We start from the raw sequence: 57,671 nt of genomic DNA, 5'->3' as shown, positions 1-57,671 counted from the left end.
CCATCTGGGTGCTCCCCACGGAAACAGTTCGAGACCTGCCGGGGCCTGATTAGGCTGTCCGCTATGCTGTCCAGGAAACAATAGACTATAAGCGATCCAGCCTGCCACAATCCCAAACAGGATCGCGTAGTTCCCCAGTTTCCCCCTACCTTTTAATTGAATCCATGCCACCAAAAACGCAATGACAACGGACAATGCGGCAACAGGCAGATCGAAACGACCAAACTCCGTATATCCAATCATACCTTTGAAAAAATTCATGGTTAATTGAATCGTCATTAGAAACAACATGGCACTCTTCACCATAGGTGTGAACAGCTTTTGCAGCACTTGCGCTGCTCCCAGCCAACCCAGAATCACCATCGTTAGTCCCGCTAACAGAAAACCTGCAGCCAGTCCACCGCCAATACGCTCCAGACTCATACCGGCCGATGAAGCAGATACCGTCAAACTTAGCGTCAATCCCCACCATAACCCTGACGGACCATCCATAATCGCATATCGATGACCAAATACGGCTTGAAGAATACACACTGCTCCGGTAAGGATAAATGCGTGCTGCATGGAGGCAGCGATGGCATCCGGAGACAGATGAAAATTATGTCCAATGGATAGCGGAACAACAACGGTATTGGTAAACAGGAAGAAAAACCACTGTATACCTGCCAAAATCAGTGAAGATACGTCCTTCATATTCTTTTGTAAAAAATGCTCTTGATGTCTGTTCATTCGTTCGGAATATCCTTTCACTGTTCTGTATTATAAATGTATAAGTCTCTTCAGACTTGGGTTAATAGTCGTTCCATCTCGGCATACCGATGCCGGCTCGCATGTGCAAGCGGTGTAATCCCGTCCCGATCCGCAATCTTTGGATCTGCACCATATTGCAAAAGCAAGGCAACAATCTGCTGGTGACGCGGCCCGCCATCTCCCAAAATGACCGCTTCCAGCAAGGCTGTCCACCCCAGGTTGTTGATATGGTTCACATCCACATCACTGCGTGTCAGCAGAAGCTCCACAATGTCCACATGGCCCCGATCTGCTGCTGGGATAAGGGCTGTGCCGCCAAAACGATTCGTTAACCTCATATCCGCACCAGCTGTAATCGCCAATTCGACCATGTCATACATACCCTCAGCACTCGCATATAACAGCAGGTTGTCCAATCGTGCATCCCGAAGATTAATGTCGGCTCCGGCATCCACTAACATCCTTGCCGTGTCTATCTTGTTACCGTGCACCGCAGCCAGCAGAGGTGTTCGCCCCAATGCATCCCGTTCATTCAACCGGCTTCCCTGTTGTGTGATAAATCGAATGACCTCATCGGTATGGCCCGCTTGCGCAGCATCATGTATTGTTCTAACCACGTTGTTTTATCCTCCAATTCAAGGTCTTTCTCATGCAATAATATTCATATAGAAACCAAACTCTGTTAGTCAGGTATGCAAATCTAATGTATGGTAACATAAGATCGTAGTATATTAAAAATACATGTTTTGTTTGCTTTCCATACGAATTACATATACATTGCAAGCGAAGGAGAACAACCACTTGGATATCAAACAATGTCGCTATTTCATTGCCATTGCTGAGGAGAAACAGATTACAGCAGCAGCTCGAAGACTTCACATGGCTCAGCCACCCTTGAGCCAGCAGCTTAAGTTAATGGAAGAAGAGCTTGGTGTGATTCTATTTGAACGCAAAGGACGCATGATGGAGCTAACGCAGGCGGGTCGCAGCTTCTATGATTATGCGGTTACCTTGACCAAATATATGGAGGAAGCTGTAATGGAGATGCAAAGTTTCCGTCACGGCATACGGGGCAAACTCGCCATCGGCATCAATACCATATCGGATCGCCTGATCCCGCAAGCACTGCAACAGTTTCGCACCACCCATCCACAGGTTACCTATAAAATTCAGCAAAATGAGTCTGCACAATTATGCCGCCTGCTGGAAGATGGCAAAGTTGAACTCGCCTGTGTACGCATGCCCGTCCAGACAGAACGCTATGAGGTGCTGCACCTGCCACAGGAGCGACTCTTCTATATTTCTTCAACACCGCTGGATAGTCCGACAGAGATGGGACCAGGAGCGGAGATGGGGACTTATTTTGAGCAGCTTACAGGTATCCCTCTACTGCTTCCAAGCACAGAAGGACTCGGTATGTTCGAGCTAATTTTGGACAAGTTCCGGGAGCATCAGGTTACCCCCTCCATCATGGGTGAGTGCTCAGACATTAATATGTTGCTGGAACTGGTCCGACTCGGCTTCGCCAGTTCCATCGTGCCTCACACGGTACTACAGCTATATCACGAGCACCCATTCCACGTATATCGCATCCGGGATCAGCATTCCACGGTTGGCTCGGCGCTGGTCTGGCTGCAGAACCGTTATCTGTCCAAGCCTGCACAACACTTTGTGCAACTGGTCCAGGGTATGCTTCCCGTGTAAAAGGCTATATGCAAAAAAAAACAGCAGCTTTACCGGATTACATTCCGGTAAAGCTGCTGTTTCATTTCTATGGTTAAGCTTTAGCTGTGAACAACAAGTCTTTTTCTTTGATCGTAGTGCGACCAGCAGACTCAATCGACTCATACTGGTGCATGTTTGTAATAATAACTGGTGTAATCGTTGTATAACCAGCTTTTTCGATCTGTTCCCGGTCGAACTCCATCAGTACATCACCTACGGCAACCTTCACACCTGCTTGAACTTTAGGCGAGAAGAATTGACCTTTCAACTTCACGGTATCAATCCCGATATGAATCAACATCTCTGCGCCTGTATCACTTACCAGACCAATGGCATGTCCGCTCTTCGATAACGAGAACACAGTACCGTTAATTGGAGAAACCACACGTCCTTCAGATGGTTGAATCGCAAATCCTTTACCCATAATCTCTTCAGAGAACGCAGGGTCTGGCACTTCGCTCAGCGGTTTAACTTCACCTGTGATTGGGCTGAAGATTTGCTCATCTTGTGCTTTTGCTTCTTCAGTTACAACAGCAGAAGTTGTTGCTGCTGGTGTTGCCGGCTCAGCTGCTGGTGCTGGCTCTGTTGCATTTTCTTCTTGGAATCCAAGAATGTACGTCAGTACTGCTGCAGCTACGATGGCAATCAAACCACCAGCCAGAGCATAGAGCAGTGTGCTAATTGCTGGACTGATAAATGCTGCCACACTCGGCAGACCTGCAAGTCCTGTAATAACGTACGATTTAACATTGAAGATACCCATGAATCCACCAGCAATCGCTCCCCCGATAAGGGCTGCAATAAACGGTTTTTTGAACTTCATGTTGATACCATACATCGCTGGTTCCGTAATCCCCATGATAGCCGTAAGACCTGTGGAATATGCAAGGGATTTGGTTTTGCCATTTCTCGATCTGAGACCTACACCAAATGCTGCACCACCTTGTGCCAAGTTAGCTGCAAACATCAGTGGAATAATAAAGTCGTAACCCAGTGTTGTCATCGAACCAACTACGATTGGCAGCAATGCATAGTGCATACCTGTAATGATTAGCAGTGACATCGTACCACCAATCAGAATACTTGCGAAGATAGACATGTTATCGAACAACCATGAAATACCACCGGACAAACCATTACCAAGAACCGTACCCAATGGACCTACTGTCATCAATGTCAGTGGAACCATAATCAACAAGGTAACCGTTGGAACAACCAAGAGTTTAAGTGAAGCATGTGTTACACGATCAACGGCTTTCTCTACATATGAAGCAATCCAAACTGCTAGAACAATCGGAATAACTGTAGAAGAATACGTTGCCGCTATGACTGTAATCCCCATAAATGATGAGTTGTGACCATCAGCCAGTAGTGCTGTAATGGTCGGATGCATAATCCCTGCTGCGAGCGCTGCGGCAATATACATATTGCTACCCAGTTTACGGGCAGCACTGATTGCCAGAATGATCGGCAGGAAGTAGAATGCACCGTCACCAATCGCCGACAAAATGATATAGGTTGAACTAGTGTCGGACAACCACCCAAGTGCGACAAAGATGGCCACGATACCTTTGATCATACCTGCACCCGTAATTGCAGGCAGAATTGGTGTAAACATACCTGAGATGAAGTCGAACAGCGCACTTATTGGATTTCTCTTTTTCTTTTCTCCAGTTGAAGCACTTGATGTTGCATTATCTGCGTTTGGAGATTTGGACATGTTGCCAACGAGTGCGTTATACACGATTGGTACATCGTTACCGATGATAACTTGAAACTGTCCACCGTTCTCCATAACGCCCATAACGCCTAGTGTATTTTTTTAGCGTCGCTTTGTCCGCTTTTTGGTTGTCATTCAGGTTAAATCTGAGTCTTGTCATACAGTGAGTGACTTGATCAATATTCTCTTCGCCACCAACAAGTTTCAAAATATCCTTGGACAATTGTTGTTTATCCATTGTGTTTTGCTCCTTTTATGTGTAATGAAGGTTAAAAAAAAACCTAAACACTGAATAATGACAAAGCAGAAAAGCTTATCATTATTCAACGTTTAGGTTTTGCCTTTTTAGCAGTAACAATCCCAATTTTATTCAATTGTTTGTTCATTTCTGACAACTCGTTCAATATGAATGGTTAGATACAGTATTTCTTCCTTGGACAACACCCGATTATAGATCTTACGCGTATAGTCACTGATCCTTACTGCACATGCATGTGCTTCCGGATACTGCTTGCTCACCAAGTCATGAAGCGGGTTATCTTCTTCTTTATCTTCAATCGCCGTTCCTTGCAACACACGTTGGGCAAAGAACTTCAGATGAGTTAAAAACCGATAATAACTCAATGAATCTTCATCAAGTTCAATCACAAAGCTACGTCTTACGATGTTAAGTATGTCCTTAACAATGTTCGTAATACTGATCGTTTCCCTCATCTCACCGTTCATCTGGGCATTAACCAGATGCATTGCAATGAATGCGCATTCGTCTTCGGGTAACAGGACACCTAACGTTTCCTCAATAATCTGTAGCGCCTTGAGTCCAATGGCATATTCCTTTCGGTACATGCGCTTGATCTCCCAGAACAATGCGTTACGGATCTGCAATCCTTGACGATGTCGATCAATGGCAAAATGAATATGATCCGTCAGTGAAATGTAGATGCTTTCATGCAGCTTCTCACCTAACACCGTCTCGGCATAACGGATAATCTCATCCGAGCACTCGACATATTCAACCGGGATATCAGACAGAAGTGTTTTAAGTTTCTGTGATACTTCCTTACTTTCAAGCGAGAATATTTTTTCGACGAGACTCTCGTCAATCGATTCACCAGTATGCTTTTTGAAGGCAATTCCACGTCCCATAACGACCAGTTCGTTTCCTCCCGGATCAATTACGGTAACTACGTTGTTGTTCAGCACCTTCTCAATTTTCATTTCTTCACATCACCTTGCACCGTCAAAGTAGTAAAAGGCAAAACCAAAGCAGGTCACGAAATATGCCCCGCTTCTGGTTTTGCCTGATTGAACAGTAACAATCCAGTATTCATTAGCCTTAGGCCCATCTTACCATATAATTATCCATATGACAATGTTTTTGTGAAAGCGGTTAATGTGCGTTAATGTGACATAAAAAGGTGCTAGTACAACTATGCTTATAGAACTAGCATTTACTCGTTACTGTTCTTAAGACTTGCGCCATTTGTACTAATAACTTCCTTGTACCAATGGAATGATTTTTTCTTGTAACGATCCAATGTTCCTGAACCATCATTGTTGCGGTCTACATAGATGAAACCATAACGTTTCTTCATCTCTGCTGTTGAAGCACTTACCAGGTCAATACAGCCCCATGACGTATAACCCATCACTTCTACGCCATCCTCAAGAGCTTCGCCCACCTGTACCAGATGGTCATTCAAGTATTGAATACGGTAATCATCGTTCACGGTTTTATTGCCATCTTCGTCCGTGATCAGCTCATCGACTGCACCCAGGCCATTTTCGACAATAAACAATGGTTTTTGATAACGGTCCCAGTATTTGTTCAAGGTTACGCGCAGTCCTTGCGGATCGATCTGCCAGCCCCACTCACTCGCTTTCAGATAAGGGTTTTGCACACCTGCGAACAGGTTTCCTTTTCCTTCGATACGTTTCTCGGGATCACCAGTCTCACAGATGCTTACATAATAACTGAATGAGATAAAGTCTACGGTATGCTTCAGAATTTCAGCATCGCCATCTTCAAACTTGATATTGATATTATTCGCTTTGAAATAACGATTAATGTATTTTGGATAATAACCACGTGCATGGATATCAGCAAAGATATCATTGCGCTGTTCCGCATGCATCGCTGCAACCACATCATCCGGGTTCGGAGTCAACGGATACGTAGGCATGCTCAGTACCATACAGCCGATTTTGGCTTCAGGCATAATTTCATGACCCAGTTTCACAGCTAGGGCACTAGCTACCAATTCATGATGGATCGCTTGGTACAGATCCTGTTTGGACAGTTCTGCTTTTGGCGTGTAGATTCCGCCGCTCATGAATGGCTCTTCCAGAATGGAGTTGATTTCGTTGAACGTCAGCCAGTATTTAACTTTGCCTTTGAAACGGTTGAAAAGAACTGTTACATAACGCTCGTAGAAATCGATCATTTTACGGTTAACCCAGCCATCATATGTTTTGGACAAATGCAGCGGTGTCTCATAGTGAGAGATCGTTACGAGTGGTTCAATCCCGTATTTGTGGCACTCATCGAACAGGTCATCATAGAATTGCAGACCTTTCTCGTTTGGCTCCAATTCATCACCTTTAGGGAAGATACGGGACCAAGCGATAGATGTACGGAACACTTTGAAGCCCATTTCAGCAAACAGTTTAACATCCTCTTTGTAACGGTTGTAGAAATCGATACCGATCAGTTTCAGGTTATCTTCTGTAGGTGCTTCCGTTCTAGGCGTTGTAATCCCGTGTGGCATTACATCTTGAACAGACAGACCTTTGCCATCTGTATTATAAGCTCCTTCAAGTTGGTTGGCTGCTACAGCACCGCCCCATAGGAAGTCTTTCGGAAATGGTGTAGTCATATCAATCATTCCTCTCATTATTTAGTCTTCTAAGTGTCGATTCGCCTTTGTCAGATACAAGCGGTCCATAATATCATGAAATTCTTCTCCATCAACCACATCATTAGGTGCAAAAAGTTGTGCCTCTTTGCCGCCCATAATATCGTATTGTGAGCTGTTTCGTATTGCTTCATATGCCCAATGAGTCGGAGGTACGTCATCAAACATAGCCGCCTCTGATTGATCAGGTTCTATACCCAAGTTTTTCTTCATTTTGTCCAAAATAACCGCTAATTGAGCTCGTGTTATATCACCTAAAGGGGAAAATTTATTATTCCCCGTTCCTTGCATTACACCTGCTTCTGTAACCTGCGAGATAGCCTTTTGAGACCATCGTTCAAACGTATCACTATAACTCTCTTCATATTGAGGATTTGGGAGTTTCAAAAAATCAGCAATCCATACGGCAAGCTGAGTCCGATCCACAATTTCATGCGCTTTAATTCTCCGGTCCATCCGGGTATATATATCGACATCAGATATTCCTTTGTCTTGATTAAACAAAAAGTCAGGTGTCTGATAACTTGCCAAAGCAGGAACCCATGACCAATGTTTCAATCCACCATAGAGATTATTTCCTTCCATGAAATCATCATCGTATACGAAAATGTCCGGATCACTCCCTAGTTCCAACAACGCTTCATACGCAAGTATACTCGTACGACTATCTGTTGTAGGATCACCCTTAGCATGGTGAAGCCAAATAGGAACATTCACAATATCTTTAAGTGCTTTAAATTCATCCACAGACCCCGTATAATCTGCAACTGTATCCTTGGCCGCAATGACAACAGCTCCTGCAAACAGATCCGGATATTGCATCATAAACCGAAGGGCTCCGCCACCCCCACTAGATACACCAGCCAGATAAATCCGATCCGGATCAACCTCCCCTTCAGCTACAAGCTTCTGGATCAGCTCATACTGTGCAACAAAATATGCTTGCATTTTAGCCAGTTGTTCAGGGTTATCGTAAATTTTGAAACTGTAATTCTCGGGATACTGTACAGCAAGCACGGAAGTATCATACCCCGATTCTGTCCAGACTACTGCTCCACGATTAGCCGTAAGATGACTTCTACCATCCGTACCTACTTCTCCCCCGCCATGAAGCCATACGACAAGCGGTTGTGCGTTGGTGGAAGGACTACGCTTCAGACGGTAAGACAACGCTTCACCGTTGCTGCCGGTGTACGTACCTTTTTCAAAATCATCGACGGTTCGGGTAACAACCTTATCCACATTGGTCTCATCAAAAGATAGCTCTGGATACGTTTTGTTCGTTACCTTAAATTTTGAAATCATACCTCCAGGATATTTAAACGGCTCGACCGCCATATGGATGGTATGATCCGTAATTGTCAATTTTATTCCGTCATCTTCATACTCATTTTGTATGATCTCTTCCGCTTCATTTAAGGGATAGCCATCATAATTGCCAGTAATTTCGAAGTCTGAAGCTTTCAGATTCTGATATTTCTCCGGATTCGCTACAGTAATGTCAAAGGACTCTACCATCTCTCCAGGATCACCAACATAGGTATTGGCCTGGATTCGAGTAACCTGGGTGCTTTCCGCACCAACGGTTGCTGGCCAGATCACACTCAGACTTAGTGTCAGGGCAAGCATCCATCCCATACTTTTTGTGTTCATACTCCATCTTTTCAAAAAGATATCCCTCCATATGTAATGTTTGCAGCACATAAAAAAGCGGACAAACGCTAATCAGCAGGCCCTCAGGAACATTAAATTCCATTAAACACTAACTGTTATATCAGGTTTGCCCGCTCAGAAAACGAGAGAACTACAGCTGCTCACCATTGCTGGAGATTACATTTTTGTACCAGTCGAATGAATCCTTTTTGGAACGTTTGAGAGTTCCGTTACCCTCGTCATCCAGATCCACGTAGATGAAACCATAACGTTTGGACATTTCGGAAGTGGACATGCTCACAAGGTCAATCGGGCCCCATGCTGTGAATCCAATCAGATCCACACCGTCTTTGATGGCTTCTTTCATTTGTTCGATGTGTTTTTTCAGGTAATCCACTCGATAGGAGTCATGGATCGAACCGTCTTCTTCAACACGGTCATATGCACCCAGACCATTTTCTACGATGAACAATGGTTTCTGATAACGATCCCAGAAGTTGTTCAGGGTTACGCGCAGACCGATCGGATCGATCTCCCAGCCCCAATCGGACGCTTCCAGATAAGGGTTTTTCACGCCGCCAGTCAGGTTACCCGATGTTTCTTCCTTGTCTGCGGATGCAGATTTGGTTACGGACATGTAGTAACTGAAGGAGATGAAATCAACAGTATTGCTCAGCAAGATCTCGTCATCGCCTGCTTCTTTTTGGATCACGATGTCGTTTTCCTCAAAATAACGAGCCATGTAGTTCGGGTACTTACCACGAGCATGCATGTCCGTGAAGAAGAGGTTGATCTGATTCTCGTGTTGAGCCAGACGAACATCTACCGGATTACATGTTGCTGCATAGGTTTCCATACGAGCAAGCATACAACCCACTTGGGAACCAGGGATAATTTCGTGAGCAAGCTTCGTAACCAATGCACTTGCTACAAATTGATGATGCAGCGCTTGATAAGTGGTTTGCAGCTTGTTGTCCACTTTATCGATCAGAATGCCGCCGCCAGTGTACGGGCTGAACAGCATAACGTTAATTTCATTAAACGTCAGCCAGTATTTCACTTTATTTTTATAACGGTTAAACACCGTTTCTGCGTAACGAACGTAGTGCTGGATTACTTCACGGCCAGCCCAGCCGTTATATTTTTGCGTCAAGCCAAGCGGTGTCTCATAGTGAGACAATGTAACGAGCGGCTCGATGCCATATTTCAACAATTCGTCAAATACTTCATCGTAGAATTTCAAGCCTGCTTCATTTGGCTCTTGATCATAACCGTTCGGGAAAATACGTGCCCAGTGAATGGACAAACGGAATACTTTGAAGCCCATTTCGGCAAACAATGCAATATCTTCTCTAAAGTGATGGTAGAAGTCGATACCGAAACGTTTCGGGAAACGTTCTTCAATTTTGCCGGAGAGGATCTCTTCAATTCGGGAAGAGGAAATTTCCATGGCATGTCCGCCTGTACGCTTCTCTTTGGGAACATGAGCGATCATGTCCGCTGTGGAGAGGCCTTTGCCGTCCTTATCGAATGCACCCTCCAATTGATTGGCAGCTGTAGCGCCGCCCCATAGGAAGTTTTCGGGGAATCCTTTTTTTGCCGTGGTCATGAATAACAACCTCTTTTCGAAATTTATTTTGGTTTTTCCAGGTAAAAAACTGTAATTTAGAGCAGAAAACAAGAAAAACCTAAACTCAAGGTAAAATAGCACCAAAAAAAGGAGCTTTCATTTCACCATCAGTTTAGGTTTTGCCTGTCTTCACAGTTACAATCCATCAAAAGATGTTATTGCATATTCTGTTGTGTTTGCTCTTGTAATGTAAGCGTAACATATCTATTTTGCAAAATCAACTTCACTGGATCATATGATCGTTCGCACACTCTCACCATCGAAAAAATTAACGCGGCATACGCATAATCGCTGCCCTTAATGCCTGCGCTCCTTCCTCCGTTTCCAGGTAAACAGCGGGACTTTGGTCCCCTAAAGCCGGGATATCTTTCGCCATCCATTCAAAAGCGTACTCCCCCATTTCACACAAAAGCACCCGACTTATATCTGCCGGAATCCCTTGTAATCGCGCACGTTCTACCCACGCGGGGTCCATCTTTTGTCCAAGTTCTTCAAACAGTTCGGAAAATGAGTCCCAGCTTGCTTGATTAAACTCCTTTAAATAGATACCTTTCATACTCATGTAATTTCACTCCCTGGATTGCAATTAATAACACCGAAGTCCTATCTGACACAATTCATCCTTAAGCCGCTTGAATCCGTTTCTGTAACAGGTAGACTTAATTTTAAATGTTTTTCGGGGGAAAGAACAGTCAAGGAGGATTCAATAATGACTCAGGAAGAAAACACATCCGGTTGGGATGCGATTGATCAATCCATGCGTGAATTGTATGGGGAACAAGAGCCAAAACACTACGGCACTGCCCTTCCGTATATGCTCGGAGGTCCCGATCCACTCGATGGCATTAGCGTTTATGAGGTGAACACACCTATGCCTCACTGGCATTTTGTCACCTACGGTTTCTCTGAATTATATGAAAAAGAGATGCAGGATGCATCCAAGAGCGGGTATGGATTCGAACTCACCTTTCGTCTTACACGCACTGAAGAAGTAACTGAACCGCCAGCCTGGGCGCTGAATCTGTTACAGAATGTAGGACGTTACGTGTTCAACAGCGGAAATATCTTTCAGCCAGGAGATTACATGGACGCCAACGGTCCGATCTGCCTAGAGTCGGATACACTGCTGACTGCTCTCTCGTTTATTGAAGACCCGGATCTACCCGCGATCTCTACGCCTAATGGTTCAGTGCAATTTATTCAGATGGTTGGCATTACAGGTCGGGAACTGGAAATGATTCAAAGCTGGAATGCTCGTGGCTTCCTGTCTGCCTCCTCCATGTTCATGCCCAAATATGTGACGGATCTGATGAGAAATTCGTACGCAGATATTCCTTCGGTTATACAAGCGGTTGAGGATGGAATGGAACAGGACGGGTCCAGCACAGCCTTTTTATTCATACAACAACTGGCCTGGGAGTCTCCTCGCAAAAAATTGCTGCAAAAATCGGTTCCGGCCAAACTCCAGCTTGGAGCCAAACAAGCCTTATTAATTGGCACCATCCTTCGTAGCAGAATTTCGAAAGGTGCCTCTCTATCCTTGATCGGACCTGATACTAATATTTTGTTCGAAGCAGGAGAACAACCAGCCGTATTGGAATCGGACAGACAAGTTACCCTGACGGTGAACAAACAAATTGTTGAGGAGCTGGCAGAGAACCTTCGCCCGGTTGAAGGAACATTCGAGATAACTTCATTGGATCATATTCTCGTTCAGATTGTTAGGACAGAGATTAAGGACCAGGAAGGACATGTCATTCAAACGATTGGGTGAGAACTGTGCAGCAAGGAGGAAACAACATGCCTGCCATTACATTTGCATCACGACACGAAGAGCCCCCGACTTGCTCGCATGCAGCAGGAACGGCTCCGTTCGACTATTTACCAAAATCCAGTCTGGATAGGCTTCGTAAAATAAATCATTTCCTGATTCATGCATTCCAGAACAGTATCTCGGTTATTAAAGAAAATTTAACGGGCACTTATCTTTTTCTACTCGCAGATACCAACGGTGTGCTCCTCTCCATGAATTACAGTTCAGATCTTAAAGCTGTAGTAGAACATTCCCCCATTCGTCCGGGCATGTTCTTCACTGCACAGAGCTGTGGAGTTAACGCCATATCAGAAACGATGGATAACAATAAGCCTGTACTGCTGCTGCCCGAGCAGCATGAAAGTCCTTATTTTCAAAGCTGGCATTGTTACGCCGCACCTCTGTTCATGGGATCGCAACATGTCGGTTATCTGGATGTGTCCACCATTAATGCAGATATGCAAGGTGAACTGATTGCCATTGCCAAGCTAATCCCAGCGTACATGCAGAACTGTTATCAGAGTCAAGAGACAGCTGAACTGTGCGACAAACCGGCGGTGGAGTTCACCGAGCGTCAGTTAACCATTCTGGCGATGATAGCCGGAGGCCTCACGGTAAAAGCCATTGCTTTGAAATTAAAGATCAAGGAATGCACCGTGAATCATCACAAAAAAGTGATTTTTAACAAATTAGGTGTGCAATCCAGCACAGAAGCTGTTTCAATTGCCAGCCGAATGTCTTATGTATAGAAGACCCCTATAGATTCCTATAGGTAGTATATGAGAACGTTTGTGCTACAATTTAGGAAGCAGGTAACATGTAGAGAGAGAGAGAAACAAACACACACACATTTCAGGAGGGTAATATGACAATTCCAAAAAAAGCTTCTTTATTCGCCATGCTCATTATGATTATGCTGGTTGCAGCCGCTTGCGGTGACAAGGCAGATAACACAGCCGCAACAAAAGAGCCTGCCGCGACAGAAACAACGACTGGCACTGATTCTGAGACAGCGAATACAGAAGAAACTGAGAACACTGAACCTGCAAGCGATGAGTCCAAGGAAACTGATAATTCCCAAGACGTTGAGCTGGGGACTACACAAAAAGGCTCATACACCAATGACTATTTCGGTGTATCTCTGAAATTCCCGGAAGCCTGGGAGTTCCAGGATGCTGCAGGTATGAATGAACTGACAAGCGCATCATCCGAAGCGATTGCTGGTGATGATGAAACGAAGAAAAAACAAATTGAACTGTCTCAGACCAAAACATTGAATCTGCTTATGGCTTCACAGTATCCATTGGACGGAGGTCAAGTTGGTCCTTCCGCCATGGCCATTGCTGAGAAAGTGAGCTTGTTGCAAGGCATCCGTACAGGTAAAGACTACCTGGAAGCAACCAAAAAATTCATGGTGGATAGCCAGTTCCCTTACGATTATAAGGAAATGACAACGGAAACCATCGGTGGTAAAGAGATGGATCTGATGCAAATCACGATGGATCCAGGTGACGGTTCAACCGTTACTCAAGATTACTATAGTACAATTATTGAAGGATATGCTTTCAACTTCATCTTCACTTACATGGATGATAAGACCAAAGCCGAGATTGATACCATCAAAAAATCGGTTCAATTCAAATAATCGCTTTTGATTACTGCCATTATACAAAGAACATATAACTCAACCCCGATAACGATCTGTGGAGATCATCATCGGGGTTCTTTTGTATTTGAAAAAGACTATATATTGCACTAACTAACTAGATACTGCGACCCAATGCCCATTCGTGACTTCTACCCACTTGGAATGTTCCAGATTATAACGGTCCTCTACTTCAACATTTTCTCTTGTTGTTTCTTTGAAAACATGTCTCTTTTTCTTCGCTTCTACCGCTGGGTCAGGCACAGGAATAGCGGACAGCAATGCCTTGGTATAGGCATGTTGCGGGTTGGAATAGAGTTCTTCACTCTCAGCCAGCTCCACAATTTTCCCGTTATACATGACAGCTACTCGGTCACTGATATGTTTAACCATGGACAAGTCATGCGCGATGAAGAGATACGTCAATCCGAGTCGCTGCTGTAACTCTTCAAGCAATTGTACGATCTGAGCCTGTATCGACACATCCAGTGCAGACAATGGTTCGTCACATACGATGAATTCCGGCTCCACAGCCAGAGCTCGAGCTATACCGATCCGCTGTCTCTGTCCACCTGAGAATTCATGTGGATAACGCTGCGCATGGGTAGGATCAAGACCCACCATCTCCAGTAGTTCCTCCACCCGCTTCTCCCGCTGAGATGCTGTACCTGCAAGTTGATGAATATCAAGGGCTTCTCCAATGATATCCATAATCCTCATTTTGGGATTCAGCGATGCATAAGGGTCCTGGAAAATAATCTGCATATGTCTGCGCATCGTTTTCATCTCCGAAGCTGACAAGCGATTGAGCGGGACTCCTTTAAACAGTACATCTCCACCCGTTGGCTCATGTAATCGCAGAATGGCACGCCCCGTGGTTGATTTACCACTGCCAGATTCCCCTACAACGCCGAGTGTCTCTCCTTGACGAATATGGAAGCTAATATCATTCACGGCCTTTAAGGTATTGCCTTTCCCCAGATTAAAATGTTGTCTGAGTGATTTCACCTCAAGTAACGGCTGATCATCCTCCAGATCTCTCGGGACCAATGATACCGGTTTGGGCTTTTTCTTCTGATCCAGACGTGGTAATGCATTCAGAAGTCTGATCGTATAAGGGTGTTTGGGATTAGCAAAAATCTCTGTTGTAGTCCCGGTTTCCACAATCTGTCCTTCTTTCATAACAACAACCCGATCACACATGCCTGCCACTACGCCCAGATCATGCGTGATCAGGATAATCGATGTACCCAGTTGGTCCTGCATGTCTTTCATCAAATTCAGAATCTGAGCTTGAATTGTAACGTCCAGTGCGGTTGTCGGCTCATCGGCAATGAGCAATTCAGGACGACAAGCAAGTGCAATACCGATCATGACCCGCTGGCGCATGCCTCCGGAGAATTCGTGCGGATACTGGTTGTAGCGTATTTCACTGCGAGTTATCCCCACCCGCTCCATCATCGCGATCGCCTGCTTCTTGGCTTCCCTTTTGGACACCTTCTGGTGTTTGATCAGACTCTCGGAGATCTGTTTCCCTACTTTAATGGTCGGATTAAGGGAACTCATCGGGTCCTGAAAGATCATACCAATATCACGCCCACGAATGCTTTCCATCTCTTTCTGCGTTTTATTGGCCAGGTCGACCCCTTTAAACAGAATCTCTCCATTTTTCATCTGTGAAGGCGGCGATGCAAGCAGCCTCATAATGGAACGTGCGGTTACACTTTTTCCGCTGCCCGATTCTCCTACAATGCCCAGCGTCTCGCCTTTGCGTACTTCAAAACTCACTTCTCGCACTGCCTGAAACTCACTCTCTCCTGAGTGAAAAGAGACCGATAGATCATTAACTTTCAGTAAAGGTTCCATGTCATCACCAGCTCTCATCCGTTTTTTCACATTCACTCATCTCATATGTATACCATTTAATTCCTTGACAATTGTTTAGACCCTAAATAATATATACTATATCAATCGGAATAATGCAATTTAAACCTGAATGAAAGGAGGCACGCTTGGTTTGAATCTTGCAGAAAGCAGCAGACTCTCGCGGTTGGTGCACAATTTAAGTTTTATTTATGGCAAAATGCTGCTTCATCCTTCCTACCGATATGTTCTGTTCATTCTTGGATTACCGATCAATCTGGTCGTGTTTCTAATATGGCGTTCGAATCGAAAAAATGACGGCTGGGTAGCTGCCAGGCAGGCGGCTGAGCAAGAACTGCTCACTTCTTCCTACCGGAACCAGCTGAAGTTGGAAGTCGAAGAACAGCTGCGTCGCAAACATCGTTTTTTCCAGCAGCAGGTCAGTGAGGGAGAATTCACACGTCAGACCGAGGAATGGTTGGAAGAAAGTGCTCAGAAAGAGTTGAAGGAGCGGACTTCCCGCATACTTCAGGAACAGGGAAGTCACCGTCTTACGATGGCTGATATATTCCACTCACTGATAGACAAACCGTGGTTTTTCGCGATATCCATTATTCCCGGCTGTCTGATGTATGGCATCCTCTTTTTGTATGGAAATCCTTATCTAAAGTACATATTTGAAAGAATACTGATGACGGTATTTGTCATTCTGGGCGTAGCAACACTCGTATTTACGATTTTGTATCTGTCTCCGTTCAACCCGGCAGCTAACATTCTCGGAGAGACAGCAACGCAGGAACAGATTGCAGCATTCAATCAGGTGTATGGCTTGGATCAGCCTTATCTTACACAGCTCTGGAACAATATTAAGGGAGTTGCTCTCTTCGATCTTGGCAAGTCTTTTGCAGGAAATGAAGACGTAACAGCAACGATTGCAAGAAAGTTTCCGATTACATTGACTCTCGCGGTCATCTCCCTGCTGTTAGCACTTGTCATTGCATTACCCATCGGTATTATCTCAGCGATTAAGCCTAATTCATGGTTCGATTATACGTTTATGTTTATCGCTCTGATTGGATTATCGATCCCGAATTTCTGGCAAGGACTTATTTTCATTCTGAACTTTTCCATCAAATTGCAGTGGCTTCCCGCTACCTTCAACCCGCAAAATTGGCTTTCGATCATTATGCCAACCATTGTGCTGGGCACGGGACTTACGGCTGCGGTGGCACGGATGACTCGATCTTCCACACTGGAAGTCATTCATGAGGATTATGTGATGACTGCCCGCGCCAAGGGGTTAAGCGAACGTCAGGTCATGCTGAAACACGCTGTACGTAATGCATTGATTCCAATTGTAACGGTGGTTGGACTCCAATTCGGAGCCATGCTGGGCGGGGCAGCGGTAACAGAGAAAGTGTTTAATATCAGCGGTCTCGGCAGTTATATTGTGGATAAGCAATTTATCCCTGATATTCCGAGTATCATGGGCGGAGTAATCTACACAGCAATTACGATCTCCATTATCAATGTAGCGGTTGATCTGCTGTACGCTTTTATTGATCCAAGAGTGCGCTCCAAGATGAAACAATATTAAAGTGTGTTGAACTACCTCTTAAAGCAGGTGTATTATGACAAACTCGTCCTTAACACAAGAAATGCGTTTCCGGCTTAAGTCTTCTCGAGAATACAGTCAGGCCAGCTTCGCCTGGATCACATCCCTTCTCTTGACTGCCTTGTTGCTGTTCAACAGTTATGACTGGAGCGAGCAGGCGTTCAAACCATTTCTGCTAACGATACTTGGGATCTATGTATTCTTCACACTGGTCCAAAGTGTCATCACCTTTCGGATTCGAAAAGACCTGATCCGTACGGGTACGATCTCTATTTTGACTCGCAGGATCGCCTGGGTTCAGCTACTTGCTATCATTTCTGGCAATATATTTATCGTAACGGCAACCTTTCATCTGATTCGAAAAGCGAGGAATGTGGAGTATACCTTTGCGGTGTATATGCTGTTAACCCAGCTGTTCGTCATCGGTGTATCCGCATTAAATGTTTTCAAACCCTATGTGGCTGATAACTTTCTGCCGGCCATGGCGGTGCTCATATTTATTCTCGTCATTGACCTGGTCGTACTGATTATCGTATCGCGATATAACGCGACCTCTAACCTCCCTCGCTGGATGATCGGTGTCAGTGTAGTGCTGATTCTGACCTCAATCACAGGGAATGTATTTGCACTATTGCTCGGGATTTCCATCATTGGACGCATTCGCAGACAGGGGAAACAAAAATCAAACTTCTGGAATGATCTGTGGGAGCGACTTGCTCCAAATATGACTGCCATGTCCGGTTTGTTTTTTATCATTTTTCTGTTCTCGATATCGATCTGCAGCTTTTTTACCTTTGACTACAGCATGGCTGTGGAAAATAACTACTCGGCGCTGCTTCAACCCCCTTCCCTGGCGTATCCGTTGGGAACGGACGACTTCGGACGATGTTTATTTTCCCGGATTGTATTTGGTGCCCGAATCTCCTTAATCGTAGGTTGCATGTCGACCATCATTCCTGTGTTAATTGGTGGAGTCCTCGGAGCATTCTCCGGCTTCTACGGAAGGCATACGGATAACATCATCATGCGGCTGCTCGATATTCTCTATGCCATTCCGGGAATTCTGCTCGCCATTGCGATTATTGCGGCGTTTGGAGCCAATACGGTCAATCTCATTCTGGCGCTGAGTCTGGGTTCGATTCCAACTTACGCCCGTACCATGAGAGCCAGTGTGCTCTATGTTTCTACTTTTGAATTTGTGGAAGCTGCACGTGCACTGGGGTACAACAATCGTACGATTATTTTCAAACACATTATTCCCAACTCCCTTGCGCCCATGATTATCAAATCCACACTCACGATTGGTGGAGCCGTTATTGCTACCAGCAGTTTGAGTTATCTGGGACTCGGCGTGGAGCCGCATATTCCGGAATGGGGTAACATTCTGAAGCTCGGCAGTACATACCTGGAAACCCACTCTTATCTGGCGATTTATCCAGGCTTGGCTATTATTCTGCTGGTTCTTTCGTTTAACTTTCTCGGTGACGGTCTGCGTGATGCGCTTGATCCCAAGCTGGAGAAGGCCTAAATGATTCGTTGAAATGAATGATATAGAAAAAAGAAATCACACATCACACATTCAAGATATGGAGGGTAATCCCATGAAAAAACGTACACTAATCTCATTGCTATTAATTCTCGTTATTGTGATTTCCGGCTGCAGTGTAAAAACGAAAACCGAATCCCAGGCGGAGACCGCACCAGCGGATACAACAGAAACTGCACAAAAACCGGTAGACATTGAACTGCTCGCCATGAGCTCTTCCGAAAATGATGTAAACATTGTACGCGACCAGCTGACTAAAAACGGCTTCAATGTGAAGCTGAACCTGCAGCCTGATTACGGTAGCTTCAAATCCCAGCAGGATGCAGGGAATTATGACATCGCCTTGTCCAGCTGGACAACGGTAACGGGAAATCCCGATTATGCGGTACGTTCCCTTTTCAAAACAGGTGGAGATTACAGTATCCTTGCAGATGGGGAACTTGATAAGCTCATCGATCAAGCAGCTACTCAAACTCCAGATGAGTACAAAGACACGTACAAACAATTGGAAGATCGCTTGGTAACTGACCAGGCGTATATCGCTCCTTTGTACATTTCCCTGAAAAGTCAGGCTGTGAACAAAGACATTCTGAATGTTGACACGGTTCGTCTCTCCAAATCCCGCGCCATGGCTTGGGAACCGATTGAGTTCAAGGACAGCTCCAAAAATGCCAAAGATCCGTTGATTCTAACGCAAAGTGCATCCGTACTGACTTCCCTTGATCCGATCAAAGGAAACGACGGCTCCATCAACCAGTTGAACACCAATATGTATGTACGTCTCGTTAACTTGACGGATGACGATCAGCTGACAGCAGAAGGATCACTGTCCCATAATTTCAGTATTGCTGAAGGTAATTCGGACTACTACTTCATTCTCAGAGACGATATCAACTTTGCGAAGATTGATAACAAAAAAGCTGTAGATACAGGAGAACGTGTCGGTGCAGATGATGTGATCTTCTCCCTGGATCGTGCTAAAAATAAAGATTCCGTTCCGGATCACCGGACGTACAGTCTGCATGAACACATCAAAGAAGCTGAGGTTGTAACGGAATTGAGTGCATTACAATCCATCAAACAATCCAGTGGTAACGGCACAATCCTCGAAGCATTGGAACAAGGATTGGGCAGCAAAATTACAGAACTCGTAACGGACAAAACCAAAGCAGATAATAGCGCAGGTAAATATCAGGTCGTTAAACTGACAACAACTGAACCTTTCCCGCAAGTGCTGAACTACCTGGCTCACCAATCTGCCGGGATCGTGTCCAAAAAACAGGTGGAGAGCATCAACACTTATGATGTAGCTTCTTTTGACGTCAACAAAGATATTCCTTACGGTGATCAGAACACGGTGACTGAAGGCGCATCGTACAATAACACCCTTTATACTAGCGGACCTTATATTTTATCTTATAAAAATGACTATGAAGCTGTATTCTTGCAAAATCCGGGATACCGCAAAGGCACTGAATATGCACCAAAAATTGCTCAGGTCAATGTCCGGTTCATCGCGGATGCAGACAGCGCCCTCTCTGCTCTTCGCAGCAGTGAAATTCATTTATACTACGGTGTGCCTGAAACCAAGTATGACATTATCAAAAATGACAGCAAATTGCATCTGCAAAGCATTCCAAGCAACGCCGTTTCTTATCTCTTGTTCAACACGGCCAACCGTGATGTGGCCAAGAGTAGTGATTTGAGAAAAGCCGTACTGTACTCCATTAATCAGGATGAAATTTTGAGTTTCTACAAGAATAACAAACTCAAAGCATACTCCACAGTAAGCCCGCTCGTTCCGACCGGGAATGAATTGAAAGCTGATCCTGCAAAAGTAAAAGAATTCTTGAGTAACTATAACGCCTCCAAGTAAACGTACAACAAAAAAAGGTTGTCACCAGGATCATCTATTTGATCCTGATGACAACCTTTTTTATTCTTCCAGCACACGGCAATCTGCCAGAACATCGGGATAGTTTCGCATGCTGTCCGCATCAGTAATTTTGCGAATAACTTTGCACGGTACGCCTGCTGCAAAAGAATGCGGTGGAATATCACGAGTCACCACGCTACCTGCTCCGATCACACAGCCGTCTCCAATCGTTACGCCCCCGCACACCGTGACGTTTGCCGAGATCCATACATCGTTACCAATCGTGACCGGTCTGGCATAACATAGTGACTTCACATCACCGTTTTGGTCCACCATCTGTCTCCGCTCGCTGGCAATCATGGGGTGAACAGGAGTGACAATCGTAACGTTGGGTCCAAAACTGGTATAGTTCCCAATCGTCACTTGCGCATCGTCTTGTATCGTCAGATTGTAATTACCGAAGAAGTGATCGCCTATCCGGGTATGTACACCATAATGAAAGAAGATGGGACCTTGCAGGAATCCACCTTTACCGATCTGCCCCAGTAGCTGTTGCAATATCTGATCCCTTTCCTCCGTCTGTTCCTCAAAGGTCTGACTGTAACGCTGACTGAGATTATGGGCCCGCCTTTTAATAGTCTTTAATTCCGGATCACTTGGACTAAACAATACGCCCTTCATGATTCTCTCTTCTTCACGCATCATGAATCCTCCTCTACAAGAGTTAGCTTATAAAATAAAAGCCACAGACATGAACTGTGGGTTATAAGGCTTCTGATAGAATGTCTGACTTCAACGCCTGAAGCACCATTCCTCGTAACCCAGCATCAAAATCATATTGGAACGAATCCTGATGTACGATCTCGGGCAACGACGGCATGGGATGATCCTTCCCGTACTGTTTCCACGCCAAATCCAGCTCTTCTCTCTCCACCCGTTCCTGATAAATGACAATCTGGTGCGGAGCAACGACGGCATTAATTGTTTGCAGAATATGACATACCTGCACCACAAAATCATCGTTGCTCATGTCACTTTTCCAATCAGGTGAATAAGGAAGATACTTAATCTCACCAAACATCCCTTTATTCCCGCGGATCATCTGTCCATTCAACATCATGCCCATACCCGGCGGATATCGGTTCGGAAAATAAATTCCTGCTACACTCTGTTCCTTCATATCAGCATGCTGTGTACAGTATCCGCTAATCGCTGCATTCACATCATTCTCCACGAGAACTTTCAGTTGGAACTCGCTCTCGATCTCCCGTATCAGATGTGAATGGATAAGCTCTTCATGACTGCTCACCGTGATGTCCCCATCCACGGCTTGCCCCGGAATACCGATGCCAATCATATCAATGGAGGGGTACTCCGCAACGAAACGCGCGATAAGTTGCAGCACATGCTGTTTATCAAAAGCAGGCAGGACGCTCTCTTCCTTCAACACAACCTTATTCTCCAGATTCATGACCGTTGCCGAAATCAACTCCTGGCCTTTCATCTCTTTGATGTAAAGAACCAAAGCAAGCTTGAAGTTATAATTATATCGATATGCCTGAGCAGGACGACCGCCGTTAGAGGGAACCACTTTATCCTGGAACAACTCTCCGCCATCACATAATTCCTGAATCAGCGCATTAATGGTAACAACACTAAGATTGGTTAATAAAGCTAATTGCGGTTTGGTCGCCGTCTCAATCTGCTGCATGACTTCACGCACATTATTCAAATTGATGTATTTCATCATTGTAGCGTTGGCTTTTTTCATAACCCTCTCGTTTCTACTCTGGTTCAATTGAGCCAAAGCAATGGTATGGATGTCATTTCACACCATATCATAACATAATGCCTTACTCGAACACATGAGTTCCATCGTGCTGGCGATGGATCGAAATCGGCAGAGCTACTTGGTTCACTCAAACAAATCATCCATTGACTTCACAGGCTTCACTTCAATTGGTTGCTTGGACAAGACCATACTGGCATAGGTACCTGCCCAGATTATAACTGCCATAATAACGTATACCATCCATACTTACCTCCCTGTTTCATGCGGATTATGATCTTACGATACTTATTACATGTGACTATCCCTTTAGTTAATAAATATACTTTATAAAGTGTATTACGTAAGTATGCGAGGATAACAGTTCTTTGTCAATATGATTTATCCGATTCCCTTTCCGTCCAAGAAACAAGTGCAAAGCATCACTACAACGACACGTATCATCTCGATGCCCATAATAAATAGCTGGCGACAGAATCATTCAACGATTCTGTCGCCAGCTATTTGTTCAACAAGCGAGCAGTTTATTTCGAATAGATTCGCTGTACCCCGGGCAATAAGGTCACAACTTGAATATCCACTCCCCATGCAAAACTCATTGTAGGCATCACGCCAAGAACCAGCAACAGGATGTCCCCGGGAACAAAAAACTGGCAAACGGATAGGCCCCGAAAATTATTCAAGATGGTAAAACTTGATAAAAGAACGTACGTTCGGTATAATGAAATTATCCTGAACAAGCGAGAGGCAGATATGGACGACAAATTTATTAAGGAATTACGCGAGATTAGTCGGGATGACAGACGAAGATCGGAGTTTATGATTCAAGGATTGAAGGAAACACTGCAAGAACGTAAAGAAGAAGGCTTGTTGAAGCGCTGGATACGGCGTAAGAAAACTGAGAAAAAAATCTCTCAAAGATTTAATCAAGATCCTTATTCGGATCAGAAGTAACAACATAAAAAGGAGGCGGAATACGCCTCCCTTGCTATTTACATATGTGAATCATTTAGACTTCGTTAGTTGTGACTTAACCCCTGAGTTTGCCAAAATACACATTATGCTTCCAATAGGTCAAATCCTAGCTGGACTCGGTTCATAAGCTTACTTATCCATTGCCAGTTAGCTAAGTGAAAAAAGAGCAGCCTGCCAACCTGCAGTCTGCCCCATGCTTTTTGAACTAACGTTTCCCGTTAGTTGAATTGAGATTCACTTATAAGAAATCACCTAAGGCGTTTAGAAATGGGGTGATCTTCATTCATTTGCAGTAAATCCCACAAATTCCCGTATAAATCTTTAAACACAGCAACTATTCCGTATGATTGTTCTTTGGGGTCTCTAACAAATTCTATTCCCTTGGAGACCATTTCATTATAATCTCTCCAGAAGTCGTCAGTGTTTAGAAACAGAAATACCCTACCACCAGTCTGGTTACCAACAAACTGCTCTTGTTCCGGTTTAGATGCTCTAGCTAGTAAGATTGTCGTACCAACAGAGCCAGGAGGAGCAATTACTACCCATCGTTTATCTTGCTCTGGTTGATAAATATCTTCAACTAACGTAAAACTTAATTTTTTCGTATAGAATTCAATCGCCTCATCATAGTCTTTTACAACCAAAGCGATATGCACAATGGACTGAATCAATATTAATCGTCCTCCTTAGAATATATAATTTTATATTACCGGAAAGGGACTATGTTTACTATCCTGCCCGTTCGTATTATGAGATCAACCAGTTCTTTCTGGCTAATCCTTTTTTCATTTGCATAGAGGATTAAGATAGTCCGGTCGAACGTACCTGCCCGTGGGACTTGATCCCGAGTGCTATAGTGTTCGCCCTACTTGTGATGACCATGATTGAGCTTACCTATTAGGAGAATTGTACTACAAGGAAGAGTTTGAACCTTTTAAGAAAAGAGGTGTGCAACTTCTCAATCTGCGCTATCTTACAAGACAGTATGAGTCCCTTTCAAAGATGTGTGTACAGACGAAGCTGCAATTCCAAGCCGTTTTAGATCAGGTTTTCCCAGCTTACAAAGGCGTCTTTGGGGCTATGTATTCAGGTATTTCACTACGGTTCTTAAGTGAATTCCCAACCTCATATTTAGTTTGCAGACAGATGAAAATACACTCAAAACTAAGATGAAGGAACTACTTTATTCGAAACGGGGGCGTTCAGAGGGCTGGATTAACCAACGGGTACAGCGATTGCTAGATGCGTCAAAACAAAACCCATTTCAGCAAACCATGTATGCATGCCACTTAATCAATTTGAAAGTCCTTATTACCCTCATTCTTCAGTACCAAGAGCATCTTGCTGAACTGGAACAGAACATAGATGCTCTGGCTGAAGAAATTGAAGAGTATGAATTAATTCAGTCGATTCCCGGTATTGGACATAAAATTGGAGAAGTCGACCGATTTGATCATCCTAAAAAGCTAGTTGCTTTTACAGGCATTGATCCGAGTGTCTTTGCTTCCGGTAAATTTACAGCAACTCGATACCGAATCACGAAACGTGGTTCCAGGCAGTTGCGTTACGCCCTGGTAATAGCTGTCCAGTGTGGGCTTATACGCTCCCGAAATATGCGAATCAAAGCGTTCTATGATCGCAAGAGAGCAGAAGGAAAACCACATAAAGTAGCTCTAATCGCATGTGCAAATAAGCTCGTCCATTGGCTCTATGCAATCTTGAAAAACAAAAAGGAATTTCGTCCAATTTAAAAGATTATTATTGGCATAACCTTCCAAGACACAACGGAAATTGGAGGGTTATTTGGCATGCTCATTTTAACTATACCACATGATTTAGTATCACTTTACTGTTAACTTTGACAAGCTATTAGCTGGTATAGTTCGATCAATCAAAAAGGCAGCCGATCCTCTTGCCGGCTGCCGTTAGCTCTCCCTTATTAATGACTTAAATCCGTGTAGAACTTGTTCAATCCCGCTACACAAACCGAACTCCCTTCGACTGGCGGAGCAGCTCCTGGATTCCGTCACCGATGGCCGAGATGCCGGGCTCAATGAGACTTTCATTCACCTGTGAGACGCTCAGCCTAAGGACATTTTCCTGCCGGAACTCCGGTAGGTACATGCGCTGTGCCGGGTCAACGCGCACGCCTCGCTGCAACAGGTGTTCGGCCGTCGCCTTCGCCCGGAGCGGGGCAGGCAGCCTAATCGTAGTATAGAAACCGGAGTAAGATCGGGTGTAAGCGGTACCAGTCGGCAAATGCTTGAGATATGCTTCCTGCAAAACCACCGCTTTGTGGTGGTAGATCTCCCTCATTCGTCCGATGTGGGCGGAGAACATCCCACTGTCTAGGTACACCTCGAGTGCCCCCTGCGTCAATAAGGGTGAATGTACGTCTGCCGCAGCCTTCGCCCGCAGGAATCCTTCATGTAGCCCGTCCGGCAGGACGGCCAGCCCGAGACGCAGGCCGGGAAGCATGACTTTAGAGAAGCTTTTTACATAGATAATTCGCCCGGACGGATCATAAGCGAACATGGGATCGTTCCTCAGATCGCCATCCAGATCGCCCATGTAATCATCCTCCACGATATACACGTCATACCGTTGCGCCAGCTCTACCATGCGCTTACGGGCTTCGTTCGTATGGCTGTACCCGGTTGGGTTGTGGAACCGTGAGACGGTGTAGAAAAACTTGACGTTCTTATCCCGGAACAGCATCTCCAGCCGTTCCAGATCCATACCGCCTTCCTCGTACGAAATACCGTGTACTTCGCCCCCATATCCCCGCAGCGACTCGATCATGCCAGCATGGACCGGCTGTTCCACGACAATATCCTCCTTGCCGTTTGGAAAAGGTAGCCCCACCAGCAAATGCAGCGCCTGCTGAGAGCCAGTCACCACATAGATGCGCTTCTGGGTTGTGAAAACCTGCAAATCCCGCAGATGCCGTGCCAGCTGGAGCCGCAGTGATGTGAGGCCCTGCCCCTCCGAATATGTGAACATGTCTTCACGGTAACGCTCGATGGCCTCATTCATGCAGTGCTGGAAGTCGCGGTATGGCATGGCGTTCCGGTCAGGACCTGCCCATTCGAAATCGATGACGTCATGTAACCCGCCTCTCGCCCCCTCCCTGTCTGGGCAGCGGTGGGCGACGTAATATCCGCTCTGGGGCACTGCATAAATCCGGTGCCTTTTCTCGAGCTCACCGTATGCACGAATCACCGTATTTCGACTGCAGCCGAACGCTTCCGCCGCTTCTCGGATCGACGATAGCTTGTCCCCTGGCCTTAGCTTCCCGGCCTGCATTTCCTGTAGGAGCAGTTTCACAATCGAGTCATACAGCATTACCTACACTCCCTTCTGCAAACTGTACGGGTACAATCATCTCAAACGATTGTACGCCCTACTGTACATTTCTATATACTCAATGTTGTCGACATGAGCTTATCTCTTATACCAGTATGAAGAAGACAAAGGAGGAATGCAATTTGGTTAATTGGAAAAAGAAAAAACGAGTCGTTCTGGTAATTGCTGCTCTCCTACTCGTTGGTATGACGAGTAGTGCATTTCTATCCGCAGATGCTGCCCCGAAAGAGGCAAAGTTCTCTTGCAAGGCACTATTTCGTGACGTGCAAGGCACCCTGATTGTCAAAAACTTGAGAACTGATCAAATCTATGTCTGCAATCCCGAACGGAGCCTGAAGCGATTCACGCCAGAATCGTCATTCAAAGTGCCGAACGCGCTCATCGGCCTTGAAGTGGGTGCTGTGCAGGACGAGTATGACGTGAAACGGTGGGACGGCGTCCAACGGCCTTTCGAGACGTGGAATCGGGATCATACACTAGGTTCGGCAATGAGAGCATCCGCAATCTGGTATTATCAGGTGATGGCCCGAGATATCGGTACCGAGAGGATGCGAAGTTACATGGATAGTATTCGTTACGGGAATATGGATATTAGCGGGGGCATCGATACTTTTTGGCTGAACAGTTCACTGAAGATCTCGGCAGAGGAGCAGGCTGGCTTCATGGAAGACCTTGTGGAAGAGACACTGCCTTTCCAGGAGCAGACGATAAAGACCGTTAAGCGCATCATGATTGATAGTGACCAGGACAACTACACCGTGCATGGCAAGACGGGTACTCGGCTGTCCGACATGGGCCTCGGCTGGTACGTGGGCTATGTGGAGAGCGGGAAAACCGTCTGGGTGTTTGCCACTAATGTGGACAGCAGTGGGACGACCGCCAAGATGATCACGCTGGAAGCCTTAAAGCACCTCGGCATTTTGTAATCATTACCCACGTTTATCATTTATGCGGTCCTGTTCGACAGCTTGTTGAGCTGTAAACGCCGAGCTCAAGTCGAAACTGGGTGGGCTGCAGTTCGCCTTGCCGGGACAAGGAACATTACAACGACTAACCGCTAATGGTTTCAAAAATGTATCCAAGGCATAGATAATGTATGGAAGCAGTAATATTAGTGTAAAAGCGGTCACCGCATCCGATCCTGAGCTCTGTCTGTTAAAAGCAATATCCAATGGGGAGAGAGCGTCAATTAATAAGGAAGGTACAACAGACTAGGAGGAACATTAATAAAAAATTGGGGTTTACTTGTAGTACCTTGTCTTTTCTTACTTATTGTTGGTTGCTCTGGCAAGGAATTAACTATGCCTGAGAAATGGAAGCTTAGTTACAACTAAGCTTCTTTTCATATTCCATACGACGGATTGTCAAACCAAGTGCGACAGTTCCTCTGTGAAAGATTCGTGAGCTGTCTTCCAACCCAAGCATTTTCGTGGTCTGTGATTCATTAGATCAAGTGAGTGTGCGAGTTCTTCATCCTCCACCCCAGCGAAATCTGTACCTTTGGGGTGAAACTCTCGTAGTAAGCCATTCGCATTTTCGTTGGAAGCGCGTTGCCAAGAGGAATACGGATCAGCAAAATAAACGTGTAGGTTATGAATTGTTTCCAAATTAGCATAGCATGCAAACTCCTTTCCCCGGTCAGCCGTAGCTGTGAGGAAGGTACCTGTGGGATACTGTGAAATGGCTACACCGAGCGCAATCTCCATCGACAAAGCGGTACGATCAGGCATGAGAATGGCGGTATACAGCCTGGTTTTGCGTTCAATGAGCGTGGCTACGCATCCTTTACTTTTCCCACGACCTGATACGACGGTATCCAGTTCCCAATGCCCAAACGTTTCACGGGAACGAACCTCTTTGGGGCGATCCGAAATCGATCTGCCTATAGCGAATTTACCGCGAGTTTCTGTTGGTCTCTGACGCTTTCCTTTGTGCCGAAGGACCTGTAACGTGCCTCCAACCAGATGCCCGGCGTAGAGCCAGCGGTAGATGGTTTTAAAGGAGACCGAAGGCAGGCCTTGGATGCGAAAACGTTCCGTGATTTGCTCTGGAGACCACGTTGCCTGCAGTTTTTCCTCCAAGGAATTAGCAATGGCTTTGGACCATTTACCGGGTGAGACAGAAGCTTTACGACGCTCCTGATAAGCGCTCTGGGCATGCTCAGCCTGATAGGGTTGCAATGAAACCGTGCGCTCCAACTCACGGTAAATGGTCGAAGGATGTCTTCCCAGCTCTTTTGCAATCGCTCGTGAACTTTGGCCTTGTTTGTGGAGGATTTCTAGCTTGCTGCGTTCAATTATGCTAAGATGTGAATAACTCATGGACTGATTCTCCTTATGTGAATGCTGGTGTGGTAACTTTCATTCTACACGAATCAGGCTATGAGCCATTTTTTTATTTTCAGTAGGTGTCGCACTTCATATTACAATCTGTCAATTATTAAGAAATGGCCACCTAATGGTGACCAAAACTGCGGTTAAACCATCTCTACTTCTTACTAACCGGAATCCATACCTCACAAATTGAATCTTGATGCGTATCATCAACCCAGTAGTATTTCTCTATACATGGTCCTTCTACTTGTTCAAAATTCGTCGAGGGGAACCACTCGGAATAGATACGTTTCCAGATGTTCAGAATACCCAATCCGATTTCTACATCGTCCGGAACTGTCTCCTTACTGTCGAATACCGCATAAGTTTGGCTAGGAACATGAAGGAGGGTAAATTCATCCGTAACCTGTTTTCCATTCGGAAGTTCTGCTCCCATCAAATAGCGTTTCGAACCATCCTCATTAAAGTCAAAATGATAACCGTACAGCAGTGATCCCGCTGGTCTTCCTGCCAACTCGTTAATCTGATCATGAATGCCATTCTTCCAAATCTCCTCCACAAACACGGGTATCTCCTTGTAGGCATCCATATGGATAGTAACTGTCTTACCGAAAACTGTTGATTCCATTTCCTCCACGATTCGATAATTCATCTCGGTTTCCCCTTTAATCTGAATTTGAAAGGAGATTCGAGGAAATGCCTTAAGTTTCACATTCATTTTCTTAGCCGCAAGAGGTGTAACCCCATGCATCCGCTGAAAAGCTTTCGTAAATGCCGCCGGACTGTCGTAACCGTACTTAAGCGCGACATCAATGACTTTACAATCCGTTCCCGCTAACTCCTGCGCCGCAAGCGTAAGCCGCCTATTCCTCACGTACTGAGTTACGGTCACACCGGTTACTGCATGAAACATGCGCTGAAAATGATATTTTGAACTCATTGCTGACCTAGCAATGTCCTCAATCTCAATCGGCAAGTGCAGATGTTGTTCCACATAATCAATGGATTGACGAAGCAACTTAAGCATCTCCAAGATCTCGCATCTCCTTTCTCCTACAGTGTAAAAGAACCGTTGAATATCTTCTTGTTTAGAAGTGCTCCATTTTGTCTAGAAAGTCAAATACAACAATGAGAGATCTAGTAAAGCTTCGATTCCTCATCAAGATGTACCATTACCGACCGATTAGCAAGTCCCAGTCCCTAATATCTTTGATTTATATTAACACATATTGAAAGATGCCCAGTAGCTTAAGAGGAACAACTGCCGTGGTGGCAAACTGTTCTTGGATTTTTCCTGAACTAACCTGACTCTTAGTTGAACAAAGCAGGTGATCACATTGATCAGCTGCTTCTTAGTATTATAGAATCTAACGTTTCCCGTTAGTTTAATTGGTTGGGGGGTTATAAATTGAAAGATTCCAATCAAGATGACCAAAGTCACGAGTACTGTTATAAAAGTTAAGCTCAACCTCAAGCTCCTGAATCTCTTTCTCCATTGGTAATCCTCACTTAATACCACATAGCTGAATTGCCTTTACGCTTTACTTTTTCGGGGTTTAAAAAAGTGGAGCGGCGTCGTGTAAAATTATTTTAAAATGATGTGGCTTTTTACCTCTCTTCGGTGTCTAATGAATTGTAAGTTCAGGAGGAGGTATTACTGGTGTCACGAGCTCAAGACAAAAAGAAAATCCCTGTTCTTCCGGAGGAGCAGGAGCACATCCAGCATTTCGAAGCCATTTATAATCAATATCGAGATAGAATTCGAAATTATATTGCAGTAAAGACAAATTCGGCAACTGCCGATGACTTAACACAACAAGTCTTTTTAAAAGCAATGGAAAACTTTCACTTGTTTAAGTGTAACTCCAGTATATTTACTTGGCTCTTCAAAATCGCGCAAAATATTGTGAAAAACGAGTATCGTACGAGATCACGAAATAAAGAAATGGTGCACGAAGTAATCGATTTTCAGTCCCAATCGATATCCCTCGGGAAAGCGCAGTCAAGAACAGACTCTATCGTGCCTTAAACAAACTAAAAAAAGAATTAAAAGAATGGGGTGACATTACACTCATGTCTATTAATGAATTGATATCAATTGTGGATAAAAGCGAGGCTCCCTCCAAAAATGATGGTATGAACAAGGTATACCATGACTTATTTGAAGAGTTGAAAAGCAATGTAGATCGAATTATTACAATCTATCGTCATCGACCTTCTCAGAAAATCGCTATTGAGATCTATCCGGATCTGCCCACTTTTCATCAAGCAATAAACGAGCCGGATCCGCCCAATTGGTTTATGGGAACCTATGAAGACAATAAAATTAAAATCGTATCCCCACTCAACCCAGGCCCTGAGCATACGTATCAATCGGTACTACGGCACACTATAAGCTTGTTTACGATGTGGTTAGTGAAGGATATTAATCCGTTGGCACCGAAATGGCTTACACACGGTCTCGGCGGGCATGAAGCCAAACAAATGTCACAAGAATATATCCAGTATAGCACCTCCGAATTGATTCAAAATAACGCTGTCCCTAGCTTTCAAGCATTAACTAATGATACCTGGGATTTCGAGAAGATAGGGGGATATGGATTCTCGCACTTGCTCGTAGAATATCTCATCCATTCATACAGTTTAGATGCGCTCAACAAATTCATACGCGATGCCACTGATTTTCAAGGCGCATTTCAAGTATCGGAAGCTGAGCTGCACGGGATGTGGGTGCAATATTTAAAATCTAGGCTATGTTAAATTTTGATACTAGTATTTGACCATAGTTCATAGTTCATAGTTCAACAGTACACTATACATCGTTCTACCTAGTACAGCCTTATAGCCCCAATCATTAAACTATCCTGCCCGTTAGCTTAACTGAAAAACAGCCGACTATTTCTATTTAGCCGGCTGTCTACTTGAGTATTCTGAGTTCTGTGCCTGATTTATCTATTTCAGCTTTTGATCTGTTTCGTTTTAAGGCAAAATGGCAAAGGATCGAACTGGAAAACCAGAAGCTTTCTCCGCTTTGGGTACAATATTGAAAATAACAGCGCCCTTGGCCGGCACCTGATCCAGGTTTGTTAACAGCTCAACTTGATATGTATCTTGGGCGAGTACATAATATTCTGCCAGAAGTGCTCCATTCTTCTGATAATCCACGGCCGAGTCCGTGTCAAAGGTTTCATGTCCAATGGCTTGTATTTTCCTCTCCTCAAATAAAAACATGAGCGCACGGACTGACCATCCAGGTGCATGACTGTTGCCCTTATCATCCTTGTTATCAAATGCTTCATGGCTAGGCCAGCGTTTACTCCAATCGGTACGTAAGGCTACAAAGCTTCCAGCTTCAATCACGCCATGCTCTCTTTCAAATTCAAGAATATGCTCCACATCCAGTGTGAAATCCGGATTGTTCTGCACTTCAGCGGACTGGTCAATGACCACAAGTGGCAATACAAGCTCCTTCAAGCCCAACTCATCCAGATACCGGGTATCCCGAACGAAGTGGATCGGCGCATCAAGATGTGTCCCGTATTGACCTGGGAACTTGAAGCTCTGGGCAAAGAAACCTTGATCGTGATCAAACAGTGTATCGAATTGTGCTGCCTCAAAAGCTGAAAAATGTGGAGAGTCCGGTCCAAACGTATGGGTCAGATCCACCCATTTCTTTTCTTTTAACAATTGAATGGCTTGAATGAGTTCGTTGGACATCCTAATCACCTCATGCACAAAATGGAATAAATTTCTCCTATTATATCTTATTCCACTGCAATTGGGGAGCAGTCCCTATATTGGTTCTTAGGGCTATAAATTTCAAATTCGAAAACTTCACTGACCGTAGTTGTCAGTGAAGTTTATTTATAATAGGAGAGTAATCCATTCAATCATGAATAACAAAAGGAGTGTGTATGATGCAAACGAGGAACGTATATCTTTATGTATTCGATACGATGTCAGACTGGGAGGTAGGTTATTTAACTGCTGAACTTAACTCGGGAAGGTATTTCAGGAAAGAGATCGAGCCTTTGCAGGTCGTAACGGTAGGTGTAGATAAACATCCGGTAACTACCATGGGCGGATTAAACATCCTTCCACATATTTCTATTGATGAATGTACATTGAAAGGTAACGACGTCATCATTCTTCCAGGAGGAAACACCTGGATGGAAACCATCCATGATCCTCTATTAAAAAAAGTTGCTGCCTCCATAGAAGAAGGTACGGTTATTGCGGCGATTTGCGGTGCCACAGTTGCACTTGCAAAAATAGGGTTACTGGATATCAGACAGCATACAAGCAATGATTTAGAATACCTGAAGATGATATGCCCAGATTATACTGGAGAAACATATTATGTAACGGAGCCAGCAGTAACCGATGGAAATGTAGTTACTGCATCTGGAATAGCTCCGTTAGAATTTACGATGCATGTGTTGAAGCTGTTGAATGTCTTTGCACCAGAAACATTACAGGCCTGGTTCAATCTGTATCAGACTCATGAGTCCAAATACTTCTACCAGTTAATGAATTCTATTGCACCTGAATAACCAGTTTCCCGCGGGTATGATGGGTCTCACTCTTCTCATGTGCTTCCCGTACTCCCTGTTGAGTTAGCGGGTACGTTCCATCAATAACCGATTTGAGTTTGCCTTCCGCAGCCAGTTCAGCCAGCTGATCCAGTTGATCCCCTTTGGACTCCATCATGAAAACGTTGGCCGTTACTCCGGCTTCCTTGGCAAGCTTCTCATCCGGTTGTTCCACCAAGGATACCAGATGTCCGCCAGACTTTAACACCTTGAAGCTATCGCGCTGAATATCACCGCCCATGGTGTCCAGCACAACATCATAACCGGAGAGAATCTCCGAGAAATCTTCTTTTTTATAGTTGATAAAATGATCTACACCCAACGAGCGAAGCAACGCTTCGTTTGATTCACTTGCCGTGGAAGCCACTTCAGCGCCGAGGGACTTGGCAATCTGTATTGCATACGTTCCCACACCACCTGCACCCGCATGAATGAGTACCTTCTGCCCTTTGCCTAAACGTCCATGATCCACAAGGGCTTGCCAAGCCGTCATCGCAGCCAGCGGGATCGCTGCAGCTTCCTCGAAGCTCAGGTTCTCCGGTATACGGGCAATAATGTCTCCATCAACAGCGACATATTCTGCATAGGTCCCGAATTGACGCGGACGCGCAAATACCCGATCACCTTCTCTGAACCGCGTGACATTTGAACCTGCTTCAGCCACAATACCCGCAACATCGCCGCCCAGAATCAACGGAAAACTCTCCGCTGCTTCTTTCATATCACCTTGTCTGATTTTGAAGTCCACCGGGTTCACCGACGTGGCATGTGTTCGAATTAACACCTGATTCACTCCACATGCTGGCTTGGCTACTTCCTTTTCCTTCAATTGTTCCGCTCCACCAAATTCTTCAATCACAATTGCTTTCATTAGAGATCCCAGCCTTTCCAATGGATTATCGTTATGCTCTCTCCATCATTACCCTTTCCCTGCGGTCACTTGACCTATTCATTTCAACATTCACAGCAATCTGGGATTCACAAGCCCGTTCAACAATCGTGATATAATGTCGATTATCGATTACGTTAAATCTTAACCCAATAACTGAACAAGCGAGGTAACACGATGGAAGTGGAAGTTAGTACATTACATGCATTTTCGGACAAAGCCTATGGCGGAAACCCCGCAGGGGTTGTTTTACAAGCAGCGCATTTGTCTGAAACCCAGATGCAGGAGATTGCCAGACAAGTCGGTTTTTCAGAGACTGCATTTGTTATGCCCTCGGATCAGGTTGATTTCAAAGTGCGTTATTTCACCCCAAGTGATGAAGTCGATCTATGTGGACATGCCACAATTGCTTTATTTTATCTAATGAAGACACAGCAGCTCGTTAATGTTGGTACATATACACTGGAGACACTGGCCGGAATTCTTAAAGTTGATATCGCAGTCAATGGAGAAGTCTATCTGTCTCAGACGTTGCCGGAGTTTGGGGAGATCGTGGATCGACAGCAGATTGCCGATTCGTTACGTATTTCTATGGAGGATTTGCATTCCGAGCTACCTGTACAGATTGTGTCTACCGGGCTACCCGATATCATGATAGCCGTTAAAGATCTTGATGTTCTGACCAAAATCGATCCTGACTTCCAGCGTATCACTGAAATAAGCAAGGCTCATCACGCCATAGGTTATCACGTGTTTACACTCGAATCAGATGTTATGGACGTTCTGGCAGAATGCCGTAATTTTGCACCACTTTATGATATACCGGAAGAGAGCGCAACGGGCACATCCAATGGTGCAATGCTCTGTTATTTATCCCGGTACAACCAACTCACAGATCCTCATCATCACACGTACACGATCAGACAAGGGTATACCATGAACCGCCCCTCCGAAATCCGAGCCCGATTAACGCTGGATAGCTCTAATGAAATCACACAGATTCAGGTTGGCGGTAGCGCAGTTCATATCGAAAACATTCAAATACACCTCCCTTAGTGGGAGGTGTTTTACGTACTTAGAATATGTAAACTATCTTATGCGAAGCAGTGTAGTAGCCTGGCCTGTGGTCATCATTGAATTTGTTGTAAAAATCGTAGTACCGCTACCTCCAACTGGTTCAGTCCTGGCTGCTCTATAGGAAAATGGCCTGCCCCTTCCAAGATCACACATTCCTTGTCCACCACCAGACGATCAAAAAAAGATTGGCTGAACCTGATCGGTGTCATGGGGTCCAGTTCAGGGTGAACCAACAGGACCGGACACTGGTTGAACTGTTCCGGGCTTACCTCCGGTTTTTTATTAAGAAATGTTCTTAATAATTCTAACGGAATACGTGTAGCTGCCGCTTGTGGATCGTCCATAATAAGCCGGGTTAAGTCCTTGTTATTAGTAATCAGTTGCATTCGGGATACCTGTTTGACCGAAATACGTACATGATCCAGCAGACCAGGGAACATATCCATCATACGTTTTCCCGCCCGGCTCACCAGACGATTCGGCGCAAGCTGGTCACGCATTTCCGGATTACTCGTGTCTACAAATGTAGTTGCGATCAAATCCTTAATCCGCTTGCTGCGTGCACTGGTATGATAGGCAAGCATCCCTCCGATGCTACTTCCCAATACAACGATTGGCTTGCCGTCTTTTTTGTGTTCCCGTTCGATGAGTGACACAAGTAGCTCTATCCAAAGTTCGTAGTTAATACGTGTACCAGACATTGCGTAACTTAACCCATACGGCGGAAGATCTGGCGATACCACCTCGAATCCATGTCGCTGCAACATGCGGGCATACGGAGCGAGCAACCTGCCATTGCCTCCCGCACCATGAATGAACAGAATTTTGATTGAAGACTCCGGCGCAGGTAAACGATCGATATGCAGATGAACCCCATTTGACTCCCACCATTCTTCCTCAGGAGCTGTATGCTCCCCTAGCCTCACTTCTTCCGGGAAAAAGGCCTGATACTGCTTCCAATAGGGATGTGTTGTCTGATATGAAGGCAAACTTTTTTTCATACGGTACATTCTCCTCTTTTCGTATACAAAAAAAGCCGTACAGTGTACGACTTTTCGTTAAGAATACGTCTATGACCATACTTCTTTTTATAACAACTCCGTATATCTGTCAATCGGGAAACTGTACATTGCCCGGTACGATATATGCACCACCCGATCCATCATTAGGCAGAGCCGGGATCGTGTCATTTAATACCTGACCGCGAATATCAGTAATACGAACGTTTAGTTTTTCTTTGCCCAGTCCGGTTCCGAGGAAATGATTATAGTCTTGCTTTTCAAGATTGAGCCACGTACCATCCTTCTGTTTCACTTCGAACTTCAGCACCGGATATTTGTGATTACGAACCTGAATGGCTGCCCACCACTGACTGCTGCCTTCCTTGATCCGATAGGAGACGTTGCCTTGAATTGGAGCTTTGACCACTTTCCAGCTGATATTGATTTTGCCTGCCTTTGGGTCACCGATCAGGTTAAAGGCATTCGGCGAGAGATCCAGCGCTCCGCTGGCACCCTCTGGATAGAGGTCTGTTACATAGACGGTTGTTTTGCCTTTAGGACCCTGCACCTCGAGATATGCTCCCGCTAAAGCGGCTTTGACACCGTTATAATTGAGTTGGAACGGATTAAGTGCAGTAATCTTCATGTCCGCCGGGATGGGATCAAGCAACACTGCACCTCCCGAGTAACCTGAGCCCGTATACGTCGCATAACCCTGATATGTATCATTCCATGCAGCAGATGCAGGTAGAGCAAATAATATGAGACTGAGCAATATTCCTGTACCAGCCCATTTTAACCGTTGAAATCTACTTTTCTTGTTCATGAGCTATTCCTCCTCGTCCGTTCTCGTGTAAATGGTACGTTCAACTGCTAGAATTGAATATAACATTATTTTACATAATGACTGTTTATTTTCAATCCCTATCTACCAAATCACATCTATAGTCCTGCCTCTGGACTTGAACATTCACGACCACGCACAAGATATGGATACATACCATAATTTGGTGGAAGAGGTATAATAATAAGACTGTATTGGATGGGTTCCAAGTAATAAAAAAACGCCACACCCCGGAGTAATTTCGCTCTCCGAATGGTGTGACGCCTATTAAACACTACGGTCAGAATACCCGGTCTGTCCAAGGACAGTCAGCGTTTGACTCAACCCGTTTCCCTTCGTTTCATCCGCTTCCTTAGTCGCTCATACGATGCGTAAATCCGCGGAGATTCTTTTGTCAGGATAGGCCCCAGCACAGCCAGAATTAACACATACAACACGGCAAACGATTGGATGGATGCCATCAGCCCTCCGGCCTTGCCGATGTTCGCCATGATAATGGAGAATTCGCCCCGCGAGACCAGGGTAAAGCCCACATTCAATGAGGCCTTAGGGCTCATTCCAGCCAGTCTGCCAGCGATCATACCTGCACCATAGTTACTGGCAATCGTCAGAATAACGGCAATAATCGTCATCCCAACAGCTCCGCCAAGTGAAGCCGGCTCGATGGTCAGGCCAAAACTGAAGAAGAAAATTGCACCAAAAAAATCTTTGAAAGGCATGATCTGATGTTCAATCCGACTCACATGTCTTGATTCGCCCAGCACAAGCCCCATCATCAACGCTCCAATAGCTTCAGCTACATGCAGTGTCTCCGAGAAACCAGCCACCAGGAAGAGCAGTGTCATGACGGTAAGCAGAAACAACTCTGATGACTTGATATTCAGTGCCTTATCAATATATTTGATGCTTTTCCTGCCAATAATCAGGAACAGCACAATAAACAGCAGGGCAGACAGCGATACCAGCAGAACACTTAAGAATGAAGTTGCCCCGCTGAGCACAAGCCCAGTCAGGATGGAGATATGAATCGCGATGAACAAGTCATCAAACATGATCATGCCCATGATAATCTCTGTTTCAGGGTTTGCCGTGCGTTTCAGATCAACCAGCACTTTAGCTACAATGGCTGTAGAAGAGCTGGTCATGATCCCGCAGACAACAAGTGTCTCCTGAAGGGGCAGATCCATGAACCACCCCAACAGCAATCCAGAGACGAAATTCAGGCCTACATAGAACATGCCCCCAGTCAGAATGGCTTTACCAGACTTTAATAAACGGGAGACCGAGAACTCCAGACCCAGATAAAATAGCAAAAACAAAATACCAAGCCTGCCCATAAATTCAATAAAGGTTGAACTTTCGATAAAACGTAAATCCACTATGCCGATCTGTGGTGCATGTGGTCCAACAGCCATACCAATCAGGATATAGAAAGGAATGACCGAAAATCGTAATCGTGAAGATATCAGCCCAGTAAGTGTAATCAGCGCAACGGCAATTCCCACTTCGAATATGAGCATATCCATAGGCTAAGTCCGTCCATCAGTCAACAATTGTTTGAGATGTTTGATCTGATTCCGTTCACCGGCAACTACAATTGTAGCTCCAGCGGTAAAAGCATAATCCGGACCTGGATTAAAATGCTTCTCCTTATCCTTGGTCACGACAGCGAGAATAACGGCGCCCGTAGCCTGACGGATATCCAGTTCACCAATCGTCATGCCTACACTTGCGGCGTGAGGCTCAATTCGCAGCCATTCGATTAACAGCCCTTCAAGCATCACTTCACGCTCATCCTGAAACTTCGGTTTATAGGTCATACCACCAACGATAGCGGCTACCGCCCGGGCTTCATCATCGTCCAGGGTGACAAGGGATACCATATCACCCACCTCTTCAGGCGTATCCCCTGACTCCATATGGAACAGGTCACGTCGCTCGTCGTTATGGATCACAATGACCAAGTGCTCACCACTACGGGTATGCAGCCAGTATTTACGTCCAATCCCTGGTAAGTCCGTCTCTTTAAAGTGCATGATCTGCACCCCCTAGAGCCGGCTCGTTCAAGGTTTCGCTCCTCAGCTCAATCCCCGTGATGCGGATTCTCATGGAACCTGATGGTGTATGAACAGACCTAACTTCCCCTTTACTGCCAAGCAGTAATTGACTCCCTACTGGAGAGAGGAAGGAAATACGCCCCTCATCAGGATCGGTATCTTCTGGCATAACAATCATGAACGAATCTGACGTATGAAAATCGAGATATTCAAAATCAATATGACTGCCGATCAATACAGCCGAGTCCAGATCTTCATCAGGGCCCAGGAGCAGTTTTTCCACATACTCCGTATATGCCGACAGTTGTTTTTCCAATTGTATCCGCTCTGGATCGCGCACGTCGAAATAGGCGTCGAGAAATGTTCTTTTCTCTTCACCGAATGTAAATAGCTGGCTCACCAGCTTCTCTCTGCAATTATGGCGGGAAGTCCTATGGTTCATAGTAGATTTCACCCCCTATACAAGCCTTGTTCTCCATGTTGATTGGCATGTTTCTCTTCATCATCTTGTTTTCCTCCTTTTTATTATAAAAAGACCCCGGAATACGAGACCTTCTTACCATCTTACCAAAACTAATATTTTAATCCAATATATTCGTCTAACTTGCTTTTTTATTATCATTTGTGGTCATATCTTCCATTTAATAACTTAATTCTTCACATCATATGGTAGATCCATAGAACATTTTAATTACTGCATAAAAAACATTTTATGGTTTTTTATCTCGTATTTTTATTTGCTTTCCTGTATATTTAACTACAAACTTTTATTCAATTTATGCAAATAAGCCTCTACAGACTTTAACACAATAAAGGAGTGCATCGAAAAAGTGTCCACGATAACAAAAGAAACTACAGAGTCCGTTCAAGTTACTGCCGCAGATTATGTTCATTCCGTTTACGAGTCGGTTGTCGCCAGAAATCCGCATGAAGATGAGTTCCATCAGGCTGTCAAAGAAATTCTGGATTCCCTTATTCCTGTTATTGAAGCACACCCCAAGTATAGGAACCATAGTCTGCTGGAACAGCTTGTTGAACCCGAACGTGTAATCACATTCCGTGTCCCATGGGTAGATGATCAGGGCAAAGTTCAGGTTAACCGTGGATTCCGGGTGCAATTCAACAGTGCCATTGGCCCTTACAAAGGCGGACTTCGCTTCCATCCTTCTGTATACTCGGGCATCATCAAGTTCCTTGGCTTCGAACAGATCTTCAAAAATGCTTTGACTGGTCTGCCCATTGGCGGTGGTAAAGGCGGTTCTGACTTCGATCCCAAAGGAAAATCGGATCTGGAAGTCATGCGTTTCACGCAAAGCTTCATGACAGAGCTGTACAAATATATCGGTTCCGATACGGATGTACCGGCAGGTGACATTGGTGTAGGCGCAAGGGAAATCGGTTACATGTTCGGTCAATACAAACGTATTCATGGCGGGCATGAAGCAGGCGTGTTGACAGGTAAAGGACTGCTGTACGGAGGAAGCTTGGCACGTAAGGAAGCGACTGGCTTCGGCTGTGTGTACTTCGTGAAGGAGATGCTGCAATCCAAGGGGCTCAGCTTCCAAGACAGCACAGTCGTTGTCTCTGGCTCTGGTAATGTGTCCATCTATGCCATTCAGAAGGCACAGGAGCTTGGAGCTACAGTCGTGGCGTGTAGTGACTCAGGTGGCTACATACACGATCCACAAGGCATCAACCTGGATACCGTGAAACGTCTGAAAGAGGTTGATCGTCTTCGCATCAGCGAATACATCAAAGAACACCCGCATGCTACATATACCGAAGGCTGTGAAGGCATCTGGTCTATCCCTTGTGATATTGCTCTTCCATGTGCAACGCAAAACGAGATCGATGAAGAAGCTGCGGCCCTGCTGGTTAAAGGTGGCGTGAAGGCCATTGGCGAAGGCGCGAATATGCCTTCCACCCTGGCTGCCATTGACGTCTTCCACGGCGCAGGCGTGCTGTTTGGTCCAGCCAAAGCGGCTAATGCCGGCGGTGTAGCCGTGTCTGCTCTTGAAATGTCACAGAACAGCATGCGGTTGTCCTGGTCATTTGAAGAAGTAGACGCGAAGCTGCATGACATCATGAAGAACATCTACACCAGCTGTGTAGAAGCTGCTGAAGAGTATGGTTGTGAAGGCAACCTCGTTGCCGGAGCGAATATCGCCGGTTTCCTCAAAGTAGCCGATTCCATGATTGCTCAAGGTGTAGTTTAATTTAAATACGTGATTCTCCACGATCAAAGGGCGTTCCTATTAACTTGGGGAACGCCCTTTTTTCCTTGTCTTCAATTGCTCTAATCGCAGGGCAATGGTAAAGTGGTAGTGACGTAATTCCATCTATTTGTACTATCTATAAGGAAGTGTTTACATTGTCTAACCAACCATTTGCCAGCACTGCAAGTCCTCATCTTAGCGCAGACTGTGAGCAATGTTTTGGCCTGTGCTGTGTTGCCTTGCCCTATGGCAAGTCATCTGACTTTGCTTTTGATAAAGCCAGCGGCACACCCTGTCCCAATCTGCGCACGGACAATCGATGTGGTATCCATACCCAGCTTCGGCAGAAAGGGTTCAAAGGTTGCACGGTATACGACTGTTTCGGAGCTGGACAGAAGCTATCCCAAGTGACCTACGCGGGCAAAGATTGGCGTGATCATCCAGAGTCTGCAAACGAGATGTTTGATTGTCTGCCTGCCTTGCGACAACTTCACGAGTTGCTCAGTTATATGAAGGAAATGATGATGAGACCGGAGACGTTATCCCTTCACTCGGCATTTGGTGAGTTATATGAGGAGGTTGAGCACTTGAGCAATCTGGAGCCTGCGGCCCTCCTCCGTCTGGACATCGCCAATTATCGGTCCAGTGTGAATCAACTCTTGGTCCAGGCAAGTGAGATGGTACGCGCGAATGTGCCACCCACCGCTCATGGACAAGGGAAGTCGAAGAAGAGTAAAAAACGTACCGGAAGTGACTTTTTTGGTGCCAATTTAAAAGGGGCTGACCTGCGGGGCGCAAGCTTCCGAGGGGCTTTAATGATCGCAGCCGATCTCCGAAATGCAGACACACGAAATGCGGATTGGATTGGCGCGGACTTGCGGGATACGGATCTGAGCGATGCAGACCTGAGAGGTGGCATCTTCCTGACGCAATCCCAGATTAATGCAGCCAAAGGTAATGTGAATACCAAGTTGCCGGATCATCTTAACATTCCCTCTCACTGGGTGTAGCAAAAACAAAAAAACAGCTCGTCCTATATATCCAAGGACGAGCTGTTTGTTATACAAATCACTGGAACGAATCAGAATTATAACAAGTCGCGGCGAAGATCTTCAGCCGATTTCGGAGACAAGTGACCGAGCGGAATATCAAATACCGTTTTCGCTCCCTTATGTCCTTCCACGCTCAAGCGTTGTGCGGCTCTTGCATACGCCACAAGTACGCTTGCTGTAAATTCAGGATTGCTGTCGAGTTTCAGACCAAATTCAATAATTTGCTTTTGACCGGCACCTGTAACCCCACTGCGAATAACAAATCCACCATGCGGCATACCTTCATGCTCGGATTTCAATTCTTCTTCGCTAATGAACGTTACAGTTGTATCGTAATCTGCAAAATAGTTAGGCATCGACACAATCGTCTCACGGATCTCATCCTGACTAGCACCATCTTCTGCTACCACATAACATTGACGCAGATGTTTCTCACGTGTAGACAGCTCTGGTGTCTCCCCTGCACGAATGCGGTTGATCACCTCTTCAACAGGTACAGTATACTGTACACCCGCCTTAACGCCTGGAACACGACGAATAGCATCCGAGTGGCCTTGGCTCACACCTTTGCCCCAGAACGTGTACTCTTTTCCTTCTGGCAGTATGGACTGTGCAAGCAGACGGTTCATGGAGAACAAGCCTGGGTCCCAACCTGTGGAAATGACACTTACGTGACCGCCTTGCTCTGCCGCAGCATTAACTTCTTTGTAGAATTCAGGAATCTTCGCATGTGTATCGAAGCTATCTACCGTATTGAACAATTTGGCGATGGCTGGTGTCTGCTCTGGAAGGTCGGTTGCAGAACCACCACAGAGGATCATAACATCAATCTTGCCTATGTATTGCTCCGCTGCAGAGATATGCTCAAAACGTACTTCTGTGCTTTCAGCGACCATCTGCTCCGGATTACGACGTGTAAACACAGCAATCAATTCCAGATCCTCGTTCTGGGAAATGGCTTTCTCTACACCTTTACCCAAGTTACCGTAACCAACAATACCCACTCTAATCATGTTCAATCCTCTCCTGTCTTCTTCTATAGTTGTCTATTACTCTATTATAATGATATAACATACCATGTAACCTGTCAGGTTTCCAGTTCGAAATAAAAATACCTTGCAGCGGTGCAGCAATAATGCGGCTCCGTATGCAAGGTATTATGGCGTTCATTCGTTATTTTAGGAAGAAAGAAAGCAGGAAAGAAAAATAGCCCTTATCTTCTGCTTATGATTCTGTCCAGGTCAACGTCAGTTCAATGACGCCTTCCTGTCCTGCCAATGTTCCTCCAATCAAGGACCAGACATCCTGCGTCTCTGGATCGGTTCCCTGAATGATAATATTTTTGTCATCGATCGTCTGACCCGCATCCGTCAACTTTTTGGCGTTGAAGTAATCTTTATACAGCTCAGATACGGTTTTCATATCTTGTTCCGTGGAGAAAATCACCATGGCCGATTGCTTGCCTTCATTCTCACCAGAATTGGCTAAACGAATCGTTGCATCTTCCGGCAATGGGAAATCACTTGGCAAGTTCTCCGGCAACTCATTGGTTCCAGCAGCGGCTTCCTCACCACTATCTGAATCCGAGTCGGCTGGCGCAGTCGTACCCTCCGTCTCGGTCACTGCACTTGTTGTTGCTTCGCTTGCACCGCTTGCACCTTCATTAGTCGCTTGTTCACCAGTTCCGGAGGAAACTTCGGTGTCCACCTTCTCAGTATCACCTGTCGGTTCGTCTGCCGCGCTGCTGCAAGCACTCAAGGCCACCATCATCGCCAGTGCCGCACAGGCATATAAATAGTTCCTTCTCTTCACCATCCGTTATCACTCCTTCTTCTTCATTTTATGTGCTAATCACGTTCAATCGGCTGGATCACAGGCACCGCATGAACGTTATTCTTAACCCATATCACAGATACAGATAATACACTTAAAGACAATAGACAACTGGCTACGAGAATGGACAGGAAGCGGGTGATCACTCTAAACTTTTTCATCCATCCCTCCTCCTCATCCTGTTCATCATGTGTTTGTGGAATCATGTTACTCATAGGTCACTGGACGGTGTCACTAATTTTATGATCTCGGCAGCGACAATATCCGGTTGACTGTTGTGGATGTAATGCTCGGCGTGAGGGACAATCTGCTGGGTTCCTTGTCTGGACCATGAAGCAAATTTCACTTGATCTGCCTGCCATGCCCGACTCCCCTCACTTGGTTGATCTGATCCGGCTGTCAGGATCGTCAGAGGGAAAGGAAACTCCTTTTTGTTCTCCAGCACACGTAATGCGTTGATCTTGGAATGACGAATCTCATCCATCACGTTGTCATTGTATGCATGCTTCAGGGTAGAAATGGTGGCAGCCTTTTTCATCGGCGCAGAAACCAACTCCGGGTCAATGACCAGTGTTGCCATCATCTGATCCGAATGCAGCAATGTACGCGCAATGCCTGTTTTCACCAGAAATCGAGCTGAAGCAAAATACCATTCGGGCGTATCCATCTCTACCGTACTGTAATATTCAGGACTGCCTCCATCGATCATGACCATGCCAGCCACCTCATCAGGGTATCTTTGCGCAAACCGGAGTGTCTCCAGCGAACCCAGAGAGTGACCTACCATGATGTATGGTGGACGTTGCCCGGATGTTCGCAACAATTGGTGGATCTCTTCCGAGATCGTATCGACATCACGAGGTTCATCCGTATAGTCACTGTATCCGTAGCCAAACCGATCGTATACCGCAATTTTCACCTTTGATTTCAACTTGTCATACAACGGACTGAAATCCACGTACGGATTGGGTGTCCCCCAGCCTGAGGCAAACACCACGGTTACCTCTCCTTTGCCAGCGGTGTAGAGGTGCATGTTGCGACCACTCACTTCATAATACTTGCCTGGCGGGGGATAGGACTTCATATCCTGCGTGGATTGATACGCTTCATACGCTGTACCTGCCAGCAGCAAAAGTCCTGTGGCAAACATCATGCCTCCCAGCACCTTTAACCCTCTCCGTAACCCCTTCTTCATCTTCTCTACCCCTTATCCCCAAGGTTCATCTATATATGTATGCTTCAATCGTACCCAAGAAATAGCGCGATTGAAACAATCCCGAGTCCAGTCCTTTCCCCAACCAAAGTCCAGTGTCCTTCCCCTACCTGTGACGCAAAAAAACTGCAAATCTCCCATTCAGGAAACTTGCAGTTCATCTATATTTGTATTCTAAAACTCTTACCTCAACCTATCTCACGATGATCCTTACCTATAGTTGCAACGTAAGACCTACCGGGCAATGATCACTGCCCATCACATGGCAGTCGATATGCGCATCTGCCACCTTAGGTGCCAATTGATTGGATACGAGAAAATAATCAATGCGCCAGCCCACGTTCCGTTCCCTAACCTTCGGCATATAAGACCACCAGCTGTATACATCCGTACGATCCGGATACATACGGCGGAAGCTGTCCACATAACCAGAAGCAAGCAAATCGGTCATCTTGCCACGCTCTTCAAGGGTAAATCCCGAGTTGCCCAAGTTGGGCTTCGGATTCTTCAGATCAATCTCCTGATGAGCCACATTCAGGTCTCCACAGACGATAACCGGCTTGGTCTGCTCCAATTGCAGAATGTACCCCCGGAATCGATCCTCCCATTCCAGACGGTAAGGCAGCCGGGTCAGATCCCGCTTCGCGTTAGGTGTATAGACGTTCACCAGATAAAAATGATCATACTCCAGTGTAATCATCCGACCTTCCGGCTCGCTGTCCTCCTCCATCCCGTAACGAACGGATAAAGGCTTGATTCGGCTAAATACAGCTGTACCGGAATATCCTTTTTTGATCGCATAATTCCAATATTGATAAACATCTTCCCCCAGGTCCATCTCAATCTGTCCTGCTTGTAATTTGGTCTCCTGAAGGCAGAAAATGTCCGCCTGACTCTCCTGATAATAATCCATGAATCCTTTGGTCACACATGCCCTTAAGCCATTCACATTCCAGGACACCAGCTTCATATCCTCATCTCCTCACATCTCTCCAATATAGCACGGGCTCATTCAGAGGGACAAGCCTTACGAATTTGGGATGAGATGGAGTCATTGGAATCCTTATGGGGCTAGCTTGCCTATATTTCGCTTCGTAACTTAGAGAACACCGCAAGGTCAATATATCTGCCTTTCTCAAACTCATGCTGCCGCAGTACACCTTCCTGTTGAAAACCAAGCTTGTGTAACAGGCGAATTGACGCCTCGTTCTCCGGTTCAACCTTCGCTTCGATCTTGTTGAGCTGCATGCTTGTGAATCCAAAATGTAACACAGCACGGGCCACTTCAGTCATCACACCGCGGCCCCAAAAAGAGGAACGCAAGTCGTATCCAATCTCTGCACGGTTATGTACATCTTCATAGTTCAGGAACCCACAGGTTCCGATCACTTTACGAGCTTCACGGTCTTCAATCATCCAGCGTAAACCCGTGTGTTCCTTGAAAATCTTCGTATACCAATTCATCTCACCCTGTGCATCCTCCACGGATTCAAAGGGAGTGAATGGCATATATTGAACCACAGATTCATCGGAATATAACGCGAGCAGATCATGGCTGTCTCCAGCCTCTGCTGACCGGAGGATGAATCGTTCTGTCTGAATTAACGGAAATAGATCAAACCTAAATTGTTCACTCATGCGAGGTCTCCTTTGCAACATTCATTGTAGAAGTCCATTTTACTACACTTGCCTTCATCAAGCTTTTACTATTAATATGTTCTATTAAGACATTACTGTAGAAAAGGATACATAGGAGAGGGCGTGCTATTATCACACAATCATATGACGTTATTATCGTTGGAGCCGGCTCCATGGGTATGAGTGCAGGATATTATCTATCTCGCAGTGGATGCAAAACTTTATTAATTGATGCCTTTGATCCTCCACATACGGAAGGAAGTCATCATGGGGATACCAGACTGATGCGCCATGTGTACAGTGGTGGGCCTGACTATATTGCCATGGCATTACTTGCACAGAAGTTATGGCACGAGCTGGAGGAAACGACCGGAGACCAACTGTTTGTTCCTTCCGGTGTAATAAATGTGGTTGATCCGGAGATTCATTCCTTCCACAACCGATTGAGCCATGCAGACGATGCAGGCATTCGTTATGAAACGTTGCACGCAGCCGAGGTGATGAAACGCTGGCCAGGTATTACAATACCTGAACATTACGAGGGCATGTATGAGCCTGATGCGGGTTATCTGTATAGTGAACCCTGTATTCGTGCCTTCCGCAAAGCAGCCGAGACTCACGGTGCCACCTTGTTAACGCACACGCTTGTGGAGCATATCGAATACGGACCACATTCCGTTGCAGTTCAGACTTCATGTGGTGAGACATACCACGCGAATCAAATCATCCTGAGCGCTGGCGCCTGGTTTCAGACATTGAAACCTTTCGTGGATCTCCCCATTCAGGCAGTGCGTAAAACGGTTGGATGGTTTGATGCACCAGAAGCCTTATACGGCGAGGCACACTTCCCCGGTTTTACACTGGCAGGAAAAGAAGGTACATATTATGGATTTCCAAGCATTGACGGATCAGGTCTGAAGATGGGTCGTCATGATACGGGTCAGGTGTGGACACCAGGAAGTACAATGGCTCCATTTGGTACGGAAAAAACGGACGAGGGGGATCTGCGCAGGCTGCTCGAACTTCATATGCCTCAGGCAGCAGGAGCATTAAAGCGTGGTAGTGTGTGCAAGTATGAATTCACTTCGGATGAAGATTTTATTATCGACCGACACCCTGCCCATGAACATGTGTGGCTGGCAGGCGGTTTCTCCGGTCATGGCTTCAAGTTCGCAAGTGCCATTGGGCAAATTCTGTCCGATTTGGTGCAAACAGGGCACACGGATCAGGATATTAGCAGGTTCGCCCTATCCCGTTTTCGTTAAGTACCAGTCGGATGGATGAATATAGAATATATGTATGTCTAAATAGCTACTTTCTTAGAGGGTGCGGTGTTGCTTAGAACACTGCACCTCCAAGAAAGAAAGACACGTAAGAGCGTTAATTCTTGCGTACTCACACTAATTAACTTTGACTAGGCTCCATTGCTGATTGGCTCCGCCATTGTCGGCCCACTGAATGGTTGAGGCACCCGCGGTCAGAGAACCTTGATTGATGTCAACCGTCAGGCCACTGTTTCGATTCGCAAGTACCACATATCCTCCCACATCAATGGGCAGCCATTGCTGATTGTTGCCCCCGTTATCCTGCCACTGAATCAGAGCGGCTCCGCCTTGTGTAGAACTCGAATTCACATCCAACAAAAGCCCACTGCCCACATTGCGGATGTTGTAATATCCGTTACCTGCCGACTCCAGCTTCCATTGCTGGTTAGCTGCTCCATTATCATTCCACTGAATGATTGTTGCCCCACCCGTAGAAGAAGCACCGTTAACATCGAGTGCAAGTCCACTGTTGCGGTTGATTAATTTGTAGATGGCCCCGGCTTCATATCCTGTGCTACCATTGTAAGTTGCACCGGAAATGACGTAGGTTGTGACCGAATTGGCCTTGGCCGTAGCGGTAAAGGTTTTGTTTTGCACCGAAATATTGGTCAGTTGCTGCAACTTCTCTGTTGAAGAGGTCCGATATACTTGAGCAGACGTGCCTGTGTCAGTAAAACGACTTAGATCATAGGTTACCGTTGTATCTGTCGAATCCGAATTGGTTGTGACCAGCACAACTTTGCCGGAAGCTGCATCATAGGCTGCAAGGGTATTGGCATCACTCATGCCGATAATCTTGTATCCAGGACGAATAAATTTGCTGTAATTGCCCATGACATAATATTTTTGGTTCACGGTGTAGCTGGTCGTTTGTGTATTGTTCAACACGTTCTTGAAGAATCCCCATCCTTCTGCACTATCCACGGCTTGCCAATACACCCAACCACTTGCACCCATATTGCGAATATCCTTGAGGATGGTCCGTGACATCGTAAGTCCGCTTGCATCCCCGTCTCCGTATTCCGAGGTCCACAGATGTTTGCCCGCAGACGTCGCTGTGTTGCGCAAAGCAGTACGATTGTTTCCGCCATACGTATGGGTGTTGATCTGAGTGAGCGCTGATTTCACCGCATTGCTGTAGCTGTTGAATGACACATTGGTATCATCGATACTATATTCTTCCGGTGCGCTCAGCTTCGTGGAGAGGCCTTTCGCATTCAGCGAAGCTTGTACCTGACTCAGAATCGTGTTCTGATCCGCCCGGTCAAAGTGCATGCCCTCCTGGTCATTGCCCTGCTTCCACCACGTCGAGATCGGTTCATTCAGCGGAGTTACACTATCAAATGTGATCCCCCAGTTATCCTGAAAATGCTTCACAACCTCGGTTAAATAATCGGCAAAATCATCGTAGTAATCGGGCTTGAGGTTGTTACCGCCATTGGCTGAACCGGACACATTGCCACTAATCGTCATCCAGTAAGGTGCGGAATTCGCAAAAGCTTCGATGACATTCACGCCTTGCGCTTTGGCAGCTTGCAGCATATATCGTTGGTTTGCATCTGCATTCCAGTCATACACGCCCGGAGAAGGCTGGTAACCAGGAACGGCTTTGCGATATTCAAGGACATTAGATGATGGATTATCCCCGCCTCCAATGTTGTACCGCAGGATATTCAGCCCCAGTCCGGTATTTGCGTTGAACATTTTCTCCACATACTCATCCCGATTGGAGTATTCTCCAACCACCTTGCCCCACCACGCGAGGGATGTTCCCCATCCTTCTATGGTCTGATATTGCTTCGATGGATCGGCAACAGCCGTGTAGGCTCCCGCAGCAGATATCTCTGTGCCCAGACCTAAACTGCTTGTTAGCAGACTTCCTGCCAGCAGCAGCGAGCTCATTCGTTTTAACCACTTCATCCGCTTCACTCCTTATTATTTACACTTGCACTCCGATGTCAGAACAACTTTCCGATCGCTGTTATCCCCAGATTTTTAATTATTCTTTAAAAGGGGAAAATCCGGGGATAAACGCGCACGCTTCGCTTCTTCAAGTTATTTCTGACCTCTCCGTTATCGTGTAAATGTATAGTTTAACTTAGAAAACGAACACCTCTTACTGTGCAACCTCTCGGAAAGTCGCGTCTGACTTATCAAGTGCGGTAACGACAGCTTCCAATTTCAGCACATTATTATAATGTCTCAGGTACAGGTTCGGATTACTAAACGAGGTATACGATGTCCAACTAGCGTTAGCAAGTCCATTTACACGTTTGAACGTGGCGTCATTTCGGAACGTAGCGCTGCCGTCATTTTTCACGAGTGTGATGTTGCCATTATTATTGCGCAGGAAATAACCCGGATAATTCATGGACTCGAATGAAATGCCTGATGCATTCGACAGCCCGGGAACGATACGGAATTGTGCATCCTCCGCCGGACTGACATTGGCATCAATTCGCGCCTGATAGTTGTAATGACGAATGAAGCTGCCCGGCACGTTGAATGACTCCAACTTGCGGATATCACCCGGCTGTCCAGACTCTTTCAATACGGTCATATGCCGGACCAGTCCGGTAAGACCCGCAATTTCTTGTTTGGCACCCCAAGTCTGGAAGTTGTCAGCAGAATCGCTGTAATAATATTTTTGTGTCGCATAGCCGTCAAAGTAGATTCGCCATGAACCATTATCCAGCTGAACGAGCGCCGGGCCTTCCACCCAAGATCCCCAACCTGCCCAATCTCCTGTACCTTTAAAGGTATAAGGACCCGCTAGCGAGGTGGCTGTCGCATATTCAATGTATTTGGTGGTCTCGTTTTTGGTAAAAGCATGATAGGTTGAGCCTGTCTTCACGATAAAAGTGTCGATATAATTGGGAGCAATGCCTGCCAGTTCAGTAGGTGCAGACCATGAGGTAGACGCTAGATTGCTGCCTGAGGCTGTGAGGACATAAGGTTTGAAATTCTCATAGTTGCCTGGGGAGAGGGACACGATAATATTCAGACTGCCGTTGCTGTCTTTGAACCATTCCGGTGCCCAGGTGTGTGCGATTGTGGTAGGTGTGGATAATGTAATGTTACGGACAAATGTCCAGTTAGCCTTATCCGGGCTGGAGGCGATGCCTATGGTATTCCCTGACCAGTTCGTGGTGTAGACGACGTAATATAGACCATCGCTGTGCTTCATGATGCTGGGATCGCGGATCAGATCGGCCGGAGGTGTATAGGCTGGCCCTTTCAGCAAACCATAATGAATCGCATTATACGATTCGTAGATATACATATTGGACTCACTTGTGTTCGTAAAGGCTGATATCGTATATACACTTGTCGCCGCTCTCGCTGTATTGGGAAATAACATTGTTAATAGAAGTAATGTTCCCAACAGCAGGATCATTCCGGCCTTGAAACCTTTGGACTTTCCTATTCCTATTCCCTCTTCCTTCTTCGTCAACATTGGGTCATCTCCTTATCCATGAGTGATGAACAGAGGATTACCTTACTGTATTACCAAAGACAAAGCGTACCTGGGACTGCCACTGATGAGCAACACCTCACGACTACCTGTTCAAATTCCAATTACATGAAGCATCACTCCCTTCACAGATCATGGATGAACACTTTTTATGTATGTAAACGGTTACAAATAACTGAGCTTCAAGTGTTACCTCAGCTCACTATACCGACCTGATCACCACAATTTCCCCATTCCCTTAGCCTAATTCACTCACAAGACTGAATCCGAAAGATTCACAAGCTCGGGTTATTTTGACTAAGAAAATGAGGTAGTGTGACTGTGGTAAAAGGTGAAATGTTGCGTTGTATGCTGCTATTTTCAAGCCCATTCCATTTCTAGTTGATTTATCTCTGCCATGCTTCTACTCCACCGCAACCCACGGATAACGGGATAATGCGTCCAACAGGAATCGTACCCGTTCTGGTGTTCTGCCTTCTTCATCGAACAAAAGTAATTCATTCTCTTCCTGTAGCCATGCTACTGGAATCTTGTAATCCTCTTGCGGACCAATCTGCCAGTAACGGCCCAGATGATGTCCGTTCAGGTGAATGGTTCCTTTGCTCATCCCGGTCAGGCGAAGCATCAGATTCACTTTATGAAGCCCCGAAAACGCAGGCTTCGCAAAACGCCAGCGGTACCAGACCGGCTGACCGTACGAGCCTTGTGCTTGAAGAGCTTTAGATGTGGGTTGAGACTTCTCGCTCACCGCAGCACGTGAGCCTCCACCGTCTGTGGTATCGGTCACCGGGTTGGCATTCCAATTGCCACTTTTGGCGACACCAGGCTGTTCCGTACGCACGATTGACCCCTGTACGCTACGTTGAGCCAGTTCTTGCCCTGTCTCGGTGCTCTCCCAATGTTCCGGGAGTAAGGCGTCCGTTCCTGCCATACGCCAATCCTTCAGTTCTCCCTGACTCGGATATGTGATCAGTTCCAGTCGATTTAGCGAAGAGCGGCTATACGGCATTTCCAGTGTATTCGTTTCTCCTGGCTTGATATAAAGGGAAATGTCTAGCGTCTGAAAGGCAAACCAGTCCTGATATCCTTCCATCGGAACTTCGATACCATTGATACGAAGACCTTTACTCAAGGCACCCACCAGCATCGCCCGATCCATACGATCCAGCATAAAGCTTCTGCTCAGAAGTGGCGATCCTTGGAGAGAGTTCACCTCATCGAGATGCACAAGTCCACTTTCCGTATGCCAATCCCGACGAATATCCTGAACCTTGCCATCCAGATACACAGCACCAGCCAGACCTTTGCTCTCACCCAAATACGGAGAGAAGTTCAATCTGCCCATATGCTGCACCAGAATCTGAAGTGTGTTCTTCCCTTGGGCTACTTGTAACTGAACTCCTGCGGCACCTACCTGACGAACCAGTACCTGTTGTACTCCATTGACAATAATTCTGGCGGTATCCTGAATATCTGGCAAAATGAGACTGGTGATTCCTTCGGTTGCACTCTCGAAATCGCATTCGTACAATAGATAACCAAAATCTTGTCCATACCGGGAAAAGTCTTCCGGTTGTCCACTCGCCGAGCGTTGCTTCGCAGTTAACGTAATACGAGACAGCTCAGGAGAAGCAGATAACGTCGGCGCACTAGGTGATGTCCATGGGCGCTGCTGCTGTATACCTGCAATAGACTCCTCACCGTCAAAGAACTCGTGACCTGTTAACGTCCGTTCTCCATCTGTCCAGTCACCAAGCAGCATAATCGTGCGATCCGGATCAGTAATCATGCCCTTGACCTGACCAGATGGCAACACGTCCACGTCATCGAACCCGATCACATAACGTAGTCCCTTCTGATCTGTTGCTTCCAATCGCCATGTTCGATTCATCGTCTCTTGATCCAGAATGACGAAACGGATCGGTGTGCCGTTTGCTTCCAGTTGGATCATTCCCGGCTCCTGGAAATGGAACAGGTCGAAGCGGTGTACGTTCCTAGCCGAATCGTGTTCAACGAGCACTTGTACCGTGCTGCCCGTGACGTTCAATGCGTCAGCTTCCAGTTCAATAACAGAACGCTGCCCGGCAGCAGCTACGATGAACAGGGTCAATTCTCCATTTATCATTTCATTGCCCGTAATCATCGTTCCTGCAGTCAGGTATACGTGTTCAGCAATCTGTACTCGATCAAGCAACGGAACAATCTGTCCTGGATTCAGCGATACGGGAAGAGTCCGGCCTTCCTCCAGCGTAATGTGCATGGTCTCCCGTTCATCCTTGTGACTCTCCAGGAACCAAATCTTCTGGTTGTTAGCCTGTCTGCCTCGTACAGATATGCCTTCAGGATGACGTACAACGATCTGTTCTGATGGAATTTCCTCTGTTTCCATCAGAAGGGCCCCGAAGGCATGTACGAAATAAGACAAATTCTTGGTTACTGCATATTTTGGTGTCACCCGTCCATATTCGTTCAGGGGTGCATCATAGTCATAGGACGTAATCATGAAGATATCACTGCTACCCATCGTTCTGCCGCCATATCCACCGAAGTTCGTGCCACCATAGAACATGTAGTGACTGATTCCGGTATACCCGGCACGCAGAATCTCCATGATGCGTCTCTCCAGTAAAGGCGCTGTCTTCTGAATGGCCGAAGGCCCTCCCCAGTTCTCGAACCATCCGGTCCAGAATTCAGTGACCATCTTCGGGGTGTCCGGCTGTTTGACTCGAAGTTTCTCATAATGCCCGTCAGCACCCGACCAGAAATTAGCCCCTTCAATCGTGCCTTCCGCCCCGCCAACGCAAGTGATCAGCGTAGCGTCAATGCCACGTTGCAACAATCCATCTCTCAGCGTATTCATATGGTCACTTGCAGCAGCATCATCCATCAGATACCCGTATTCATTCTCCACCTGAACCAGAATGACCGTTCCCCCGGCGGACAGCTGGCGTTTCCAAATGATCGGCACAATCCGGTCAAAGTACTGGTTCACATAGTGCAGATACGTCTCATTGTTTTCCCGGAATTTCACGCCGTCCTTCGTACCAAGCCAGTATGGAAACCCGCCAAAATCCCATTCTGCACAGATAAACGGACCCGGACGTGCGATGACCCACATGCCCAGTTCTGCGCACAGATCCAGAAACGCACCGCAATCGTTGTCCCCTTCAAAGGACCACTGTCCTTCTTCCGGTTCATGCACATTCCACGCAAAGTAGGTGTCAATGCAGTTCATTCCTGCCAACTTCGCCTTCAGCAGAACCTCACGCCATTCCTCCTTCGGCATGCGGAAATAATGGATCGTGGCACTGTTCAGAAATACACGCTCTCCGTTTAGAAAAAAACTGCGTGCATCGTATGTTAATTCAGATTGAACACCGTTCTCAGCACTGGCGATGTTCTTCTCCTGTTCCTGCAGCAAAAGGGATGCTTTCTCTGTCAAAGTTATCCCCTCCTTCTCTTTATTTATATAAGTTGAACTAAAAATTATTTACACTGCACACTTCGATGACAGAACAACCTTCCAATCGCTGTTATCCCCGGATTTTCCCTTTTCTTAAAGGGAAAATCCGGGGATAACGTATGCTTCCGATGTAGCTTTCTTGCAGAAAGCTTGTAGGCGAGCGCTTCGCTTTTTCAGGTTTTTTCTGTCCTCTCCATTTTCTGTGTAAATCTGTAGTTGAACTTATCTTCCTTAATTATCAGTTCCCCTGCACCGTCACGCCTTCCAGTACAACCGTTGTAATGGAATTGTCCGCCGTAGGCACTTCAAGTCCGTTGACATACACCGGAATGTCTTCAAGCTGTTCCATATTACGATCCGGTGAAGTCTGATAGACCTGCGCGGTGGAAGATTTTCCATACGTATACCCTTCCAGTTCAAACGCCGTTGTTCCAGCCGACAATTCATTACGAATCACCAGCACCAGTCGTTGACGTTCTGCGTCATAGGTAGCCAACGTGCGACCATCATCGGTTGGAATAATTGTCGCGCCGGGACGAATAAACTTCGTGAACTGAGCCATGCCGTAATACTGTTTGGTCATCTCATACTGCTCTTCTCCGTTAAAATTGGCGTGAATGAAGCCCCAGTTATTATTGGCGCCTTCATCTTCAACGGCCTGCCAGTATACCCACGCGGATGGCTGCATGATTTTCAGATCGAACATGATGCGCTCTGCGAGTTCCTGCACCGAGGTCATATCCTCATGACTGTGCGGCTCGCTGCCGCCGGTTCCGTACTCGGACATCCACAGCTTCTTGCCATGGCGCTCTGCCAGCGTGCGCAGCTCTTCCATTTTGCTACCATTATAGGAGTGGGTATTGATCTGCTGGATTACGTCCAGCGTGTCCTGATCATAGAGGTTGAAATTAAACACCGTCTCATCAATGCTGTTATCGTCCGCGGCACTAATGACGGTTCCATCCAGTCCTTTGCTCTTCAACGATGCAGCAACTTTCTTGATAATCTCGGCCTGTTTCTCATTCGTAAAATGACTACCTTCCTGCATATTGCCCTTCTTCCACCAGTCGGAGGAAGGTTCATTGAGCGGATTCAGTGTGCGGAAGGTGATCCCCCATTCGTCCCGATAATGCTTCACAACTTCGGTCAGATAATCGGCAAATGCATCATACTGGTCGTCACGCAGATTATTGCTGCCATCCACAGCCCCGGTAACGGATCCACTGATCGTCATCCAGTAAGGTGGTGAATTGGAGAATGCTTCGGCAATGTTCACGCCACGCTCTATCGAGCCTTGTAATACAGCCCGCTGACCTGCATCAGCATCCCAGTCCCACTCTCCAGGCTCAGGTTGGAAGCCAGCTACATCACCGCCAGGGCGAAGAGCTTTCATCTCCGGATTTTCCTCACCGCCGATATTGTAACGAACGATGTTCAGACCTAACCCTTTCTCCGGGTCAAAGACCAGATCCATCACTTCACTAACCTTTTCCTGATCCTTCCAACCGCCAAGATCGTTGGCCCACCAGGCAAGTGACGTGCCCCAGCCTTCAAAATGATCATAGGACTGGTCCAGCTTCAGACGTACCGGCTCCCCTTGGAACTCAAGTGTTTTGGATGATTCATTGGCATAATGATTGATAACAATTCCTCCTCCTGCCAGCAGGACAATCAGGGCTATACCCATGAGGATATAGTTCCGTTTGCTCCTGCTGCGTTGTTCTTTATGCGCCATGGGCTATACAATCCCTTCTCCATGTACGTTGATTATTCCGTTGACCC

At 46.0% G+C, this 57,671-nt stretch carries 47 protein-coding genes and 2 pseudogenes (1 of these 49 running past the window's edge); 17 read left to right on the top strand and 32 right to left on the bottom strand.

Annotated features, from left to right (window positions below):
* Together QF049_RS31305 and QF049_RS31300 are read right to left on the bottom strand one after the other, a co-directional pair.
* Positions 1 to 729: part of a uracil/xanthine transporter coding region (locus QF049_RS31305; RefSeq protein WP_307543022.1), annotated on the bottom strand (this coding region is incomplete at its 3' end). Its footprint begins 407 nt before the window's first position; the window shows 729 of its 1,136 annotated nt.
* A 50-nt stretch (positions 730 to 779) separates the two neighbouring features.
* A complete protein-coding gene (locus tag QF049_RS31300) occupies positions 780 to 1,367 on the bottom strand; it encodes an ankyrin repeat domain-containing protein (protein ID WP_307543020.1) in 588 nt (195 codons plus the stop codon).
* Positions 1,368 to 1,551: 184 nt separating this feature from the next.
* Here QF049_RS31300 and QF049_RS31295 point away from each other — a divergent pair, with 184 nt between their 5' ends.
* Positions 1,552 to 2,454 carry a LysR family transcriptional regulator gene (locus tag QF049_RS31295; RefSeq protein ID WP_307543018.1) on the top strand — a complete coding sequence of 301 codons (903 nt, stop codon included), beginning with the start codon at positions 1,552 to 1,554 and terminating at the stop codon, positions 2,452 to 2,454.
* A gap of 73 nt (positions 2,455 to 2,527) precedes the next feature.
* On the opposite strand, the pseudogene QF049_RS31290 reads toward QF049_RS31295, so the two are convergent.
* From QF049_RS31290 to QF049_RS31265, 6 genes and pseudogenes are all read right to left on the bottom strand, one after another.
* Positions 2,528 to 4,433, bottom strand: a pseudogene (locus QF049_RS31290) (beta-glucoside-specific PTS transporter subunit IIABC).
* A gap of 128 nt (positions 4,434 to 4,561) precedes the next feature.
* Entirely contained in the window at positions 4,562 to 5,413 is an 852-nt protein-coding gene (gene licT / locus QF049_RS31285; protein WP_036668684.1) for a BglG family transcription antiterminator LicT, read from the bottom strand.
* A 233-nt stretch (positions 5,414 to 5,646) separates the two neighbouring features.
* Complete coding sequence (locus tag QF049_RS31280; RefSeq protein ID WP_091014346.1) at positions 5,647 to 7,071, bottom strand: glycoside hydrolase family 1 protein; 1,425 nt, start codon at positions 7,069 to 7,071, stop codon at positions 5,647 to 5,649.
* Positions 7,072 to 7,092: 21 nt separating this feature from the next.
* Positions 7,093 to 8,763: an S-layer homology domain-containing protein gene (locus QF049_RS31275; RefSeq protein WP_307543016.1), complete on the bottom strand. Its 1,671-nt coding sequence runs from the start codon at positions 8,761 to 8,763 to the stop codon at positions 7,093 to 7,095.
* A 151-nt stretch (positions 8,764 to 8,914) separates the two neighbouring features.
* Complete coding sequence (locus tag QF049_RS31270; protein ID WP_307543014.1) at positions 8,915 to 10,372, bottom strand: glycoside hydrolase family 1 protein; 1,458 nt, start codon at positions 10,370 to 10,372, stop codon at positions 8,915 to 8,917.
* A 289-nt stretch (positions 10,373 to 10,661) separates the two neighbouring features.
* Entirely contained in the window at positions 10,662 to 10,955 is a 294-nt protein-coding gene (locus tag QF049_RS31265) for an antitoxin Xre/MbcA/ParS toxin-binding domain-containing protein (RefSeq protein WP_083657375.1), read from the bottom strand.
* A gap of 147 nt (positions 10,956 to 11,102) precedes the next feature.
* Here QF049_RS31265 and QF049_RS31260 point away from each other — a divergent pair, with 147 nt between their 5' ends.
* From QF049_RS31260 to QF049_RS31250, 3 genes are all read left to right on the top strand, one after another.
* Positions 11,103 to 12,167, top strand: a complete 1,065-nt coding sequence (locus QF049_RS31260) for a suppressor of fused domain protein (RefSeq protein ID WP_307543011.1) — start codon at positions 11,103 to 11,105, stop codon at positions 12,165 to 12,167.
* Positions 12,168 to 12,193: 26 nt separating this feature from the next.
* Positions 12,194 to 12,955: a LuxR C-terminal-related transcriptional regulator gene (locus QF049_RS31255; protein WP_307543009.1), complete on the top strand. Its 762-nt coding sequence runs from the start codon at positions 12,194 to 12,196 to the stop codon at positions 12,953 to 12,955.
* Between the two features lie 116 nt (positions 12,956 to 13,071).
* Positions 13,072 to 13,851 (top strand): hypothetical protein, encoded by a 780-nt coding sequence (locus QF049_RS31250; RefSeq protein ID WP_307543007.1) that lies wholly within the window; start codon positions 13,072 to 13,074, stop codon positions 13,849 to 13,851.
* Positions 13,852 to 13,965: 114 nt separating this feature from the next.
* On the opposite strand, the gene QF049_RS31245 is transcribed toward QF049_RS31250, so the two are convergent.
* Complete coding sequence (locus QF049_RS31245; protein ID WP_307543005.1) at positions 13,966 to 15,717, bottom strand: ABC transporter ATP-binding protein; 1,752 nt, start codon at positions 15,715 to 15,717, stop codon at positions 13,966 to 13,968.
* Between the two features lie 151 nt (positions 15,718 to 15,868).
* Here QF049_RS31245 and QF049_RS31240 point away from each other — a divergent pair, with 151 nt between their 5' ends.
* The 3 genes from QF049_RS31240 (at position 15,869) to QF049_RS31230 (ending at position 20,751) form a co-directional block, all read left to right on the top strand.
* Positions 15,869 to 17,311, top strand: a complete 1,443-nt coding sequence (locus QF049_RS31240) for an ABC transporter permease (RefSeq protein WP_307543003.1) — start codon at positions 15,869 to 15,871, stop codon at positions 17,309 to 17,311.
* Positions 17,312 to 17,345: 34 nt separating this feature from the next.
* Entirely contained in the window at positions 17,346 to 18,857 is a 1,512-nt protein-coding gene (locus QF049_RS31235; RefSeq protein WP_307543001.1) for an ABC transporter permease, read from the top strand.
* Positions 18,858 to 18,930: 73 nt separating this feature from the next.
* On the top strand, positions 18,931 to 20,751 hold the full coding sequence (locus QF049_RS31230) for an ABC transporter substrate-binding protein (RefSeq protein ID WP_307542999.1): 1,821 nt from the start codon (positions 18,931 to 18,933) through the stop codon (positions 20,749 to 20,751).
* Between the two features lie 60 nt (positions 20,752 to 20,811).
* Here QF049_RS31230 and QF049_RS31225 read toward each other — a convergent pair whose 3' ends face one another.
* Both QF049_RS31225 and QF049_RS31220 read right to left on the bottom strand, forming a co-directional pair.
* The gene (locus QF049_RS31225) at positions 20,812 to 21,456 is read right to left on the bottom strand and encodes a sugar O-acetyltransferase (protein WP_307542997.1); all 645 of its coding nucleotides are present in this window, start codon (positions 21,454 to 21,456) and stop codon (positions 20,812 to 20,814) included.
* A 58-nt stretch (positions 21,457 to 21,514) separates the two neighbouring features.
* The gene (locus tag QF049_RS31220) at positions 21,515 to 22,501 is read right to left on the bottom strand and encodes an ROK family protein (RefSeq protein WP_307542995.1); all 987 of its coding nucleotides are present in this window, start codon (positions 22,499 to 22,501) and stop codon (positions 21,515 to 21,517) included.
* A gap of 723 nt (positions 22,502 to 23,224) precedes the next feature.
* Between QF049_RS31220 and QF049_RS31215 the strand changes: the two genes are divergently transcribed.
* Positions 23,225 to 23,494 (top strand): hypothetical protein, encoded by a 270-nt coding sequence (locus QF049_RS31215; RefSeq protein WP_307542992.1) that lies wholly within the window; start codon positions 23,225 to 23,227, stop codon positions 23,492 to 23,494.
* 269 nt (positions 23,495 to 23,763) lie between these two features.
* On the opposite strand, the gene QF049_RS31210 is transcribed toward QF049_RS31215, so the two are convergent.
* Entirely contained in the window at positions 23,764 to 24,186 is a 423-nt protein-coding gene (locus tag QF049_RS31210) for a VOC family protein (protein ID WP_307542990.1), read from the bottom strand.
* Between the two features lie 217 nt (positions 24,187 to 24,403).
* Between QF049_RS31210 and QF049_RS31200 the strand changes: the two are divergent.
* Positions 24,404 to 25,266: pseudogene (locus QF049_RS31200) on the top strand (IS110 family RNA-guided transposase); the annotation flags it as partial.
* A gap of 226 nt (positions 25,267 to 25,492) precedes the next feature.
* Here QF049_RS31200 and QF049_RS31195 read toward each other — a convergent pair.
* On the bottom strand, positions 25,493 to 26,860 hold the full coding sequence (locus QF049_RS31195) for an aminotransferase-like domain-containing protein (protein ID WP_307542986.1): 1,368 nt from the start codon (positions 26,858 to 26,860) through the stop codon (positions 25,493 to 25,495).
* Positions 26,861 to 26,976: 116 nt separating this feature from the next.
* Between QF049_RS31195 and blaOXA the strand changes: the two genes are divergently transcribed.
* Positions 26,977 to 27,807: a class D beta-lactamase gene (blaOXA, locus tag QF049_RS31190; RefSeq protein WP_373428325.1), complete on the top strand. Its 831-nt coding sequence runs from the start codon at positions 26,977 to 26,979 to the stop codon at positions 27,805 to 27,807.
* Positions 27,808 to 28,245: 438 nt separating this feature from the next.
* Here blaOXA and QF049_RS31185 read toward each other — a convergent pair whose 3' ends face one another.
* On the bottom strand, positions 28,246 to 29,202 hold the full coding sequence (locus QF049_RS31185) for an IS30 family transposase (protein ID WP_307542981.1): 957 nt from the start codon (positions 29,200 to 29,202) through the stop codon (positions 28,246 to 28,248).
* Between the two features lie 166 nt (positions 29,203 to 29,368).
* The gene (locus QF049_RS31180) at positions 29,369 to 30,241 is read right to left on the bottom strand and encodes an AraC family transcriptional regulator (protein ID WP_307543502.1); all 873 of its coding nucleotides are present in this window, start codon (positions 30,239 to 30,241) and stop codon (positions 29,369 to 29,371) included.
* Between the two features lie 633 nt (positions 30,242 to 30,874).
* Here QF049_RS31180 and QF049_RS31175 point away from each other — a divergent pair.
* Positions 30,875 to 31,243, top strand: coding sequence for an RNA polymerase sigma factor (locus tag QF049_RS31175; protein WP_307542979.1), 369 nt, complete (start codon positions 30,875 to 30,877; stop codon positions 31,241 to 31,243).
* 44 nt (positions 31,244 to 31,287) lie between these two features.
* Positions 31,288 to 31,974, top strand: coding sequence for a hypothetical protein (locus QF049_RS31170; RefSeq protein WP_307542977.1), 687 nt, complete (start codon positions 31,288 to 31,290; stop codon positions 31,972 to 31,974).
* A gap of 219 nt (positions 31,975 to 32,193) precedes the next feature.
* Here QF049_RS31170 and QF049_RS31165 read toward each other — a convergent pair whose 3' ends face one another.
* Positions 32,194 to 32,931, bottom strand: a complete 738-nt coding sequence (locus QF049_RS31165) for a cyclase family protein (protein ID WP_307542975.1) — start codon at positions 32,929 to 32,931, stop codon at positions 32,194 to 32,196.
* Positions 32,932 to 33,131: 200 nt separating this feature from the next.
* On the opposite strand from QF049_RS31165, the gene QF049_RS31160 reads away from it, so the two are divergent.
* Positions 33,132 to 33,767 (top strand): type 1 glutamine amidotransferase family protein, encoded by a 636-nt coding sequence (locus QF049_RS31160; protein WP_307543500.1) that lies wholly within the window; start codon positions 33,132 to 33,134, stop codon positions 33,765 to 33,767.
* Here QF049_RS31160 and QF049_RS31155 read toward each other — a convergent pair.
* Positions 33,751 to 34,677, bottom strand: coding sequence for an NADP-dependent oxidoreductase (locus tag QF049_RS31155; protein ID WP_307542974.1), 927 nt, complete (start codon positions 34,675 to 34,677; stop codon positions 33,751 to 33,753). The genes QF049_RS31160 and QF049_RS31155 overlap by 17 nt on opposite strands.
* A gap of 195 nt (positions 34,678 to 34,872) precedes the next feature.
* Between QF049_RS31155 and QF049_RS31150 the strand changes: the two genes are divergently transcribed.
* Positions 34,873 to 35,751, top strand: coding sequence for a PhzF family phenazine biosynthesis protein (locus tag QF049_RS31150; RefSeq protein WP_307542972.1), 879 nt, complete (start codon positions 34,873 to 34,875; stop codon positions 35,749 to 35,751).
* Positions 35,752 to 35,825: 74 nt separating this feature from the next.
* On the opposite strand, the gene QF049_RS31145 is transcribed toward QF049_RS31150, so the two are convergent.
* From QF049_RS31145 to QF049_RS31125, 5 genes are all read right to left on the bottom strand, one after another.
* Positions 35,826 to 36,773, bottom strand: coding sequence for an alpha/beta hydrolase (locus QF049_RS31145; protein WP_307542970.1), 948 nt, complete (start codon positions 36,771 to 36,773; stop codon positions 35,826 to 35,828).
* Between the two features lie 109 nt (positions 36,774 to 36,882).
* On the bottom strand, positions 36,883 to 37,599 hold the full coding sequence (gene exlX, locus QF049_RS31140; protein WP_307542967.1) for an expansin ExlX: 717 nt from the start codon (positions 37,597 to 37,599) through the stop codon (positions 36,883 to 36,885).
* A gap of 338 nt (positions 37,600 to 37,937) precedes the next feature.
* Positions 37,938 to 39,143: a cation:proton antiporter gene (locus tag QF049_RS31135; RefSeq protein ID WP_076216431.1), complete on the bottom strand. Its 1,206-nt coding sequence runs from the start codon at positions 39,141 to 39,143 to the stop codon at positions 37,938 to 37,940.
* A 3-nt stretch (positions 39,144 to 39,146) separates the two neighbouring features.
* Positions 39,147 to 39,653 carry a cation:proton antiporter regulatory subunit gene (locus QF049_RS31130; protein ID WP_036617317.1) on the bottom strand — a complete coding sequence of 169 codons (507 nt, stop codon included), beginning with the start codon at positions 39,651 to 39,653 and terminating at the stop codon, positions 39,147 to 39,149.
* On the bottom strand, positions 39,643 to 40,116 hold the full coding sequence (locus QF049_RS31125; protein WP_307542965.1) for a GreA/GreB family elongation factor: 474 nt from the start codon (positions 40,114 to 40,116) through the stop codon (positions 39,643 to 39,645). Before QF049_RS31125 ends, QF049_RS31130 begins: the two co-directional genes overlap by 11 nt.
* Positions 40,117 to 40,504: 388 nt before the next feature.
* Between QF049_RS31125 and gdhA the strand changes: the two genes are divergently transcribed.
* The gene (gene gdhA, locus QF049_RS31120) at positions 40,505 to 41,890 is read left to right on the top strand and encodes an NADP-specific glutamate dehydrogenase (RefSeq protein ID WP_176872533.1); all 1,386 of its coding nucleotides are present in this window, start codon (positions 40,505 to 40,507) and stop codon (positions 41,888 to 41,890) included.
* Between the two features lie 155 nt (positions 41,891 to 42,045).
* Positions 42,046 to 42,900 carry a pentapeptide repeat-containing protein gene (locus tag QF049_RS31115; RefSeq protein ID WP_307542963.1) on the top strand — a complete coding sequence of 285 codons (855 nt, stop codon included), beginning with the start codon at positions 42,046 to 42,048 and terminating at the stop codon, positions 42,898 to 42,900.
* 77 nt (positions 42,901 to 42,977) lie between these two features.
* Here the strand turns inward: QF049_RS31115 and QF049_RS31110 are convergent, their stop codons facing one another.
* The 6 genes from QF049_RS31110 to QF049_RS31085 all read right to left on the bottom strand — a co-directional run bounded on the left by QF049_RS31110 (position 42,978) and on the right by QF049_RS31085 (position 47,626).
* A complete protein-coding gene (locus QF049_RS31110; RefSeq protein WP_373428324.1) occupies positions 42,978 to 43,955 on the bottom strand; it encodes a diaminopimelate dehydrogenase in 978 nt (325 codons plus the stop codon).
* Positions 43,956 to 44,166: 211 nt separating this feature from the next.
* Positions 44,167 to 44,757, bottom strand: a complete 591-nt coding sequence (locus QF049_RS31105; protein ID WP_307542958.1) for a hypothetical protein — start codon at positions 44,755 to 44,757, stop codon at positions 44,167 to 44,169.
* Positions 44,758 to 44,789: 32 nt separating this feature from the next.
* On the bottom strand, positions 44,790 to 44,936 hold the full coding sequence (locus QF049_RS31100; protein WP_307542956.1) for a hypothetical protein: 147 nt from the start codon (positions 44,934 to 44,936) through the stop codon (positions 44,790 to 44,792).
* A 50-nt stretch (positions 44,937 to 44,986) separates the two neighbouring features.
* On the bottom strand, positions 44,987 to 45,970 hold the full coding sequence (locus tag QF049_RS31095; RefSeq protein ID WP_307542954.1) for an alpha/beta fold hydrolase: 984 nt from the start codon (positions 45,968 to 45,970) through the stop codon (positions 44,987 to 44,989).
* Between the two features lie 232 nt (positions 45,971 to 46,202).
* On the bottom strand, positions 46,203 to 46,958 hold the full coding sequence (locus QF049_RS31090; RefSeq protein WP_307542952.1) for an exodeoxyribonuclease III: 756 nt from the start codon (positions 46,956 to 46,958) through the stop codon (positions 46,203 to 46,205).
* 110 nt (positions 46,959 to 47,068) lie between these two features.
* Entirely contained in the window at positions 47,069 to 47,626 is a 558-nt protein-coding gene (locus QF049_RS31085) for a GNAT family N-acetyltransferase (RefSeq protein WP_307542950.1), read from the bottom strand.
* A 131-nt stretch (positions 47,627 to 47,757) separates the two neighbouring features.
* Here QF049_RS31085 and solA point away from each other — a divergent pair, with 131 nt between their 5' ends.
* On the top strand, positions 47,758 to 48,891 hold the full coding sequence (gene solA, locus QF049_RS31080) for an N-methyl-L-tryptophan oxidase (protein WP_307543498.1): 1,134 nt from the start codon (positions 47,758 to 47,760) through the stop codon (positions 48,889 to 48,891).
* A 135-nt stretch (positions 48,892 to 49,026) separates the two neighbouring features.
* Here the strand turns inward: solA and QF049_RS31075 are convergent, their stop codons facing one another.
* The 4 genes from QF049_RS31075 to QF049_RS31060 all read right to left on the bottom strand — a co-directional run bounded on the left by QF049_RS31075 (position 49,027) and on the right by QF049_RS31060 (position 57,624).
* Positions 49,027 to 50,871, bottom strand: a complete 1,845-nt coding sequence (locus tag QF049_RS31075; protein WP_307542948.1) for an RICIN domain-containing protein — start codon at positions 50,869 to 50,871, stop codon at positions 49,027 to 49,029.
* A gap of 196 nt (positions 50,872 to 51,067) precedes the next feature.
* On the bottom strand, positions 51,068 to 52,408 hold the full coding sequence (locus QF049_RS31070) for a glycoside hydrolase family 43 protein (protein ID WP_307542946.1): 1,341 nt from the start codon (positions 52,406 to 52,408) through the stop codon (positions 51,068 to 51,070).
* A 421-nt stretch (positions 52,409 to 52,829) separates the two neighbouring features.
* Positions 52,830 to 55,868 carry a beta-galactosidase gene (locus QF049_RS31065; protein WP_307542944.1) on the bottom strand — a complete coding sequence of 1,013 codons (3,039 nt, stop codon included), beginning with the start codon at positions 55,866 to 55,868 and terminating at the stop codon, positions 52,830 to 52,832.
* Between the two features lie 259 nt (positions 55,869 to 56,127).
* Positions 56,128 to 57,624, bottom strand: coding sequence for a glycoside hydrolase family 30 protein (locus QF049_RS31060; protein WP_307542942.1), 1,497 nt, complete (start codon positions 57,622 to 57,624; stop codon positions 56,128 to 56,130).
* Positions 57,625 to 57,671 lie beyond the last annotated feature (47 nt).

Source organism: Paenibacillus sp. W4I10, from assembly GCF_030816325.1.
GTDB lineage: Bacteria > Bacillota > Bacilli > Paenibacillales > Paenibacillaceae > Paenibacillus > Paenibacillus amylolyticus_B.
The sequence above is the reverse complement of the archived record's forward strand: the minus strand, read 5'-3'. Positions and strand labels throughout refer to the sequence as shown.

What these genes read in the sequence shown, in the direction of transcription:
- licT (WP_036668684.1), bottom strand. Translation starts at nt 5,413, where the DNA reads ATGAAAATTGAGAAGGTGCTGAACAACAACGTAGTTACCGTAATTGAT.
- QF049_RS31280 (WP_091014346.1), bottom strand. Translation starts at nt 7,071, where the DNA reads ATGACTACACCATTTCCGAAAGACTTCCTATGGGGCGGTGCTGTAGCA.
- QF049_RS31275 (WP_307543016.1), bottom strand. Translation starts at nt 8,763, where the DNA reads ATGAACACAAAAAGTATGGGATGGATGCTTGCCCTGACACTAAGTCTG.
- QF049_RS31270 (WP_307543014.1), bottom strand. Translation starts at nt 10,372, where the DNA reads ATGACCACGGCAAAAAAAGGATTCCCCGAAAACTTCCTATGGGGCGGC.
- QF049_RS31265 (WP_083657375.1), bottom strand. Translation starts at nt 10,955, where the DNA reads ATGAGTATGAAAGGTATCTATTTAAAGGAGTTTAATCAAGCAAGCTGG.
- QF049_RS31260 (WP_307543011.1), top strand. Translation starts at nt 11,103, where the DNA reads ATGACTCAGGAAGAAAACACATCCGGTTGGGATGCGATTGATCAATCC.
- QF049_RS31255 (WP_307543009.1), top strand. Translation starts at nt 12,194, where the DNA reads ATGCCTGCCATTACATTTGCATCACGACACGAAGAGCCCCCGACTTGC.
- QF049_RS31250 (WP_307543007.1), top strand. Translation starts at nt 13,072, where the DNA reads ATGACAATTCCAAAAAAAGCTTCTTTATTCGCCATGCTCATTATGATT.
- QF049_RS31245 (WP_307543005.1), bottom strand. Translation starts at nt 15,717, where the DNA reads ATGGAACCTTTACTGAAAGTTAATGATCTATCGGTCTCTTTTCACTCA.
- QF049_RS31235 (WP_307543001.1), top strand. Translation starts at nt 17,346, where the DNA reads ATGACAAACTCGTCCTTAACACAAGAAATGCGTTTCCGGCTTAAGTCT.
- QF049_RS31230 (WP_307542999.1), top strand. Translation starts at nt 18,931, where the DNA reads ATGAAAAAACGTACACTAATCTCATTGCTATTAATTCTCGTTATTGTG.
- QF049_RS31225 (WP_307542997.1), bottom strand. Translation starts at nt 21,456, where the DNA reads ATGATGCGTGAAGAAGAGAGAATCATGAAGGGCGTATTGTTTAGTCCA.
- QF049_RS31220 (WP_307542995.1), bottom strand. Translation starts at nt 22,501, where the DNA reads ATGATGAAATACATCAATTTGAATAATGTGCGTGAAGTCATGCAGCAG.
- QF049_RS31215 (WP_307542992.1), top strand. Translation starts at nt 23,225, where the DNA reads ATGGTAAAACTTGATAAAAGAACGTACGTTCGGTATAATGAAATTATC.
- QF049_RS31195 (WP_307542986.1), bottom strand. Translation starts at nt 26,860, where the DNA reads ATGCTGTATGACTCGATTGTGAAACTGCTCCTACAGGAAATGCAGGCC.
- blaOXA (WP_373428325.1), top strand. Translation starts at nt 26,977, where the DNA reads ATGAAGAAGACAAAGGAGGAATGCAATTTGGTTAATTGGAAAAAGAAA.
- QF049_RS31185 (WP_307542981.1), bottom strand. Translation starts at nt 29,202, where the DNA reads ATGAGTTATTCACATCTTAGCATAATTGAACGCAGCAAGCTAGAAATC.
- QF049_RS31180 (WP_307543502.1), bottom strand. Translation starts at nt 30,241, where the DNA reads ATGCTTAAGTTGCTTCGTCAATCCATTGATTATGTGGAACAACATCTG.
- QF049_RS31170 (WP_307542977.1), top strand. Translation starts at nt 31,288, where the DNA reads ATGTCTATTAATGAATTGATATCAATTGTGGATAAAAGCGAGGCTCCC.
- QF049_RS31165 (WP_307542975.1), bottom strand. Translation starts at nt 32,931, where the DNA reads ATGTCCAACGAACTCATTCAAGCCATTCAATTGTTAAAAGAAAAGAAA.
- QF049_RS31160 (WP_307543500.1), top strand. Translation starts at nt 33,132, where the DNA reads ATGCAAACGAGGAACGTATATCTTTATGTATTCGATACGATGTCAGAC.
- QF049_RS31155 (WP_307542974.1), bottom strand. Translation starts at nt 34,677, where the DNA reads ATGAAAGCAATTGTGATTGAAGAATTTGGTGGAGCGGAACAATTGAAG.
- QF049_RS31150 (WP_307542972.1), top strand. Translation starts at nt 34,873, where the DNA reads ATGGAAGTGGAAGTTAGTACATTACATGCATTTTCGGACAAAGCCTAT.
- QF049_RS31145 (WP_307542970.1), bottom strand. Translation starts at nt 36,773, where the DNA reads ATGAAAAAAAGTTTGCCTTCATATCAGACAACACATCCCTATTGGAAG.
- exlX (WP_307542967.1), bottom strand. Translation starts at nt 37,599, where the DNA reads ATGAACAAGAAAAGTAGATTTCAACGGTTAAAATGGGCTGGTACAGGA.
- QF049_RS31135 (WP_076216431.1), bottom strand. Translation starts at nt 39,143, where the DNA reads ATGGATATGCTCATATTCGAAGTGGGAATTGCCGTTGCGCTGATTACA.
- QF049_RS31130 (WP_036617317.1), bottom strand. Translation starts at nt 39,653, where the DNA reads ATGCACTTTAAAGAGACGGACTTACCAGGGATTGGACGTAAATACTGG.
- QF049_RS31125 (WP_307542965.1), bottom strand. Translation starts at nt 40,116, where the DNA reads ATGAACCATAGGACTTCCCGCCATAATTGCAGAGAGAAGCTGGTGAGC.
- QF049_RS31110 (WP_373428324.1), bottom strand. Translation starts at nt 43,955, where the DNA reads ATGATTAGAGTGGGTATTGTTGGTTACGGTAACTTGGGTAAAGGTGTA.
- QF049_RS31105 (WP_307542958.1), bottom strand. Translation starts at nt 44,757, where the DNA reads ATGGTGAAGAGAAGGAACTATTTATATGCCTGTGCGGCACTGGCGATG.
- QF049_RS31100 (WP_307542956.1), bottom strand. Translation starts at nt 44,936, where the DNA reads ATGAAAAAGTTTAGAGTGATCACCCGCTTCCTGTCCATTCTCGTAGCC.
- QF049_RS31095 (WP_307542954.1), bottom strand. Translation starts at nt 45,970, where the DNA reads ATGAAGAAGGGGTTACGGAGAGGGTTAAAGGTGCTGGGAGGCATGATG.
- QF049_RS31090 (WP_307542952.1), bottom strand. Translation starts at nt 46,958, where the DNA reads ATGAAGCTGGTGTCCTGGAATGTGAATGGCTTAAGGGCATGTGTGACC.
- QF049_RS31085 (WP_307542950.1), bottom strand. Translation starts at nt 47,626, where the DNA reads ATGAGTGAACAATTTAGGTTTGATCTATTTCCGTTAATTCAGACAGAA.
- QF049_RS31075 (WP_307542948.1), bottom strand. Translation starts at nt 50,871, where the DNA reads ATGAAGTGGTTAAAACGAATGAGCTCGCTGCTGCTGGCAGGAAGTCTG.
- QF049_RS31070 (WP_307542946.1), bottom strand. Translation starts at nt 52,408, where the DNA reads ATGTTGACGAAGAAGGAAGAGGGAATAGGAATAGGAAAGTCCAAAGGT.
- QF049_RS31060 (WP_307542942.1), bottom strand. Translation starts at nt 57,624, where the DNA reads ATGGCGCATAAAGAACAACGCAGCAGGAGCAAACGGAACTATATCCTC.